This is a genomic window from Streptomyces sp. NPDC058632, assembly GCF_042717095.1.
Classification (GTDB): domain Bacteria; phylum Actinomycetota; class Actinomycetes; order Streptomycetales; family Streptomycetaceae; genus Streptomyces.
In genome coordinates this window covers 1-57022 of sequence record NZ_JBHXQZ010000019.1, presented here as the reverse complement: position 1 = coordinate 57022, position 57022 = coordinate 1, and the positions used below count along the sequence as shown (strand labels likewise).

The following is a 57022-nucleotide window of genomic DNA, read 5'->3' as shown; positions in this document are numbered from 1 at the left end:
GTCAGACTGATCGAGTCGAAACCGTACTCACCGAACTCACCGTCCACGTCGATCTCGTCGGCCGGAACCTTCAGCTGCGCCGACACCTCCGCGACCAGTGCCCGACGGGCCGTTTCCATCGGGTCGGGCGTGCCGGGAGTGCGGTCGGCCGCACCGGTGGCGCCCCGCGGAGCGGACTCGGGGCCGCTCCGGGCGAGGTGCGCGGCGAGCCGGGCAGGTGTGGTGTGTTCGAAGAACACGGTCGGTGCCAGGCTCACACCGAAGCGGTCGCCGAGCCGGCCCGCGAGCTCGGTCAGACTGATCGAGTCGAAACCGTACTCACCGAACTCACCGTCCACGTCGATCTCGTCGGCCGGAACCTTCAGCTGCGCCGACACCTCCGCGACGAGGGTGCGCTGCCACATCTCCTGTGTCTCACGGACCGACGGACGCGGCGTGCCGGCGGCGGGGACCGAGGACGCCTGCAGGGGAGTCGGGGCCTGGGCGGGAGCGGAGCCCGGCGTGGGAGGGGCGAGGACGGCGGAAGCGGCAGGCCGGTCGATCTGCGCCGACAGGCGGGTGAGCAGCGGCTCGCGGTCGCCGCAGAGCACGAGCGTGTGCCGGCGGCCGCCAGCGGCAGCGGCCGTCAGCGCCCGCAGCGCGTCCCTGGTGCCCAGCGGGGTCACACCCAGGTCGCGCAGCCGGGCCAGCACCGCGTCGTCGACGCGCATGCCGCCGTCCGCCCACAGTGGCCAGCCGATCGACAGGGCGCGACCGGACCTGGCGCCCCGCGCGGCCAGTTCGCCGCGGTGCGCGACATAGGCGTCCATGAAGCCGTTGGCCGCCGCGTAGCTCGCCTGCCCCACGTTGCCGAGCGCGGCCACGGTGGACGAGAAGACGATCAGCTGGTCCAGCGGCTGGTCCGCGGTGGCCTCGTCCAGGTTCACCAGGCCCGAGGTCTTGGGCGCGAGGACGGCGCGCAGTTGCTCGTCCGTCTTCGTGGCGAGGTAGCCGTCGTGGAGCACTCCGGCGCAGTGGACGATCCCGTGGATCGCGCCGTGGCGTGACACGACGTCGGCGACGAGGGCGTCGACGGCACGGCGGTCGGTGACGTCGGCCCTGCGGTACTCGACCACGACGCCCGGCGCTCCGACAGAACCGAGCTCACGCAACCGGGCGGTGTCGGGTTCGGAGCGGCCGACCAGGACGATCGTGCCCCGGCGAAGGGTCCGGGACAGCTCTTCGGCGACGATCCGGCCCAGTCCGCCAAGTCCACCGGTGATCAGGTGGACGCCGCCTTCGCGCCACGGGGTGGCAGCGGTGTCCCCGGCTTGCGGGTGCGGGAGGAATTCCGCCAGTCGGCGGACGTATCGCCTTCCGTCGTGGTGGCGGATGTCGTGCTCGGCGTGGTCGCGGGCGTCCGCGTCGATGGCTCCGGCGAGCGCGGCGGCGGACGTGGGGTCGGTGTGATCGAAGCGGTCGAGGTACTCGACGCACTGGGTCCGCAGCCAGGGATGTTCGAGTGCGGCCGTGCGCAGCAGGCCGGACACACCGGTCGGTACCCGGGCGGCCGAGGAGCCGTGGCCGAGGACGACGAGCTGCACGAGGCGCTCGCCGGTGGCGCCGCGCTCGGCGACGCGGGCGCGTATCCCGCTCAGCAGGGTCTGCGTCAACCGCAGGTACTCGGCGTCCAACGGACGATCAGCGACCGGTTCGAACGTCCGCAGCTCGGCGCCCGGGGGCAGCAGCGCGGACAGGGCGCGTACGGAGGAGCCGGTGAGACCGGCGCCGACCAGCCACACGTCGTGGCCGTCCGGGACGGCGAGCGCACCAAAGGGCGCGGCCCGCAGCTCCCATCGCGGCTCCAGCGTCAGCACGGTGCCGCCGGTCGTGTCCGGCGCGGGCGTCCGGTCGGCCGCGGCCGCGCCGTCGCCGGTTCCGGCACCGCGCCGGGCGGTCCCCGACACGTCGCGGGCCGGGTGCAGCCAGTAGGGGTCCTGGGCGAACGGATAGGTGGGCAGGGAGATCCTGCCCGGCTTGTGCCCGTCCGCGAACAGCAGCTCGAACGCGACGGCCCCGCCCTGCGCGTACTGCTCTGCGAGCGATTCCAGGTGGCGCGGATCCGTCTGCTCCAGCGCCGTCCCGTCCGGCTCCCGCTGCGGGCGCTGCGGCTTGTTGTCACCGGTCCTGACGGCCGGCGCGCTGCCGGAGTCCAACCAGGTGCGCAGCGTCCGGACGGCCTGCCCCGGAGTGTTCGCCACGTAGGCCAGGCGGTGGCGGAAGTGCTTGCGGCCCCGGAGCAGGGTGGCGCTGAGGTCCCGCAGGCTCTCCCCGGGGTGGCCGTCGATGTGGGCGACGAGCCGACGCGCCTGCTCCCGGAGCTGCGCGGCGGTACGGGCGGACAGGACGATCAGACGGGCGCCGTCCTTCGGCCGTCGCGCGGGGGCCGCGGGCGCTTCCGCCAGTACGAGGTGTGCGTTGGTCCCGCTGTAGCCGAACGAACTGACCGCGGCCAGACGGGGCCTGTCCCCGCGCTGCCAGGAACGCGTCCGGGTGTTCACGTAGAACGGGGTGCCGTCCAGGTCGATGTGGTTGTTGAGCCGCTCGTGCTGGATGGTCGGGGGCAGTGTCGCGTGCTCCAGCGCGAGGATCGCCTTGATGGAGCTGGCCACACCGGCGGCGCACGCAGTGTGTCCGATGTTGCTCTTCACCGAGCCCAGGGCGCAGTGGCCGCGCCGGTCGGTGTGTGCCTCGAAGCTCCGCACGAGGCCCTCGATCTCCACCGGGTCGCCCAGGGCGGTGCCGGTGCCGTGCGCCTCGACGAGTTCGATGTCCGCGGGGTCGATGCCGAACTTGTCGTACACGCGCCGCTGGAGCTGGGTCTGTGCCTCCGCGCTGGGGGCGGTGATGCCGTTGGACCTGCCGTCCTGGTTGACGCCCCAGCCCTTGATGACGGCGTGGATGCGGTCGCCGTCCGCCTGGGCGTCGGCCAGCCGCTTGAGGAGCAGGACGCCCACTCCCTCCGCGGGTACGAAACCGTTGGCCCGCTCGTCGAACGCGTAGCAGCGGCCGTCCGGGGACAGGGCCCGCAGCTGGCTCATCGCCACATGCACGCCCGGCCCGGGTATGACCCATACACCGCCCGCCAATGCCGTGTCGCTGTCGCCCAGGCAGAGGCTGTCGCAGGCGGTGGCGATCGCCACCAGGGACGACGAGCACGAGGTGTCGATGGAGAGGCAGGGACCCTTGAGGTTGAGCGTGTAGGAAACGCGGCTGGCGAGGACGGCGCTGTTGGTGCCGAGGTTCTGGTGGGCGTTCAGCTCGGTCTCGTCGAGCCTGCCGCCGTAGCCGTTCACCGAGCAGCCGACGAAGACACCGCACTGCGTGCCGGAAAGGGCCTCGGGGTTGTAACCGGCCTCTTCTATACAGCGCCAGCTCTCCTGGAGGAGGACACGCTGCTGCGGGTCCATGTACTCCGCCTCGCCGGGCGAGATGTTGAAGAACAGCGGGTCGAAGTGGTGGGCGTTCTCCAGCACACCCATCCACTTGCTGTACGACTTGCCGGGCGTGCCGGGACGCTCGTCGTAGTACTCGCCCACCTCCCACCGGGAGGGGGGTACCTCGGACACGCAGTCACGGCCCGTGAGGATGTTCTGCCAGAACTCGTCGAGATCGTCCGCCTTGGGGAACGCCCCGGACATGCCGATGACGGCGATGTCGACGAGTTCGATGCCGCGCCCGGCCGGCCGGTCCGACGTCACGGGCTCGGGTACCGGCTGCGGTGCCGGGGCGGGTACCGGCTGCGGTGCCGGGGCGGGCGCGGCTTGCGGCACCCGGGCGGGCGCGGCGAGCTTCACGCCCAGCTCTCCCGCCAGGTGCCGGGCCAGTTCGCCGATGGTCGGGTGGCCGTAGACCGTCGTCGCGGAGAGCGAGAGTCGCAGCCGGGTGTTGATGGTCCGGGTCCAGGTGACGCCCGTGATCGAGTCCAGACCCAGCTCCACGAACGGCGTGTCGTCGTCGAGATCGGACTCGGCCAGCTCCAATTCCCCGGCGAGACTCGCCCGCAGCCACGTGGCGAGTGCGGTCTCGGCTCCCACGGAGGTCTGCGGCCGTACCGCGGAGTCCGGTTCAGCCGTCGTCTGCGACCGGATCTCCTCCCCGGCCGCGGCCCGGGCGTCCGGGGCGGTGGAGAGGGCTGCCGCCGACGCCCCGGCGGCAGGGGTGCCGTCCGGGGACGACGAAGCGCCGGTCTCCCCGAGCAGACCCACGAGGTGGCCCGCCAGCTCGTCGACCGTGGGGTGGCTGTAGACCTGGGTGGCGGAGAGCGACAGGCCGAAGTGCGTGTTCAGCTTGCGGGTCCAGGTGACGCCCGTGATCGAGTCCAGACCCAGCTCCACGAACGGCGTGTCGTCGTCGATCGCCGACTCGTCCAGTTCCAGCTCCGACGCCAGACTCTGGCGTAGGTGGGCGGCAATGCCGTGCTCTACGGAGAGGGAACCGCTCGGGGCAGCCGAGGGCCCAGAGGTCGTGGCACTCATCAGATCTCCCATGGCGCCCTCGATCAGGGCGGACAACTGGCCGAACGTGGGGTGACCGAAGACATCGGCCATCGTGAGAGAAAGCCCAAGGGAGCGGTTGACCTCGCGCAGCCACACGACGCAGCTGATCGAGTCCAGCCCCAGCTCCACGAGATGCACGTCGTCGGAGCCCGGAGCCGCTTCGGTTCCGATGACGCCGGTCAACGATTCGCGCAGGAACCGATGCAGATCACTATTGGTCGGGATCTTAGTACGCGGTTCGGACATCATCCATCAGCGCCCTCTGCGAACGCCCCGCGTCCGCCGTCGTCCGACCCGGTCCGTGGAACCATGCGGTCGATGTGCCGTCCCAGCGAGGCGTTGAAGGTGTCGGGCGCCTCCAGCATCACGAAGTGCCCCACACCCTCGACCAGATCCACCTCCACTCCGTACCTGTGTGCGGCGGCGAGGTCCGTCGGCATCCAGGAGGTCGAGTTGACCAGAACCAGCGGGACGTCGAAGTGCTTCGGCACGTCCTGCAGGTACGTCAGCATCTCGCGGAACGCGGCCGAGACGATCGCCCCGCCCACCTGCTCGCGCGTGCGCTCGACCAGCTCGATCAGCTCCTGTCGCGGTGTGTCGAGGAACAGTTCCCCGGCCTTCACCGGCTGGTCCGAGAACGACTGGACGAAGCGGTCGAGCCGAGCGGCGTCCAGTCGCTCGGGGTCGAGGTTGTGGAGCGTGTCCACGCCGATCATGCCCTGGACCGAGCCTCCCAGCAGCGGCGCGGCGGCCAGCATCACGGGCCCGCCCAGCGAGTGACCGATCAGGACCACGTCCCTCACCCCGGCGTGCTCGACGACGGCCACCACATCCTGGGCGAACGCCTCGACGGTCCACTTCCGCCGGTCCTTGCCCGACCGGCCGTGCCCGGCGAGGTCCAGGGCGATCACGGTGAACCGCCCCTCGAAGGAGGGGATCTGACGGTCCCAGTACGACGCGTCACAGCCCAGGCCGTGAATGAAGACCAGTGCCGTGGGGCCGCTGCCCCGGACCCGGTAGTGGATCCGGGTTCCGTCGGCCGACCGCGCCTCGGCCGCACCTGCGCTCCCGGCCGCACCTGCGCTCCCGGCCGCGGTCGCGGTCGCGGTCGCGGGGAGAGTCGCGGTCGTCGGCAGGGCCGCGGTGGTGCGGGGCGCGGGCGCGTCCATCGGCTTGCGCGCGATGATGCCCACATGCTCCATGTCGGGGCCCGGAGCACCGTACGCCCCTCGGTCCACTCCCACGGCGCCGAAGAACCCGGCGCGCTCCACGACGAACCCGGCCGCCTCGCATTCCCTTCGGAAGACATCGGGGTCGATGGCGTTGATCAGGTTCGGCCCGCCGACGACATGGGCCGGGTCGAAGTGCGCGGCGACGTCGTCGATGTACCCGGGCCACGGGTCACCCGCCCGCTTGCGCTCCTCGTAGTCGGCGGCCTTGGAGGCCCAGTACCCGAAGTAGGGCGAGTCGGTGCTCAGGAACACCTTTCCGCCCGGGATCAGCCAGCGGAACATCTTGCGCAGTATGAGCCGCACCCCGTCGGGGTCGAGGAAGTGCATTACGCGGCCGGCGTGCACGGCGGTGAAGCGCCCGTCCTCGAAGTCGACGTCGGGCAGGGTGCCCCGTCGCAGGGTCAGGTGCTGCCTGCTCTCGTCGTTGACGCGCTGTTCGAGGATGTCCAGGTGCTTCTGTTCCATGTCCAGTGCGACGACCCGGGCCCCGCGTTCCAGGGCGGCGATGCTGGCGACACCGTAGGCGCAGCCCATGTCCAGCACCTCCCCGCCTCGCTCGCCGGCGAAGTCGGCGAAGTCGGCGGAGTAGGGGATCAGGTGTTCGACCATGACGCCCGTGCGGTTGAGTGTGGCGACCACGCCGCCGAAATCGATGGCGGCGGCGGACTTGAGATCCTCCAGGACGTCGTGCTCCCTGGTCACCGCGATCGGTGCCCTGGACGGGGCGGCGGTCTCGGGTGCCGTCGGCTCCTGCGACGTGAGCGGCGTCAGGGACACCGTCCTGCGTCCGTGACGACGTTCCTGGCTGCCCCGGCCTGCGCCACGGTCGCCCGGACGGACGTCGAGCCGGTGCGGCATCTCCGCCAGATCGGTCAGTACGACGGGCTTGGGCGATGGCGTCCGGGTCTCGTCGACGGGACGTGGCGTACCGGCCGTAGCGAGAACCGCGGCCTTCGGCGCAACCGTGACCGTCGGGGCCGGCGCCGGCGTCGGCGGGGAGACCGCCGTGGTGGGGCCGGGCCGTTCACCGGCCACCCAGTAGCGGTTCCTGGCAAACGGATACGCGGGCAGGCGCAGCCTCGTGGGACGGCTTTCGCCCGGCCGGGCGCCCGGGTGCGGGATGGTGTGGCCCGCGACGTAGCGCTGGGCCAGGTCCACGAGTGCCTCACGGCGGTGGGCGAGGTCGAGCCGGTTGTCCAGGGAGTCTTCCAGGCGGGTCCGGATGTGCTCGGTGTCCGCCTCACGGGCGGTGAAGTCCCGGGGCACCGTGCCTTCGAACCACGCATCGGCGCGCGCCGGGCGGTCGGGCCGCGAGTGGCTCCCGGCCGTCCAGAGCGCGAGAGCCTCATCGAGGGAGCTCACGACGACGGCGCAGCGGTGGCGGAAGTGATGCCGTCCGGTGAGCAGCGTGGCACTGAGTCGCGGCAGGTCGGTGTCGCTCAGTGCGCCGGTCGCGATCCGGTCGGCCAGCCGGCGGACGACCTGCTCCAGGGCCGTTTCGGTCTTCGCCGAGAGCGGCAGCAGGTGGTACGGCTGTGCCGGGACGGCCGGCGACGGCCCGCCGGTGTACTCGCGTACGACCACGTGGGCGTTGGTGCCGCTCATGCCGAAGGCGCTGACTGCGCCCGTGCGGGGCCTGCCCGGCGGCGGTGTCCACTCCTTGGTCGACTTGTTGACGTAGAAGGGGCTCTCGCTCCAGTCGATGTACTCGTTGTCCTGCTCGCAGTGGAGGCTCGCCGGGATGGTGCCGTGACGCAGTGCCTCCGACAGGCAGATCAGGCCGACCAGACCGGAGGCGGCGAAGGTGTGGCCGACGTTGGTCTTGGTCGAGGTGAGGGCGCAGAACCCCTGCTTGTCGGTGTGCGGGCGGAACGCCTCGCGCAGGGCGTTGACCTCGACGGGGTCGCCCAGTCTGGTCCCCGTTCCGTGGGTGACGATGTAGCCCAGGTCCTCGGGATCGACCCCGCTCCGGCGGTAGACGGTCTCCAGCAGCTCGCGCTGTGCCTCTCCGGCGGGGGCGGTGATGCCGTTGGTCCTGCCGTCGTAGTTGATGCCGCTGGCGGTGATCACGCTGTGGACGGGGTCGCCGTCGGCCTCGGCCCGGTCGAGCGGGCGGAGCACCAGCGCCGTCACCGCCTCGCCGGGCACCATCCCGTCCGCGCGCCGGTCGAAGGTGGCGCAGCGGCCCTCGGCCGACAGCATGCCCGCCCGGTTCATCGCCGCGAGCGACTGCGGGGTGAGGACGAAGTTGGCCGCGGCGACGACGGCGATGTCGCACTCGCCTCGGCGCAGGCTCGCGCACGCCTCGTGCAGGGCGACCAGGCCGGACGAGCAGGACGTGTTGATGGCCAGGACGGGGCCCTTGAGGTCGAGGAAGTACGACAGTCGGGCGGCCAGCACGCCGTCATGGTTGGAGGTGAGGCTGCCGCCGTCCCCGACCAGCAGCTGGTAGTCGCCCTGCTCCACGCCGACGAACACGCCGACGCGGCTGTCCTTCAGCTCCTCGGCGCCAAGGGCGGCGTCCTCCAGTGCCTTCCAGCTCTCCTGGAGCAGATGCCGCTGGCGCGGGTCGATCGCGCGGGCCTCCTTGGGCGCGATCTCGAAGAAGGCCGCGTCGAACTCGTCCGCCCAGTCGATGCCGCCCATCCACGGGTAGTGCTCCGCCGCTTCCTCCTCCTGGTGTGCCGCGGTGGCGCCGAAGCGCACCGGCGGAACCTCGGTGACGAGGTTCTTGCCGTCGGTCAGCGCGTTCCAGAAGTCGTCGACGGAACGGCAGCCCGGGAAGATGCCGCTCATGCCGATGACGGCGATCGGCGCCTCGCCCGGGAGCGGCTCCTGCGGCTCGTCGGTGCTGGTCCGGCCGTTCCCGGAGAACATCTCGCGAGCGCCCCTGAGGGCGGGTTCGACACACGTCCCGGACGTCGCTCGTCCTTCCGCCGGCGCGCCCTCGTCGGACGTGTCGTACCGGTCCGGGTTCTCGCCCCGACCGGGCGTCCCGTGCCCGGCGCCGGTCGCCTCGTCCTCTCCGGACGTCTCGTCAGTTCCCGGAAGCGGCACCACCACGGCCTGCTCGGCCAGGTGCCCGATGAGGCGGCCGATGGTGGGGTGGTCGTACAGGACGGTGGGCAGGAGGCGTATGCCGAGGCGTTCCGACAGCCGGTGGGCGAGCTGTGTCAGCCGGATCGAGTCCAGGCCGAGGTCGACGAAGTTGCTGCCGTCGTCGAGCTTCTCCACGGGTGTCTTCAGGACGTGCGCCACGCTCTCGCGAACCGCTGCCGCGAGTCCCGTGCGGAGCCCGTCGCGGTCGGCCGGGGCCTCCTGGTTCCCGGACGGCCGGGTCACCGTGCCGGCGACGGCGCGGTCGACCAGCGACCGTGCCCGCGTGGCGGAGGCGTGCAGGACGAGGGGGGCGGCGGGAGCGGCCGTGAGGAGGCGCTCGAAGAGCGCGAGGCCGGTATCGGTGGCGAGCGGCTGCTGGCCGCTGGAGTCGAGGTAGGCCGTGACGAAGTCGCGGCCGGACCCTCCGTCCGGCTGCCGCTGGGCGGCCGCGCCCAGCGCGCCCTCCTCCCAGAGGGGCCACTGGACCGCGAGGGTCCGGTGCGGGGACCGGCGCCCGCCCAGGGCACGCGCGTACGCCGCCTGGAAGCGGTTGGCCACCGCGTAGTCGCAGCTGCCGAAGTCGCCCAGAGTGGCGGAGCTCGACGAGAAGTGGCAGACGAACCGCGCCGGGCGCGGGCCCAGCACCCGGTCGAGCGCCCGCTCCAGCGCCAGCGTCCCGAGCACCTTGGCGCCGAGGACGTCCTCGATCGCGTCGCGGGTCTTCTCGGTCAGCGGTACCGCCTGCGCCGTACCGGCGGCGTGGATGACACCGTCGATCGCGCGTACGGAGGACGGCAGACCGTCCAGGAGCCGGACGAGCGTCTCCTCGTCGGTGACATCGGCTCGGCGGCAGACGATCTCTCCGCCGTTACGACGAAGACGCTCCGCCCACACCTCGTCGGTCGGCCGCAGCGGTGAGCGGCCCAACAGCACCAGGTTCGCCCGGTACGCCCCGGCGAGGTGCTCCGCGAGACGGCGGCCCAGACCGCCGAAGGCTCCGGTGACGAGGTACGTACCGCCCTCCCGCAGGGCCGAAGGGCCGTGCGGCGCGGGGAGGTCGACGCTCTCGACCCGGCAGACATGGCGTCGGCCCGCCCGGTAGAGGGCGCCGGCCTTGGACTCCTGGTGCTGTTCGGTGAGGAGCAGGCCGGCCCAGCGTCCGGCGTCCGCGACGCCGTCGTGCAGGACGACGCGCAGGGCGGTGCCGGGGAGCACCCCGGACAGCGAACGCTCGTAGCCGATCAGCGAGTCCAGGGCGGCCTGTTCCACGGCATCGCGGAAGTGCCCGGCCACGAGGACGTCGGGGACGTCCAGGGACGTGGCGGCCAGGGCGCGCACCAGTACACCGACGTCGGTCAGCTCGCGCAGGACGGCAGCGCCGCCGTCCTGCTCGGTGGGCCACAGGTAGTGGATGGCGTCGATCCGGCCGTGTGCCTCGGCGACGGTGGCGAGCACGCGTCGCCAGCTCCGCTCGTCGCTCCGGTGCACCGCGTGGGCGGAGGCAGGGGCGGTCGGGCCGCTCGTCTGCTCGACGAAGACCAGCCGGGCGCCCGGCGCGTGTTCGCGGGCGGCACGCCGGTATGACTCCTGTGCCGCGCGGTCCGTGAGGAAGACCAGGACGTTCTGCCCGGCGGACGCGGCTCGGCCCCGTCCGTCCCGGCCGGCCCGCTCCGTCTCGGGATCGCAGGGTGCCCAGCGCTCCTCGAAGAAGCGGGGCTCCGACACGTCGTCGGCCGACGGCGTGACGCGTTCCCGGCCGGTGACGTGTGCCCGGGACGTGCCCTGGGAGGCATGCGGGGCCTCCGGCCCGTCCGGCTCCCCGGACAGCCAGTAGTACTCCTCGCTGAAGGGGTACGTCGGCATGCTGACCCGGTGCGGCCGCCGGCCGCTGTCGTACAGCAGGTCCCAGTCGACCGGATCGCCCGCTTCCCACAGCCGCGCCACCTTGTCGAGCCTGCGCTCGGCCAGCCACTGCCGGACGAGACCTCGTCGGTCCTCGTCGTCGAGCAGGGACGACGGCGCCGCACCGGCACCCTCACGCACGGGCGTGTCCGTACGGTCGGCGAAGTCCCTCAGCGCGCCGATGAGCTCGGACACGGTGTGGACGACGAAGGCCGTCCGCTCCGCCAGGGCGGTCCGCCCGACCTGGAAGGTGAAGGCGATGTCGGCGAGGCGGGGGGCCGTCGACCGGGCTGTCTCCTCCTCGGCCAGTCGGTGCGCGAGGTCGCGTGCGTACCGGCGCAGGTTCTCGGTGGTCCCTGCCGACAGGGGTACGAGGTGGGGTCCGGCGAGTACCGCGTCCCGGTCTGCCCGGGGCGGGGCCTCCTCCAGGATGGCGTGCACATTGGTGCCGCCGATGCCGAAGGAGCTCACCGCGGCCCGCAGTGGTGCGGCACCGGGCGCCAGGGGCGTGAGGCGGTCCACCACGTGGAAGGGCGAGTGTTCGAAGTCGATCTGCGGGTTGGGGGAGTCGTGGTTGATGGTCGGCGGCACCGTACGGTGGCCCACGACGAGGGCCGTCTTGACGAGTCCCGCGAGGCCCGCGGCGGCGTCCAGGTGGCCGAGGTTGGACTTCACGGAGCCGATGCCGCAGAAGCCGGTCGCGTCGGTGTGCCGTCGGTACGCCTCGGACACCGCCATGACCTCGATCGGGTCGCCGATCACCGTGCCGGTGCCGTGGGCCTCCAGGTACCTGACCGACTCGGGGTGGATGCCGGTCCTGTCGAGGACCGAGGCGACCAGCTCGGACTGGCCCGCGACGCTGGGTGCGTAGTAACCGGCCTTCCGTGCTCCGTCGTTGTTCATTCCCACGCCGCGCACCAGCGCGTAGATGTGGTCGCCGTCGCGGACGGCGGACACGGCGTCCTTGAGGAGGACCACCACGGCCCCCTCGCCGCCGATCATTCCGGTCGCGTCCGCCGAGAAGGGCTTGCAGTGCCCGTCGGAGGAGAGCGTCATGCCCTCCTCGTACAGGTAGCCGACGGTGTTCTCGCCGTACATGCCGCAGCCACCGGCCAGGGCGTGCGTGGTCTGCCCGGAGAGGATGCCCTGGCAGGCGAGCGCCAGCCCGGCCAGTGAGGACGAGCAGTTGCTGTGGACGTACAGGCTGGGACCGCGCAGTCCGAGCTTGTGCGAGATGGTCGTCGGGATGGTGCCGGGCTGGGCCTGGAGGAAACCGACCAGTGCCTCCGAGTCCCGCCGGGTGTCACGGCCTGCGACGGGGGCCTGGTAAAGGGCGTTGCTGGTGGACATGTAGACCGCCGCGTCCGCGACGTCGCCCGGCAGGTGGCCGGCGTCCTCGATCGCCTTCCACGAGTGCTGGAGCAGCAGGCGCAGCTGAGGGTCCATCAGTTCGGCGTCGCGCGCCGAGACCTGGAAGAAACCCGGGTCGAAGAGGCCCTTGCCGCGCATGCTGGCGCGCACGGGCACGTGGGCGGGATCCTGGATCAGCCGTTCGTCGATGCCGAGGCGGCGCAGCTCGTCCGCCGGGCAGAGCTCCACGCTCTCCTCGCCCGCGAGGAGGTTGCGCCAGAACTGGTGGTGGTCGTCGGCTCCGGGCAGTCCGACGGACATACCGATGATGGCGACGCTGTCCGCGAGGTACGCGGGCGGTTCGGCGTGGGCGGCGGTGTCGCCCACGGTGATGCCGGCCTTCCTCCCGTCGGTGCCGGTGCCGGTGCCCGCGGCCGGGGCGGGGGCCGGGACCTCGGCGGCCGGGGCCGGTGCCGCGTTCAGAAGGGTGCGCAGACGGGCGCCCGTCCCCCGCGCGTGCGCGCAGCGGAAGACATCGGCCGCCGTGAAGGGCACGTCGAACCGCTTGGCGACGCGATCGGCGAGCAGCACCGCCAGCACGGAGTTGCCGCCCGCCTCCAGGAAGGCGTCCGTGGGCCGGAGGTTGTCGACGCCCAGCACCTCACGCCACAGGGTCAGTACGTCCTCCTCCTCCGGGGCCGCCACGGCGACGGCGACGGCCGGCTCCTCGGGCAGCGTCACGGGCCGTCGTGCCAGCGTCAGGCGGTCGACCTTGCCGTTCGGGGTCTGCGGAAGCCTGTCGATCGGGAGGACGAAGGCCGGAACCAGGTGGTCCGGCACGCTGCGGCCCAGGTGCTGGAGCAGTTCCCGGGAGGTGACGTGCGCGACGCCCGGGGTCCGGGTCCAGTACGCGACCAGCTGGGTGCCGCCGTCCGCCGTGCCGGCCCTGGCGACGACGGCGCACTCGCGCACGGCCGGGTGCCGGGTCAGGACGTGCTCGATCTCGCCGAGTTCGACGCGGAAGCCCCGGACCTTCACCTGGGAGTCGATACGGCCCAGGCACTCGATGGTGCCGTCGCCGAGCCGGCGCGCCAGGTCCCCGGTCCGGTACATCCTGCCGCCGGGCGGGAAGGGGTTGTCGGGGAACCGCTCCGCGGTCAGTCCGGGCTTGTTGAGGTAGCCGAGGGCGAGTCCGGCGCCCGCGACGCACAGTTCGCCGGGTACGCCGACGGGGGCGATGCGGCCCTGCCCGTCCACGATGTGGATCCAGGTGTTGTCGATGGGGCGGCCGATCGTGACGCGCTTGTCCGCCTCGATCCGTGCCACCGTGGACCACACCGTCGTCTCGGTGGGCCCGAAGAGGTTCCAGACCTCGCAGTCGAGCGCGACCAGGCGTTCCTTCAGCGTCTCGGACAGCGCTTCACCGCCGCACAGGACACGGACGCGTTCGTCGTTGGTCCAGCCCGAGTGGAGCAGCATCGTCCAGGTCGCGGGTGTCGCCTGCATCACGGTCGGCCGTACGCGGGCGATCAGCTCCGTGAGCCGCCCCGCGTCGCGGGCGGTGGCGGCGTCGCTGAGATGACACTGCGCGCCGGTGATCAGTGGCAGGTACAGCTCCAGGGCGGCGATGTCGAAGCTGTGCGTCGTCACCGCCAGGATCCGGTCGTCCGCACGCATCCCCGGCCGATCGGCCATCGCGCACAGGAAGTTGGTGAGCGCGCTGTGGGGCACCACCACGCCCTTGGGGTCGCCGGTGCTGCCCGAGGTGTAGATGACGTACGCCGGGTCGGAGCCGGTCACCCGGCTGCCCGTGTCCGCGCCGGTCTCCTGGAGGGCTGCCCCGTCGTGGTGCGCCCGGCCGGGCTCGGGGCCCGTACCGTCGATCAGGAGCACACGGCGGCCGGTGGCCTCGGCGCCCGGGTCGAGGTCCCGCAGCTGCCCGTCCAGCGCCGAGACGCTCAGGAGCACCTGCGGCGCGGCGTCGTCGAGGATGTACGCGATCCGGTCCCTGGGGTACGTCGGGTCGAGCGGGATGTACGCGCCGCCGGCCCGCATCGTGGCCAGCAGCGCCACGACCAGTTCGGGCGACCGCTCCAGGTAGACGGCGACCAGGCTGCCGGGGCCGACGCCGAGCCCGCGCAGCCGGGCGGCGAGCCGGCACGAACGCTCGTCCAGCTCCGCGTAGGTGAGGGTTTCGGCCCCGCCGGTGAGGGCGATCGCGTCCGGGGCGCGGGCGGCCCGCTCGGCGAACAGTTCGTGCACCCACCGCTCCGGGCGGCTCACCGCGGTGTCGTTCCACTCCACGGTGAGGGTGTGCAGTTCCTCCGGCGACACCAGCGAGCAGTCGTCGACGGGTTGTGCGGGTGCCGCGGCCGGGACGGTCTCCAGCAGGTGCACGTACTGGCGCAGCAGCCGGTCGGCCGTCCCCCGGTCGAACAGTGCCGGGTCGTACTTCCAGTTGACGGCGTACCCGTCCTCCGCTCCGTGCGGTTCGACGACCTCCAGGACGAGTTCGTACTCGCCCTCCTGGCGGATGGCCTCGACGTGGGTGAAGGAGGGGGTGTCCGCGGTGACGTCCTCGTGCCAGTCCTGGTACATGAAGGCGTGGCTGAAGACCGGCGCGGAGCCGTCCGTGGTGCCGAGGCCGAGCTCGCGGACGAGCGGCCCGAACGGGTAGCTGTGGGCGATGCCGTCGAAGAGCGTCTTCTGGACGTCCTTGCACAGGTCGGCGAAGGGCTGCCGGCCGGACATCCGGCTCCTGACGGGCACCATGGTGACGAAGTGGCCCACGGTGTCGTCGAAGCGCGCGCCGGTGCGGTTGCTGACCGGCATGCCGACCACGATGTCGTCCTGTTGGGTGTGCTGGCGCAGCAGCACGTTGTACGCCGCCAGGAACGCCGCCGACGGGTAGACGCCGTGGGTGCGGGCGAACCGCGCGATCCGCTCGCTCAGCTCCGCCGTGAGGCGACGCGTCACGGCGGAGCCGTGCGCACCGCGCCCGGGCGTGGCGCGCGGCCGGTCGGCGGGGAACGCGGGTGCGGGCAGCGGGCCGGCCAGCTGCTCCTGCCAGTACGCGAGCCGGGCCGCGCCCTCCTCGCCCCGCAGCAGCGCCGCCTCCTCGGCGACGAACTCCGCGTATCCCGCGCGCGCCCGGGGGTCGCCGGGCATCGGCAGACCGTCGGCCGCGGCCCGGTAGCCGGCCAGGAGGTCCTTCACGAGGACGACGGCGGAGGCGCCGTCGAGGACGAGGTGGTGGGCGTTGAGGAGTACCCAGGACTCGTCGCCCGGGGTGCGGAACACGGTGAGCGTGCAGAGCGGCCCGTTGTCCAGGTCGAACGGTTCCTTGGCATGCCGGCGCAGCAGCGCGATCGTCTCGTCGTGGTCGGGAGCGGGCAGTCCCCGCTCCGTGAAGGCGGGGCGGGGCGCGTCGGGCCGGGCCAGCACCAGCCGGCCGTGCTCCTCGCGCACCACGCCCCCCAGGACGGGATGGCGGACGACCGTGTGCTCGAAGGCGCGGCGCAGGGCGCGGGTGTCGAGCCCGGTGGCCCGGAAGCAGAGGGGCACGTTGTACGCGCTCGCCCCGGGCGCCGCCTTCTGCAGGGCCCACAGGCCCTGCTGGTCCTCGGAGAGGGGGTGGTCCTCGGGGAGAGGGTGCGGCGTGGACGTCCCGGCGGGTTCGGGGGCGTGCGCACGGGGGCCCTCGCCCAGGTGGGCCGCCAGCCGGTCCACGGTCGTGTGCTCGAAGAGTGACGCGGACTCGAACGCCGGGTCGAGTTCCCGCCGGATCCGGCGGGCGATGTGGACGAGGGCCATCGAGGACAGCCCCAGCGCGGGGAAGTCCTGGTCGGTCCGCACGTTGTGGGGCCGGGTGTCCAGTTGCTCGCCGATCGCCCGGCGGAGCCATTCACGGGCACCCGGGGCGGCGGCCGGCGCGGCGTGCGGCCGCTCCGCCTCCCGCTCCGCCTCCTGCGCGTGCTCAGGCCCCGGCTTCTGTTCCGGCTGAGGCCGGTGCTCGTGCTCCGGCCGGTCCTCCCGCCGGGGCCCGTACTCCGCGGGCGACGGCTTCTCGTCCTCGTACCAGTACTCCTTCCGCCCGAAGGGGTACGTCGGCAGGCTGACACGGCGGGGCGGACGGGCTCCGTGGAGCTCACGCCAGGGCACGGTCGCACCGTTCAGCCACAGCCGCGCCGACGTCCGGAGGTCCCCCGTGGCGACGGCCGCCGCCACACCCGGATCCGCCGCCTCACCCACGTGCCGCGACGGCGCACCGGTGAGTTCGCCGTACTCACCCTCACCCGCGCCACCGGTGGTCAGGAACGCCGCCAGCCGGCCGGCGAGCTCCATGGTGGAGCGTACGACGAGAGCGAGCCGGACGGGCAGCTCGTCGCGGCCGGTCTGAAGGGTGTGGGCGAGGTCGCGCAGCGGCACCGGCCGCCCGGCGCGGTCCGCATCCTCCAGGAAGTGGGACAGCCGCCCGGCCGCGGCCCGCAGCTCCTCCGGGGTACGCGCCGAGAGCGGCACCAGGCAGGCCTCGTGGGCCGGCTGTCCGGACGCACCGGCCGCGACGTCGTCTTCCATGTATTCCTCGATGATCAAATGTGCGTTCGAGCCACCCGCGCCGAAGCAGGAGATGCCGGCGCGCCTGGGCAGAGGCCGCCCCTCCGCGTCGGACGGCGTCCAGGGAGCGAGCTCACGCTGGACGAAGAACGGCGACCGCTTGAAGACGATGCCGGTGTTCAGGTCCTCGGCGTTGACGGAGGGCGCGAGCCGCCCGTACCGCAGCTGCATCAGGACCTTGGTGAGCCCGGCGATGCCGGACGCGCTCTCGCAGTGGCCCAGGTTGGACTTGAGCGAGCCGATCGCGCAGTACTGCCCCTGGCGCCCCGTGCCGAAGGCCCGGCTCAGCGCCGAGACCTCCATGGAGTCGCCGAGGAGGGTCGCCGTGCCGTGGGCCTCGACGTAGCTGACCGTGTCGGGCGTGACACCCGCCTTCTCCATGGCCCGTACGACCACATCACGCTGGGCCGTCAGGCTGGGCATGCTGTAACGGCTGGTACGGCCGCCGGAGTTGACGGCACTGCCCTTGATGACACCGTAGATGTGGTCCCCGGCGGCGGCCGCGTCCGCCAGCGGCCGCAGGACCACGGCTCCGACGCCCTCGGCCGCGAGGAACCCGTCGGCACGTTCGGAGAACGGACGGCACCGGTCGCCGGACGACAGCAGTCCGTGCTCCTCCAGCACCTCGAAGTGGTCCGGGTTGAGCAGCAGATTGACCCCGCCCGCGATCGCGCAGTCGCTGTCACCGCTGTGGAGGCTTTCGACGGCCAGGTGGACGGCCGTCAGCGAGGCGGAGCACGCCGTGTCGACGGCGATGCTCGGCCCCTGGAAATCGAAGAGGTACGAGGTGCGGTTGGCGATCGACGAGTAGGCGGTTCGCCCGTTGTACGTCGAGTTCATGACGCCCACGAACACACCGACACGGCCGCTCTCGGCCAGTGCCCCGGCGGTGTAGCCGGCGTCCTGCACGGCACTGTGCACCGTCTCGACGAAGAGCCGCTCCTGGGGGTCCATGGCCGCCGCTTCCCGCGCGGGGACACCGAAGTACTCGGCGTCGAAGGAGGAGACGTTCGCCAGGAAACCGCCCCGGGGGCGCTTCCCGCCCTCCCAGCGGCACCACCATCGGTCCGTCGGGTAGGGGGCGGTGGCGTTCTCGCCGCGGGCCAGGTTCTGCCACAGCTCCTCGGGGCTGTCGGCTCCCGGGTAGCGCCCGCCGAGACCGACGATGGCGATGTCCCCGCTACGGGCCGGGACGGGGGCCGGTGCAGAGTGGGCGGGGGCCGGGCGGGCCGGTTCACGGGTCCGCGCCGGTTCGGGGGTCTGCCGGAACTCGTCGTCCGCCGAAGCGGGCCGGAACTCCTGAACGGGCGGGGCGGCCGGGGTGGTCGGCGCGACCGGGACGGCCTGGGCGGTCGCCTCCGTCGTGCCGCCGGCCAGTACCTCGGCAAGCCGCTCGGGATGCGACGCCGTGAAGTGCTCGGCCACCTCCCGGATCGTCGGGCAGTCGAAGAACAGCGTGCTGCTCAGCTCGTCGAAGTCACGGGACAGCACGTTGTTGAGCTGGATGACGAGGATCGAGTCGAGCCCGAGGTCGAAGAGGTTGGCGTCCTCGTCGAGCTCCTCGGGTGCCAGCCTCAACGTCTGGGCGACGAGCCCGGTCAGGTACGCCGTGGCGCGGGCGGTGGGAGAAGCGCCACCACCGTCGGTGACGCCCCGGGCGACAGTACTGGTCTGCGGCTGCGGCTGTGCCTGCGGGAACAGGCGCAGCAGCTCCGGGCGCCGGTCCGCGAGGAAGTGCTCGACGAGTTCGTCCAGCGTGCGCAGCTCGAAGAAGAGCGTGCTGCTGACGTCCTCGAAGTCCTTGGCGAGGGCGCTGTTCATGCCGGACACCAGGATGGAGTCCAGCCCGTAGTCGTGCAGGTCCTTGTGCGGGTCGAGCTCCGTGTCCGCAAGGCGCAGGGCCTCACGTATCAGCCGTTCGAAATAGGCGGTGACGTGTGTGCGCAGGGATGCCTCCGAGGCGTCGGAGGCACCGAAGGCACCGAAGGCACCGAAGGCACCGGATTCATGGACGGAACCGAAGTCGCGGTCGGAACCGACCGTCGTACCGGCAGCCGGCCCTGTCTGGCCTTCGGCTCCTTCGGGCCCTGTCCGGATGCGGAACCTGCCGTCGCTCTCGGCGACGATCAGTTGCTGGCCGAGGGCGTGGGCGGCGGTGTCCGGCTGGGTGCCGGTACGGAAGCCGTCGTCCTCCAGGACCTCCAGCCAGCGGTCGGCCGCCAGCACGGGGCTTCCCGGGATGCGCAGTTCGGCGTCCCGGTACAGCCACCATCCGTCCAGCAGCCCGAACGTCAGATGGGCCAGGATCGTGTTGCGGCTCATCTCGTTGATGAACAGCAGGCCGCCCGCGCGCATGGCCGCCTTGACGTTGCGCAGGGTGCCGGAGATGTCCGCGGTGGCGTGCAGCACGTTGGTGGCCACGACGATGTCGAAGCCGCCCGGCTCCACGCCCTGGTGCCCGGGTGGGCGCCCCGCGTCGAAGATCCGGGTCGTCAGGTACGGGTGGCGGGGGCGCAGCCGCTCTTCGGCGCGGAACAGGAACGCCTTGGACACATCGGTGTAGCAGTACTCGGCGATGCGGTCGCCGAACGGCTCGAGGGCCTCCAGTACCTTCACGCTCGTCGCACCGGTACCGGCTCCGACCTCGAGGATGCGCAGGCGCCTCGACGGGTCGGCACGGCCCCAGGCCCGTACGGCGTCGGCAACCAGGACGCTCAACCGGTCGTTGAAGTAGTCGGCGATCGGGTCGCTCCGGTAGATGCCCTCGACCCGTGACATGGAGGAGCCCGGAAAGAGGATCTCGGTGGCCTGCCGGGTGCCGGTGAGGACGTCGGCCAGAGCCAGCAGGCACGACTCGACCAGGTCGACCTGCGCCCGCTGGTTCTCGTCGGGCTGCCATCCGTCGCGCTCGGCGTGCCACTGCCGCCACAGTCCGGCCCGGTCCAGACCGTGGGCGGCCGGCCCGACGCGGCGGCGGTCGCCCACGAGCTCCACGAGCCCGGCGTGGGCGAGCAGCCGGTCGCTCTCCTCCATCCACCGGGCGTACTTGGCGAGGACACGCTGGTCCAGGCCGTCCAGACCCTCGGGCCGTCCGGTCAGGCCGTCCCGGGCCCGCGGAGCGAGGTCCCGGAGCGTGACGAAGAGCAACTGGGCCGCCAGTTCGCACATGCGCGGGTGGGGCAGGAACGCGTGCAGCCGTTCCACCTCACCGCGCGGCGCACGGTGGGCCGCCACGATCTCGTCCCGTACGGACGGCAGGACGGCCGGATGGCTGCCCTGCCGCTCGTCGAGCACGAGTCCGCGCAGCGCCTCGTCACCGAAGGTCCGCATCAGCACGACCTGGCTGTGCTCGCTCCCGAGGAACGACTCCAGGGCGTTCAGCGCCTCTTCGGGGTCGAGCGAGTCGACGCCGACAGCCGCCATCCGCTCCTGGTAGAAGGGGTCGCTGACCACTCCGGTCACACCCCAGTAGCCCCAGTTGACCGCCTTGACCAGGGGCAGTCCGCGCTGCTGGAGCTCATGCGCCAGGGCGTCCTTGAAGGTGCATCCGGCCGCGTAGTTCGCCTGACCGGCGGCCCGCGCGAAGCTTTCCACCGAGGAGAAGAAGAGGACGAAGTCCAGCGGCTCGGCGCCGAACACGTCAGCGATGTTGACGCCGACGTCGACCTTCGGGGTGAGCGCCGCACGGAAGACGTCCTCGTCCATGTGCGTCAGCGTCCTGTCGGCCAGCACGATCGCGGAGTGCACCACACCGTCGATGCGCGGGTGGTCTTCCTTGATCTGCCGGTACGCGGACAGCAGGCTCTCGCGATCACTCGCGTCCGCCGAGATGTAGCGGGGGGCCCGCGCGCCGACGGCCCGGGCGCGTTCGGCGAGCCCGGCGAGCTTGTGTTCGATCGCTTCGTTCAGCGGCCGGCGGCCGATCCACACGATCGACGCCTGGTACCGCTCGACCATGGAGCGGCTCCAGAGCTCACCGATACCGCCCGCGCCGCCCACGACGACATGGACGCCGTGCCGGCGGTACGGGCCGGTGGCCGGTTCCGGATCGGCGACGGGGAGCAGTTCCTGCGAGAACCAGCGCCCGCCGCGCAGGGCCAGGGTGGTGCCGGGCCGCACGCCGGTCAGCCGTCGTTCGCCGCCGAGCAAGGCGTCGACCGGTTCGCCGGAGAGCTCGTGGGGCAGATCGACGAGGTCGATCGTCCAACGGGTGTGTTCCTTGGCCAGGCTGCCCATCAGCCCGTGGACACCTGCGTGCGTCGCCGCGACCCTGTCCCGCTCGCGGACGAGCTGGGTGCCGAAGGTGTACGTAGTCCAGGTCATCTCCCGGGTGCCGTGGCCCAGCGCCAGCAGCGCCTTGACGATCCGGAAGACTTCGATCACGCCGCGTTCCTGGCCGCCGATCATGTCGTCGGGGTCCTCGGCCGGCGCGACCCAGACGACCTGCGCGATGCGGCCGACGGCTCCCGGGCGTGCGGGATCCGCGGATGCTTCGCGTATACGGTCGGCCGTTTCCCGGATCGAGGCGCCCGGCGGAAGGCCGATCGCCCGGTGGCGGGGGTGGAGGGCCCGAAGTCCCGCACTCAGCCGGCGACCGGAGTCGAAGACGAGCACCTCGCCATCCGTGGTCCGCGGGGGTGCCTCGCCGGGATGCCTCGGCTCCCACACGGGCAGCAGGGTGCGCAGCCGCGATGCGCGGGCGGGACGGTCCGCGGGCACTCCGAGCTCCCGGTAGACGAGTCCGCGCAGGATCGCGCAGACGCGGCCCCGCTCGTCGATGAGGTCGATGTCGAGCACCCGGCCCGCGCCGGCGGCCCGCTGGCCCGCTGCCGGGCGCACCCATGCGTACATCGTCGCGCCGAAGGGCGCGTGGACGTCGAGCCGGTCGAGCGCGAACGGGACAGGAGTCGCCCCGGACCCGTCGGCGGTGGTGTCCGGACCGGCGGCGGTGTCGAACGCGGGGTCCAGGCCGAGCGAGGCGTGGATCGCCGCGTCCAGGAAGCTCGGGTGGAGGGTGTAGTCGGCCAGTGAGCTTTCCATGTCCCCGGGCAGCGACAGCTCGGCGAGCACCTCGCGGCGCCCGTCGGATTCTCCCCGGTGCAGGGTCCGTACGAGACGGAAGCCCGGCCCGTACTCGACGCCCGCGCGTGCGATGTGCGCGTAGCACTCCGCTCCGGACAGCGACCGCAGCCGGAGGCCCGAGCGCAGCCGGTCCAGTTCGACGTTCGGCGGGGCCACGGCGGGCTCGGTCACCGCCCGGCCCTGGACGTGCGAGCGGCCACCGTCGCTCAGGAGGTCGAAGCGCAGCGGTCCCGCGCCCGTGGCACCGTCCGCCTCCTCCCGCGTGCGGCGTCGTTCCGGGGCGAGGGTGAACTCGATGTCGCGGCCGTCGTCGCCGACGACCACCGGGCGCACCCAGGTGACGTTCTTGAGGACGGTCCTCCCGCCCTCGCGCTCCGCGCCGGTCGGGGCACGCCGGACGGCGGTGTACGCCATCTCCAGGACGGCCACGGCGGGCAGCATCCGCCGGCCGCCGACGACGTGGTCGGCCAGCACGTACTCGTCGCCGGTGAAACGGGAGCGGTAGTGCTGCCCGTCCGGTCCCGACACGTTCTCGTGCAGCAGCGGGTGCAGTCGCACGGGCTGCTCCCCGTCCGCCGTGGTCCCCCGCCTCGTCGGCGGCCCGGGGAGCCCCCGCCGGGCCGGTGCGGGCCACGGGTGGGTCACGGGCCCGAAGGCGTACCCCGGCAGGCTGATGCGCCGGGCCGCACGCGGACGGGGCAGAAGACCCCAGTCGACGTCGGCGCCGTCTGCCCACGCCTTGGCGACCTTCTTGAGCTTGCCTTCGGCCAGTTGGCGCGCGAGCTTCGCGTCCCGGGTCCTCGCGTCCTGCCGTCCGGCCGCCCGGGCCCCGCTCCCCGGCCCCCGGCCCGTGAAGCGCCGGGGCGATCCGTCGCCGGTCGGGTCCTGGACGAACGCCTCCAGCTCGGCCGCCAGTCGGCGCGGGTCACGCACGACGAACGCCACCCGGCAGGCCATCGGGACCCGGCCCACCTGGAGCGTGTGAGCCAGGTCGTCCAAGCGCAACGAGGCGGCCCGGGGGCCGCGCAGGTACCGCAGCAGCTCGGCGGCCGCGCGCACGAGGTCGTCGGGCGTGCGGGCCGAGAGCGGCACCAGCTGGGGCACGGTGTCGCCGCCGGTGTCCACGGTCGCCCTCCTGTTCGTGTCTGCGCCGCTGTGCATGCGTCCGGTCGTATCCGTGCTCGTGGTCGTGTGTGCGGTCGGACGTGCCGTGGTGGCCGGGCCGCCGTCGCGTACGTACTCCTCGAAGACGGCGTGCGCGTTGGACCCGCCGAGCCCGATGGAGCTCTGCGCGGCGCGGCGCGGGGTGCCGCCGGCCGGCCAGACACGCAGCCGGTCCACGACCCGGAACGGTGAAGTGTCCAGCCGCAGCTGCGGGTTCGGCCGGTTGTAGTGCAGGGTCGGCGGAATCTGCCCGTGGTAGAGGCTGAGGAGGACCTTCACGCTGCCCGCGAGTCCGGCGGCCGTGTCGAGGTGGCCGATGTTCGACTTCACCGAGCCGATGCCGCAGTAGCCGGTGTCGTCCGTGTGCTCGCGGTACGCCTCGGTCAGCGCCGCCAGCTCGACGGGGTCGCCCAGCTTCGTGCCGGTGCCGTGCGCCTCGACGTAGCCGATGGAACGGGGGTCGATGCCGGTGCGTTCCAGAACCCTCCGGATCAGTCGGCTCTGCCCGTTGACGCTGGGGCTGTAGAAGCCGGTGGCGTCCCCGCCGTCGTTGTTGGTCGCGATACCGCGCAGCAGGCCGTAGATGTGGTCGCCGTCGGCGACGGCGTCGGACGCGCGGCGGATCAGCAGGGCCACGGCTCCCTCACCGCCGACCATGCCGTCGGCGTCGGCGTCGAACGCCTTGACGTGGCCGTCGCTGGAGAGGTTGAGACCCGGCTGGTGGATGTAGCCGAGGCCGTCGACGCTGTTCGCGGAGGCGGCCGCCACGAGCGCGAAGCCCGACTCCCCCGTCAGCACCGCGCGGGCCCCCAGGGAGAGCGCGGTCAGCGAGGAGGAGCAGTTGGAGTGCACGGACATGCTCGGTCCGCCGAAGCCGAGCTGGTACGAGATCATCGAGGCGACCGTGCCGCTCTGGCTCATGACCCAGGACAGGTACTGGCGGGGGTCGTCGAGCACGGCGGCCGGATTCCCGGCGGTGTCGTCCGGCGCACCGTAGAAGTGGTTGCCGGTGGAGACGTAGACGGCGGTGTCGGGAATGTCGCGGTGGTCGTAGCCCGCGTCCTCGACGGCCTTCCAGGCGTGCAGCAGGAGCTGACGGAACTGCGGGTCCATCAGTTCCACGTGGTTCGGGGAGAGCCGGAAGAACTCTCCGTCGAAGTCCTCCTTGCCGTCGAGGGAGGAGCGCAGGGGGACGTAGGCCGGGTCGGACAACACGTGCTCGGGCACACCGGCCTCGCGCAGCTCCTCCTCCGTCCAGCGGCGCACGGCCTCGTCGCCCCGCTTGAGGTTCTCCCAGAACTCCCAGTGATCGCGGGCGCCCGGGAAGCGGCAGGCGATGCCGACGATCGCCACCGCGTCCTCGGGCACGGACCCTCCACCGGCCCCGGTCTCCGGCTCGGGCGCGGCCTCCGGCTCCGGCTCCGGCTCCGGCTCCGGCTCCGGCTCCGGCTCCGGGACACGTACGGCGTCCGGCGCGGGGGCGACGTCCCGCACATGCGCCGCGATGCTGCGCACGGTGGCGTACTTGAACAGATCGGCGGCCGCGAACGGCACCCCGAGCCGCCGGCTGATCCGGTCGGCGAGGACGACGGCCGACAGGGAGTTGCCGCCCACCTCGAAGAAGGAGGCGGTGGGGGCGAGGTCCCGCACCTTGAGGACGTCCTGCCAGATGGCGCGGACCTCCTTCTCGGCGTCGGCCCCGGCGTCGGCCCCGGCGGCCTCCGGCGCCCGGGAAACGGCGTGCGTCGCGGGAGCCACGGGCGCGGGACGGGCCACGGGCGCGGGCGCCGGCGGGGCCGCGGGCGCGGCCAGCGACACCTCCCGCGCCATCAGGTCGTTGCGGTCCACCTTGCCGCTGCCCGTCAGCGGGACGGCTTCGATCGCCACGAAGAAGTCGGGGACCATGTACGCCGGCAGCAGCCCGCGCAGATGCTCCTTGAACGCCCCGGAGGGGTCGCCCGCGGCTCCCGCGCGGCGCGGGACGTAATACGCGACGAGCTGCTTGGCGCCGTCCTCACCGCGCGCCACGACCACGCACTGGGCGACGTCCTGATGCCTGCCCAGGTGGTACTCGATGTCCCCCAGTTCGATCCGGTACCCACGGATCTTCACCTGGAAGTCCAGCCGGCCGAGGTAGTCGATCTCACCGTTCTCGGTCCAGCGCGCCAGGTCTCCGGTGCGGTAGAGCTTGCCGCCGGGCACGAGGTCGTGGTCGATGAAATTCCGCGCGGTCAAGCCGGGACGGTTCACGTAGCCCCGGGCCACTCCGGTACCGGCGACGCACAGTTCACCGGTCTCCCCGGCCGCCACCGGCCGCAGCCGCTCGTCGAGGATGTGGACCCGGGTGTCGGCGACCGGCCTGCCGATGGTGGTCGGGGCGTCGAAGCGAACGCGTCCGCCCGTGGCGTAGACGGTGGTCTCCGTCGGCCCGTACAGGTTCCATGCCTCGCAGCCGGTGTCGCGGAAGTACTCCTTCAGCGTCCTGGGCAGCGCCTCGCCGCCGCAGAGGATCCGTACGCCCTCGTGATTGCGCCAGCCGGAGTGGAAGAGCATGCTCCAGGTCGCGGGCGTGGCCTGCATGACGGTGGGCCGCACCGTTGCGACGCGCTCCTTGAGGCGCTCGACGTCCTTGATCGTCGGGCTGTCGCAGACATAGCAGCGGGCACCGCTGACCAGCGGCAGGAACAGCTCGACCTGTGCCATGTCGAAGCTGATGGTGGTGACGGCGAAGAGGGTGTCCGCCGCACTCATGCCGGGCTCCCGCCGCATCGAGCGCAGCAGATCGCCGAAGCCCCGGTGGGCGATCATCACGCCTTTGGGACGGCCCGTGCTCCCGGAGGTGTAGATGACGTAGGCGAGGTCGTCCCCGGTCACCTCGACCCGCACCGGCCCGTCGGCCGGGGCGGCGGCCGCTATCCGCTCCCGCTGTTCGTCGAGCACCAGCAGCGGGGCCGGCACCGCGCCGGTTCCACCGGCGCGCGGACGGCCGTCGAACAGGTTCCGGGCGCGGTCCTCGTGACGTGCCTGGGTGACGATCAGGACGGTGCCGCTGTCGGCGACGATGTCGGTCAGCCGGGCGACGGGCAGCTCCGGATCGAGGGGCACGAAGGCCGCACCCGCCTTGAGGATCCCGAGCAGCGCGACGACCATCTCGGCCGACCGGTCGAGCAGGACGGCCACCAGGTCGTTGCGCCGCACACCCCGTTCCACGAGGTACGCGGCGAGTGCGTCGCTGCGGCGGCTCAGCGCCTCGTAGGTCAGCACCTCCTCCTGACTGGCGACCGCGACCGCGTCGGGGGTCCGGCGCGCCGCCTCCTCGAAGAGCTCGTGCACGCAGGCCTCGTCGGTCCCGGCCGTGTCCGAGAACCGCTCGCACAGCTCGGCCAGGGGCGTTCCCGGCTCGTCGCACACCGCCGTCAGGACACGTACGAAACGCTTCGCGAGCTGCTCGACGAAGGGGCGGCTGTAGAGCTCCGGCTGGTACTTCCAGTACAGGGTGAAGGCGTCGCCGCTGCCCCAGACCTCCAGTGAGAGCTCGTACTCCCCCTCCTGGTGGAGCTCGTCGACGAGTTCGTACGGCCGGCCGGGACCGGAGATGCCGTCGAGGACGTCCTGGAAGACGAACGCCGTCTGGAACACCGGGGAGCGGCCGGGCGGCGTGTCCGACGGGAGTTCCCGGACCAGTGCGGAGAAGGGGTGGCTGTGCAGCATGTCGTCGGCGACGTCGCGCTGCACGGCGGAGACGGTCTCGCCGAACGTGGCCCCGTCCGGGAGCACGACGCGGACCGGCACCATGTTGATCATCAGCCCCATGGCCCCGACGAACTCCTCGCCGCCGCGCTCGTTCACCGGCATTCCGACGACCAGCTCGCGCCGGGCGGCGGCCTCCCCGGAGTTGTCGGAGTGTCCAGGGCCTCCGGCCCGGCCGGAGCCTTCGAAGTGGCCGGAGTACGAGGCCAGGGTCGCCGCGTAGGCGGTGAGCATCGCCGTCGAGACGAAGGCGCGCCGGCCGACGGCCGTTTCCCTGATGCGGGTGACGAGTTCTGCGGGCACCCGGTCGGCATGGGTGTCCCCGGCGAAGCGGTCCGTCAGTGCCGTGTGGGCCCGGTCGGTCGGCAGGTCCAGTACGGGCAGCGGTCCGGCGAGCCGGTCGCGCCAGTACGGGAGGAGCTCCCCGCCGCGCTCGGCCAGGGTCCGCCGTTCCTTGGCCACGAAGTCGTGGAAGCCCGCGCCGGTCCCGGCGTCGAGGTCCGTGGGCGCCGCCGGTCCGGCCCCGCCCCGCAGCGCCTCGTACGCCTCGAACAGCGCGGTCATCAGCAGCCTCGCCGAGCTGCCGTCGAAGATGACGTGGTGGACGGTGATCAGCACGATCGACCCGCCCGCCGGGCGGTCGAAGACACGGACCCGGAACAGGCCCTCCCCGTCCGCGGAGGTGCCGTCCATGACGAACGGCCTCTTGCTCTCGCGCCGGACGGCCGCCAGCGCCTCGCCCTCGTCGGCGACGCCTGTCAGATCGACCCGGGCGAAGTCGGGCTCTCGACCGGGGTCGACCGACTGGCAGGGGGTGTCCCCCTGCCGGTGGATCACCGTGCTGAGCACCGGATGACGTGCCACCAACGCCCGACATGCCTCCTGGAAGGCCGGTACGTCCAGGTCGGCGACGCGGAAGCACAGCGGCACGTTGTACGCGGCCATGTCCGGGTACGCCCGCTGGAGCGCCCACAGACCGTGCTGCCCCTCGGAGAGCCCGTAGGTGCGCACCCCGGAGCCGGACGGCGCCGGCCGCCCCTGCGGTGGCTGGTGCCGCAGCTCGCGCAGCAGGTCCCCGACCTCACTGCTGCTGATCCTGCCCGCCCGGTAGTCCGCGATGAGGGCGTTGAGCTCGTGCTTCACTTCTCGTTTCTTCCTGTGTCGAGGAGCGCGATGGCGTCGTCCAGGTGCAGGGCGCCGGTCTGCAGGCGCTCGAGCACCGCCAGGATTTCCGGCTGCGGGCCTTCCGCCCGCCCGGGCCGCTGGGGCCGCGGTCGGCCCTCGGTTCTCGCGGCCACCAGGCGCGACAGTCCCGCACGGCGCCGCACGGCCAGGTACGCGGCCAGCTCGGCGACCGTGCCGTGCTCGAACAGGGTGCTGGGCAGGAACCCCGGGTCGACCGTGGCGGCCAGGTCCCTGGTCAGGCCGACGGCCCCCAGCGAAGTCAACCCCATGGCGATCAGGCCGGTGTGGGTGCCGATCTCGCGGACCGGCCGTCCCAGACGCGCTGCGACCAGCTGACGCAGGAAGCCCCGCGCCTTCTCCTCGGGCGTGTGCCCGGGGCGTGCCGTGTCCATGGACGGTGCGGGCAGTTCCTCGTCCTCGGGGACGAACCGCCAGTGGACGCCGCCGTCCTCCGGTACACCCACGGGCGCCCCGCTCATCGCCTCGGTGGTCACGGCGGGCGTCCGCTCGGACGCGCGTCCCCCGCCGCGGCGGGGGGTGACCCAGTGCCGCTGCCCGGCGAAGGGATAAGTGGGCAGGTGCAGGCGACGCGGTGACGTCGTGTCGTGCAGGGCGCTCCAGTCGACCGTGTAGCCGCCGAGCCAGAGTTCGGCGATCTTGTCCCACTTGCCCTGGGCCGACCAGCGTCCGACCAGTTCCGCGCGCAGGTCGTCCTCGTCCAGGAGCCGTGCGTCCCGGAGCTGCTCGGCTCCGCGGCCCCGCCACACGTTCCCGGCACCGGCGTCGGCGCCCCGGGCGATGTCGTCGAGGGCGCTCCTCAGCTCCTCGAGACCGTACGCGAGGATCACGGCGCGTTCCGCCAGAGCGACCCGGCCGGTCCGGAGGGTGTGGGCCAGCGCCGCGGGATCCGCTGCCGCCCCTTCCTCCGTCTCCAGGAAGCGCGCCAGCTTGGCAGCGTAGGCACGCAGCCGTTCGTCGTCCGTCGCCGACAGCGGTACGAGCACGGGTGCCGGCCGGCCCTCGCGCACGTCCCGTGCCGTCGCTCCGGCCACCGGGGGCGCCTCTTCGAGGACGATGTGCGCGTTGGCACCGGTGGCGCCGAAGGCGCTCACCCCGGCCCGGCGCGGCGTGCCGGGGCCGCCCGCCGGCCACTCCTGCAGTTCCGTCTGCAGACGGAAGGGCGAGTCGTCGAGGCCGAGGTAAGGATTGGTCCGTTCCGCCCGCACCAACGGAGTCAGCATCCGGTGGTGAAGCTGGAGCACCGCCTTGGTCAGCCCGCTGATCCCGGCTGCCGCCTCGGCGTGTCCGATGGCGGACTTGGCGGATCCCAGCGAGCAGAAGCGCTTGGCGTCCGTGTACTTCTCGAACGCGCGTCGCAGTGCCTGGACCTCGATCAGGTCACCGATCTCCGTGCCCGTGCCATGGGCTTCGAGGCAGCCGAGCGAACCCGGGTCGACGCCCGCGCGGTTCAGGCAGTCCTCGATGAGGGCGGCCTGGGCGGCGACTGAGGGCACGCGGATGCCCGGCGTCCGGCCGGAGTGGTTGACGGCGCTGCCCTTGATGACGGCGTAGACCGCGTCGCCGTCCGCGAGCGCCGACGCCAGCGGCTTGAGCAGCACCGCCCCGACGCCTTCGGCGGAGACGTAGCCGTCTCCCCCGGCGCCGAACGAGCGGGCCGGTGCCTCGCTCGCGAGCAGTTCCAGCGCCCCGTAGGTCCGGTACTTGCCCGGGTGCAGCGAAAGGTTCACACCGCCCGCGAGGGCCGCCCCGCACTCCCCGCGCCGCACACTCTCGACCGCGAGGTGCACGGCGCTGAGCGAGGAGGCGCACACGGTGTCGACGGCCATCGAGGGGCCGCTGAAGTCGCAGAAGTGCGAGACCCGGTTGGCGATGGACGCGGCGTTCAGTGACAACGGAGCGGCCCCCCGCCCGGTGCGGCCGTCCGGCCGCGCGGCCTCGTGCTGGACCAGCACGTAGTCCTTGTGCATGACGCCGGCGAAGACGCCGACCGCCCGGCGCGGGCCGTCACCACCGGAGGCGGTGAGACCGGCGGGTGTGTACCCGGCGTCCTCGATCGCCTCCCAGCAGACCGTCAGGAACATCCGTTCCTGGGGGTCGAGGAGGGCCGCCTCGTCCGCCGGGATCCCGAAGAACTCGGCGTCGAAGCGGTCGACGTCGTCGATGAAGCCGCCCCAGGCGGACATCTTCCGTCCGGACGGCGTGCGCTCCCCCTCGAAGGTGTCGCGCGGCCACCGGCTCTCGGGCACCTCGGTGACGCAGTCCCGTCCGGCCTTGAGGTTCTCCCAGAACTCGGCGACATTCGCCGCCTTCGGATACCGGCCGGCCATGCCCACGATCGCGATGTCGCCCTCGTCGTACTCACGCACCGGACCGGCGGGCGGCCCCCCGTCGCCCGCGGCCGGCGCGACGGACGCCACGGATGACACGGACGCCACGGATGACACGGACGGCGCCGGTGCGACCGGCTCCGTGGACCGGACAGGGCTCGTCGGGCTCAGACCGTGGTGGCGTACGAGATGCGCGACCAGTTCGGCCGCCGTCGGGTGCTCGAACAGCAGCGTCGGCGACAGCCTCGTCCCGAGCCGCTCCCCGATCTCCCCCGCCGTCCCCAGGAGGGTGGCGGAGTCCAGGCCGAGGGCGTAGTAACTCGTGTGCATGCCCACCCGGTCCGCCGGAACGCCGAGCCGGGCGGCGAGGACCGAGGTCACCGCGGCGCTGATCGTGTCGGACGGGAGCAGAGCCGCGTCCCGGTCGGCGGACCCGGCCCGGTCCGGGGCGGCGACGGTCCCGGAGGCGGATTCGGTCCCCGTGCGGGGCCCGGTGTCCGTTCCGGGTCGGGCGGCGGAATCGGTTCCCGGCCCGTCGTCGCGGCGCGCGGGATCGACATGTCCGGCGTCGCGCACCACCTTCGTGGTGAGGTCCACCAGTTCGCCGACCCTGTGCCCCTCGATGTCGAAGAACTCCATGGTGAAGGTGAGCAGTTCTTCCCGCCGCTCGATCGACTCGCGTCGCACCCGCGTGTAACAGGCACGGCCCAGCGGGGCGCCGGCCCGGAACGAGGCGTAGTGGAGCGGCAGGAACAGGCGCTGCTCGCCGTCCGCCGGGCCACCGCCCGCCGGCACCTCGCCGAGGGCCACCGCGCAGGCCGCCACCGCGCTGCCGTCGATCAGGGCGGGGTGGAACAGCCGTTCGCCCCGGTCACGGCTCACTGCCCGTTCGTCGACGGCGACCCGCAGCCAGATGTCGTCGGACCCGGCGTACACGGCGCCGACCGCCTTCATCAGGCCGGAATGGACGAGCTCCTGTGCACGGAAGTCCCTGTAGATCTCCTCGAGGTCGCGCACCCGTCCGTCGGGGTCGCGCAGCACGGCCCGTACCTCGCCCGGAACGTTCGTCCCGAAGCCCGTGGCCTCGCCCGCCACCCGGTGCATCTCGGCGGTGACGTACGGCGTCGCCACCGCCCCGGCGCGGGGGTCCTGCGCCGGGGCGTCGGTCACCGTGATGCGCCAGGTGTCCGGGGTCTCGGCGCGCGCCTCGACGCGGATCTCCACGGCACCGTCGGCGTCCACGGCCAGCGGCCGGTAGATGGTCACGTCCCGGAGGGAGAGTTCGCGGTGCGCAAGCCCCGTCGTCACCTCCGCGAAACAGCCGTACAGCAGGTCGATCCACGCCAGCCCGGGCAGCAGTCGCCGCCCGTAGACACGGTGGCCGTCCAGGACGGCGTCCCGGGCGTCGATGCGCCGTGTCCACACCATCGGCGAGGCGGCGGCACCGACGCGTTCACCGGTGCGCACGTCGGTCCGGTTGAGCTCGGGGAGCCCGACCGGGCGGCGCCGCACCGGAAGGCGGGGCACGTGGTGTCCCACGACGACGTGGCCGTTGGTGCCGCCGTCGGCGAAGCTGCTCAGTGCCGCGTACGGCAGGTCCGTCGCACCGGCGTGCCTCGGGAAGTCGAGGCGGGCGGGGTCGAGCGCGTAGTGCTCCAGGGGCCGGACTCCGGACAGGAACGGCACCGTGCGTTGGTGGTGGACCATGAGCGCCACCTTGATGAAGGCGGCGATGCCTTCGGCGCAGAGCGGGTGCCCGATGTTGGGCTTCATCGAGCCGAGACGCAGAGGTCCGGTCCGGTCCTGTCCGTAGACCGCCTCGACGGCCTTGAGTTCGAGGAGGTCGGTCATCTCAGAGCCGGAGCCGTTGACGTCCAGGTGGGCGACCTGGTCCGGTCGGCAGCCGGCCTGACGGAGCGCTTCCCGCATGACCTCCTTCTGGGCAGCCAGGTTGGGGGTCGCCGGTCCGGCGGTCCGGCCGTCGTTGTTGACGGCCACGCCTTCGACCACGGTGTACACCGTGTCGCCGTCCCGCTCGGCCTGGGCCAGCGGTTTGAGGACGACGACGCCCGCGCCCTCGCCCAGCACGACGCCGCCGGCCCTGCGGTCGAAGATGTGGAACTCCCCGTCCTCCCGGAGCAGGCCACGGCGGCGGAACAGCTCGTGGGCGGAGGGGTCGGCCAGCAGGCTGACGCCCGCGACCAGGGCCAGGTCGATCGAGCCCGCCGCCAGCGCGTCGGTGGCGACCTTCATCGCCACCAGCGAGGACGAGCAGGCCGTGTCCACGACCATGGCGGGGCCGTGCCAGTTGAAGAACTGGGAGACATTGGCGGCCAGGTAGTTCTGTCCGACGGCCATGATCGGGTTGCGCGCCTCGCCGACGAGGGCGTCGTCGGTCCGGCTGCGGCTGCGGGCGCCGACGTACACACCCGTACGGGTGCCGTCCAACTCCCCGAGCCGGTACCCGGCGTGGTGGACGGCCTTGAGGCTCTCCTCCAGCAGCACCAGGGCCTGGGGGTCCATGGCGCGGGCGTCCTCGGCGTGCAGCATGAAGTAGCCGGGATCGAAGCCGAACACGTCGTCGATCAGTCCGGCGTGGAAGCCGGTGGGACGTCCCCAGCGGCTCGTGGGGACCTCACGGACGGCGGAGCGGCCCTGGGAGAGCAGGTCCCAGTAGGCGTCGACATCGGGTGCGCCGGGCAGCCGGCAGGCCATGCCGATGACGGCGACGGCCGTGCCGCGCCCACCGTCGCCCGCGTCCTCGGCGACCGCCACGGCCGGGCGGGAAGCCGGTGCGGTCCGGGCAGCGGGTTCGGCCGGGGCAGGTGATGCGGCAGGCGGCCCGTCTTCCGGGGCGCCGGACCGCTTCCCGCCCACGTCCTCCGCCGTCTCCTTGTCCGGGCGGGCGCGCTGCGGCTCGTCACCGAGCCGCGCGGCGATCTCCGTCGGGTACGTGTTCAGCAGCCACGTCGCGAGTTCGCTCAGGGTCGGGTACTCCAGGAGCGTCGACGGGTCGAGCCGGACATCGAGACGCTCACGGATCTGTTGCAGGACCTGCGCCAGCAGAATGGAGTCGGCGCCGTAGTCCGCGTACGAGGTCTCGGCGTCCAGCTGGCCCGGCTTGAGCTTGAGCTGGCCTTCGAACGTACCGCCGAGGTAGTCGGTGAGCCGCCTCACGAGGGGTCCGTCGGCAGTGGGCGCGGGGGCGGCCGCCGGCGCGGACGCGGTCACCGGTGCCGTCGCCCCGGCGGCGGCAGGCGTCCGGAGTGCGGGGACGGCGGGCGCCGCCGGGCGCGCGGCCAGCAACGCACCCGGGTCGAAGAGTCCGGCGTCGACCCGAACCGGCATGACGACCGGACCTCGCCGCACGGCCAGGATCTCGTCCAGGAACGCCAGGCCCTCGGCGTTCGTGATGCTCAGGAGCCCCGTGTCGGTGTACGCCTGGTTCGTCACCTCGCCGAAGCCGGCCTCCTGCCAACTCGGCCACTGGACGCTGGTGATCGGCAGGTCGGCGGCGTGCGCCCGCGCGAAGTAGTCCATGAAGGCGTTGCCCATCGCGTAGTCGCTCTGGCCCACGCCCAGCGTGGGGACGACCCCGGAGACCGACGAGAAGAGGACGGCGAACCTCAGCGACCGCGCGTCGAGGGCGGCCAGCAGGTTCCGGGTGCCCTCGATCTTCGGGGAGACGACGCGGGCGATGTCCGGGACGGGCTTGCGGACGAACGCGGGGTTACGGGTGTCGACCAGCCCGGCGGCGTGGATGACACCGGTGACACGCCCCAGCGTCGCCTCGATCGTCGCGATGCCCGCTGCCACCTCGTCGGCGCGGTCCAGCGGCAGCGCGAGGACGCGCACCTCGACGCCACGCGCCTCCAGCGCCAGGACGGCGTCGATCTTCTCGCGTACCGAAGGCGGGCAGGTGTCGGCATCGGTCCACCGGGCACGCGGGGGGAGGGCTTCACGGCCCGTCAGGACCAGTCGGCGTACACCGTAGTGCTCGACCAGATGCCGTGCGCACAACAGGCCCAGGCCGCGCGTTCCGCCCGTCACGAGGAGGACCTCGTCGTCGGCGAAGACGGGCCGGGCGGTTCGCGCCGCGACCGGCGCGCTCTCTTCGAGCACCGGGGCGTGCCGTACTCCCGCGCGGTAGCAGACCTCGGCCTCACCGCTCCCGTCGCCGAGTTCGCGGTGGATGACCGCCGCGAGTTCGGCGTCCTCGCGCACGGCGGGATCCAGGTCGGCGTGGCACGAGGTGAGGCCGCGGTACTCGCTCTGGAGCAACCGGTAGAGCGCGGCACGCGCGGCACCGGCCAGGTTCACCCGCTCACCGTCGGACCCGGACGCCGGCGCCGGTGCGTGCGTCCGGACGGGAGCGGACACGTCCGGTGTCTCCAGGCCCTGGGTCACGTACAGCAGACGGATGTCCCGGGACGCCTTGGCGTCGAGGGCGCTCTGCAGCAGCTCCAGTGCCCGGCCGGACGGCTGGTGATCGCTGATCCCATCGACCGCGTCCGCCCCAGGGGTTCCGTCACCGTCGGTGCCCGCCGCCATGCCGGTGAGGTCGATCCAGGCCGAACACCTGTCGATGCGCCGGGCGAGCACCGTCTCGGCGCCCGGGACGGCCTCCAGCAGTGTCGCGTCGTCGAACAGTGCCGAGAGGGCTTCGGCGAGACGCCGGGTGGACCGGTCGTGCAGGACGACGACGGCGGTGTGCCGCGTCCGTGCCGTACCCGTCGGGGCCGGCCGCCACCGCTTGGTCAGGAACAGGGCCGCGCGGGTCGGGGGTTCGAGCCCGGTCGAGGGACCGGTGTCGGTAGCGGCCCCGGTCGTGCGCACGGTCGTGGCCCCGGGCCGGGTGTCGTTCGCAGAATCGGCCCGGGCCTCCGGCCCTGCCTCGGTCGTCCGTGCCGTCTCCGGTATCCAGTGCCGTTCACGGGCGAACGGGTAGGTCGGCGCACTGATCATGCGGGGGGCGGGGGTCGTACGGGTGTGCAGTCGCTGCCAGTCGGGCGTCGCTCCGCGCACCCACAGCTCGAGGAGCTCGGCCGACTTGCCACGCCGCACCAGCTTGTCGAGGGTCTCCGCGAGCTCTTCGGCGGGGAGGAACGAGAGGGCCTGCCTGTCCCGCTTGGCGTTGCCCCGGTACAGGTCTTCGACGCCGTCCTCGCCCGCCAGGTACCGCTCCAGCTTCCCGGCGAGCGCCGCGAACGAGTCGGCGATCACACCGAGCCGCTCGTCCATCGCCTCGCGCCCCGCCTGCAGGGTGTGGGCCAGGTCCGCCGGGGTGGTCCTCGGGGAGCCGGCCGCGTCCGCCTCGCGGGCGAAGCGCAGCAGTTCGACCGCGTACGCCCGCAGCCGCTCCTCGTTCTTGGCGGAGAGCGGGAAGATCAGCGGTGTCCGCGTCGCCGTCGGCGGTGCGGGACGCAGATCCACGTGCTCGGCCACCACCAGGTGCGCGTTCGAGCCGCCGGCGCCGAACGAGGAGATGCCGGCGATCCTCGGGTGGGTACGGCCGTCGACGACCGGGCGCTCCCAGTCGCGCAGTTCCTGGTTGACGACGAACGGGGTACGGGTGAAGTCGATGTCGGGGTTCAGCGTCGCGGAGTGCAGCGACGGCGCGATCCGGCCGTGCTGAAGCTGGAGCAGCACCTTGGTGAGCCCCGCGATCCCGGCGGCGCTCTCGCAGTGTCCGATGTTGGACTTCGCGGAACCGAGGTAGCAGTACTGGCTGTCGCCGGTGGCGGCGGTGGCGGGAACGCCAGGGACGGATGCGGTCCTGAACGCCTGGCTCAGTCCGGTGATCTCGATGGGGTCGCCGAGCTTGGTTCCGGTGCCGTGCGCCTCGACGTAGCTGACAGTCCTCGGGTCGACCCCGGCCTCGCGCAGCGCACCGTGGATCGCGGCCTGCTGCGCGCGCGGGTTCGGCACCGTGTAGCCGTTGGTGCGGCCGCCGTGCGACATGCCGCTGCCCTTGATGACACCGTAGATGTGGTCGCCGTCGCGTTCGGCGTCGTGCAGCGGCTTCAGCAGGACGACACCGACACCCTCACCGGGGATGTAGCCGTCCCCACCGACGCCGAAGCTCTCGCAGTGCCCCTTGCCGGAAATGAACTGCCCGGTGCTCAGGGCCAGGTACTTGTTCGGGTGGACCGTCACGTTCACCCCGCCCGCGAAGGCCATTTTGGTGCGGCCCTGGTGGAGGTCCCGGCAGGCCAGTTCCACCGCGGTGAGCGAGCTGGAGCACATGGTGTCCACGGTCATGCTGGGGCCGTGCAGGTTCATCACGAAGGAGACGCGGTTCGCGACGCTGGCGTAGCTGCTGCCGATCGCGTTCGGGTTTCCACGGATGGCGTCCCCGCCGGGGAACAACAGCTGGTACTGCCCCCACATCACTCCGGCGTACACGCCGACCTGGCCGTCGCCGGCCTCACCGTCGGTGCGCCGCAGCCGCTCCCGGGTGTAGCCGGCGTCTTCCATCGCCGTCCAGGCATGCTCCAGGAACAACCGCTCCTGGGGGTCGAGGTAGTCCGCCTCGTGCGGCGATATGTTGAAGAACAGCGGGTCGAACCGGTCGACCTCGGCGATGAACCCGCCCCACCTGCTGTAGTGGCGGCCGGGCCGCGTGCGGTCCTCGGAGTAGTACGCGCGCCAGTCCCAGCGGTCCTCCGGGACCTCGACGACACAGTCGCGTCCGTCCCGCAGGTTCTGCCAGTACTCCCTCAGGTCGCGCGATTCGGGATAGCGGCCGGAGAGACCGATGATCGCGATGTCCAGCGGTGCGGACCGCTGCGTCCCGGCGCCGTGGGCGACCTCCCGAACGGCGTCGGCAGGGGACACGGGGGCGGAAGGCACGGCGGTTTCGGCGGCGGGCGGAGCGGCCGGTGCTCCGGTCCGGGCGAACAGGGTGTCCAAGGTGGCTCGGTGGCCGGCCACGAAGTAGGCGCCCAGCTCGGCGAGGGTGTGGTACTCGAAGAGAAGCGTCTTGGACAGTGAGCCGAACGTCGTCTCCAGCCCGGCCGTCAGCTCGGTCGCCAGTATCGAGTCCATGCCGTACGAACCGAGCGGCTCGTCCTCTTCCAGCTCGGCGAGCGGCAGCTGGGTGATGCGCGACAGTTCCTCCTTGAGGAGGCGCACCGTCCGCGCTTCGAGCGCACGGTCGTCCCCGGCAGCATTCACACCGTCGGCCTCACCCGCGCCGGCGGCACTGGATTCGGCGGTCGTCGCTGCGGGAGCACTGGACGCGGTGGGCGCACCGGCGACCGGCGCGGCGGGCGGATGGGCGGCGGGCCTGTCCGATCGGCCGCGCTCCTCGTCCCCGTTCAGAAGGGCTTGGAGGCGCGCCTCCTCCCCCGCTCCTACGACCACATGGGTCTCACCACTGATGAGCGCACGGTGGAAGGCCGCGACACCGGCCTCGGTCGTCATGGGCAGCAGTCCGCTGCGCACCCGCAGCGCCCGGCGGGTGGCCTCGTCGGCCCCCATCCCCCCGCTGTGCCACAGCGGCCACCCGATGGCCACCGTACGACCGCTGCGCCGGCCTGCGTCGACCAGTGCGCCACGCTGCCGCGCGAACTCGTCGAGGAAGGCGTTGGCCACGGCGTAGTCGCTCTGCCCGACGTTTCCGGCCGCGCCCGTGATGGACGAGAACAGTACGAAGAAGTCCAGGTCGGCGTCCTTGGTCGCCTCGTCGAGATTGCGGCAGCCGTCGAGCTTCGGCGCCAAGACACGGCGGAACTCCGCCACCGGCTTCTTCGTCAGGAAGTTGTCCCGGATCACGCCCGCGGCGTGGATCACGCCGCGCAGCGCACCGTGGCGCCGCACCAGTTCGCCCACGAGTCTCCCGGTGGCCGGCCCGTCGGCCGCGTCCAGGACGTGGTACTCCGCCTCGGCGCCCTCGGCACGCAGTGCGGCCAGCACGGCGTGCTTCTCCGGGCTCAGCGGGGACCGGCCGGTCAGGCAGATCACAGCGCCCTTCGCCCGCCGGGCGATCTCCTCGGCGAAGACCGGCCCCAGACCGCCCGCCCCACCGGTGATGAGGTACACGCCGCCGGCTCGCCACCGCACCGGCCGGGGTGTCACCGGGCCCTCGGCCCCGGTGTCTCCGGAAGCATCGGCCTCGGGAAGGGGCTCCCAGCCGAGGACGGTACGGCGGGCACCCTCGGCATGGCTGATCCGGTGGTCCTCGGGCGAGCGGGCGTCCTCCTCCAGCTTCGCGACCAGATACGGGGCCGGGGAATCGGCGGGTACCGCGATGACCTGCCCGACCAGGGCGGGGTTCTCCAGTCGCGCCGTCCTCAGCAGGCCGGACAGCGCCTGGTGCGCCGCTCCCTCACCGTGCGAGGGCGTCAGCACCTGAAGGAGCACGGAGCCCGTGGGCCTGCCGAGCAGGAGTCCCTTGACCGTGCGGAGCAGTTCGACCGCCCACTCCGCGACCGTGACCCGGACGGGGGCGGCGGGCCCCGTCTCCTCGGGCGGTTCCACGAACGACAGGTGCGGTGCCAGGGCACGCAGTTCATCCAGCCGGTCCTCGAAGCCGCAGGCGAGGACCAGCCGCGCGGTGTGGCCGGGATCCGCGTCCGGGGTCGGTGTGCCCGTGACGACGGGCTGTTCGCGCCATACGGGCCGGAACAGCGTCACTTCTCCTGTGGCGGCCGTCTCGGCCGGTTCCGTGTTCTTCCGCATGGAGTAGCCCCGCAGTGACGCGAAGATCCTTCCCTGTTCGTCGCAGAGGTCGAGGTCCCGCCGCCGCACCTGGCTCGATGCGCCCGGGACCTCACGTATCCAGACGTATGCGGATACCGGCGTGTTCGCGAACACGTCGAGACGGTCCAGGGCGAAGGGCAGGGGCGCACTCCAGGGCCCTGCGGCGGCGTGGAGCTCCGGTGCGAAGGCCGCCTGCAGCGCGCCGTCGAGCACGCTGGGGTGCAGTACGTAGTCCCCCATGGTGGGGGCGGCGCCCGCGGGCAGGGTCAGGAAGGCCAGCAGCTCGCCTTCTCCCAGGTGAACCGACCGTACGGCGCGGTGGGTGTCGCCGTAGTCGAGCCCGGCGGCGCGCAACGCCGCGTAGAAGTCGTCGGCTTCGAGGACTGCCGCGCGCATGCGGGACTTCAGTTCCTCGATCGGGAGCGGAGCCGACGGGGTGGCGCGCCGACGTGACCCGACGCCTCGCGAGTGCACCGCGTGCGCCCCCTCGGAGAAGGGGTCGGTGCGGATCTCGTACGACACCCGGTCTGCCACGTCGGCCTCGGTCCCCGAGCCGTCCCCGGCGCTACCCGCGCCGCCCGTCAGGACGGTGTGGACCGTCCGCCCCTCGTCCCGCACGACGATGGGCCGGGTCCACACGACGTTCTCCAGGCACAGCGCGAAGGCCCCGCCCGGGGCCGCCGACAGCGTACGGTCGAGGGCCTCGCGTGCCATCTCCAGGTACGCGACGGCCGGCAGCACCGGCTCGCCGCCCACGCGGTGGTCACGCAGGAAGGGATCCCGCGGGGTGAACGTCGAACCGAAGGCGGCGAGGTCCGTACCGCCTGCCGCGGCTTCGCGCTGGAGCAGCGGGTGCCGCCGCTCGCGCTCCGGCGCTTCCACGGCCGCGGCGCGCTCGAGCCAGTAACGTTTCTTCACGAAGGCGTGGGTGGGCAGCGGAATGCGTCGAGGGCGCTCGACGCCCTGGTGGAGCGCTTCCCAGTCGACCTTCGCGCCCCGCACCCACGCGGCCAGCACCTCGCCGGGTGAGCGGTCCGAGCCCACAGAGCCTTCCGAGCCCTCAGAGCCGATGACCGGGGGCGTCGCGCCGTTCCTCTTCGCACGTCCCCGAAGGGCGGCGGGCGGGAGCGTGTCACCCGATACGAAGGCTCCCAGAAGACTTTCGAGCGAAGCGACATCCGTCGGCAGCAGACCGAGACGCTCGCTCAGGGCCTCGCGGCCCACCTGCGTCGTGTAAGCGAGGTCCCTGAGACCGGCGTCGGTCGGCCGTTCGCACCGCAGATGAGCGAGCAGGAGCTCCGCCTGGCGTACGAGCTGCGGCTCGGTCTCCGCGGACAGCACGACCACGGACGGAATCCGTTCGGCCGAGGCCGGTTCGCCATGCCCGGCTGCCTTCTCACGGGCGGGGGCCTGCGCGACGATCACATGGGCGTTGCTGCCGCCCGAGCCGAAGCTGCTGACCCCGGCGAGACGGGCGGGGCGGCCGTCGAGTTCCCAGTCCGCGAGCCGTTGTGCGACGGAGAACGGCGTGCCCTCCAGGGTGATCTTCGGATTGAGCCGCGAGAAGTGGAGCGAGGCGGGGAGCTTGTGATGCCGCATGGACAGCACGATCTTCATCAGTCCGGTGATGCCCGCGGCGGCTTCCAGGTGCCCCAGGTTCGTCTTCACCGATCCGATGGCGCATGGTGCCTCGCTCCCCTCGAAGGCCCGGGCGAGCCCCTGGACCTCGATGGGATCGCCGAGCGCCGTGCCGGTGCCGTGCGCCTCGACGTAGCTGACGTCGGAGGCGGCCACCCCGGCGTCGGCGAGCGCCGCCCGGACCAGGCTCGCCTGCATGGACGCACTGGGCACGGTCAGGCCGCCCGCCCGGCCACCGTGGTTGGTGGCGCTGCCCTTGATGACGGCGTGCACATGGTCGCCGTCCTCGAGCGCCGCCGCCAGCGGCTTCAGCAGCAGGACGGCGCCGCCCTCCGAGCGCACATAGCCGTTCGCCGACTCGTCGAAGGTCTTGCACAGGCCGTCGGGCGACAGCATGCCCGCCTGGTGGTAGGCGATGCTGTCGGCCGGGTGGCACAGGAGGTTGACGCCACCGACCAGGGCTGCGGTGCACTCCCCCGCGCGCAGGGCGCGCACTGCCGAGTGCACGGCCACCAGGGAGCTGGAGCACGCGGTGTCCAGCTGGACGCTCGGGCCGCGCAGGTCGTAGAAGTACGAGACGCGGTTGGCGATGATCGCCATGGAGGTCGCCAGCCCGCTGTGCGCCCGTACGGGGAGCCGGTCCGTGTCCATGGTCCGCTGGTAGTCCGACCCGCTGGCACCGACGAAGACGCCCATCTGCGCGCCGGCGACCGCGCCCGCCGGATATCCGGCGTCCTCCAGGCACGCCCAGGCCAGTTCCAGCATCCAGCGCTGCTGCGGGTCCATGCGCTGCCCTTCGTAGGGCGTGATGCGGAAGAGGGGCGCCTCGAAGGATCCCGCGTCGGCGACGAATCCGCCGCGGTCGATCCCGGGGTGGGTGTCGGGGCCGATGCCTTCGGGCCACCGCCAGCGTCCGTCGGGCAGCGTCCCGACCGCGCAGCGCTCTTCTTCGAGGAGCTGCCACAGCGCGGTGGGGTCCTCGATGCCGCCGGGCAGCCGGCAGGCCATGCCGATGATCGCGATATCGCGGTCATCGTGCTGTCCCACGGCCGCGGGACGAGTCACGGCCTTGTCCCGGTCGGCGTCTTCGCCCCCGGCAGGGCGCCCGCCCCGGTCGGCGGACCCGGCACGAGCGGCAGGTCCGGCAGGGTGACGGGGCTCGGCGGGGTTCCCGGGTTCCTCGGGCTCGGCGACCGGCCCGGTTCGGATCGGCCGCGGTATGTCCGGCGTGCGGCTCGATTCCTCTCCCCTGAGGCCGTCGAGGTACGAAATGATCCGTGCGCCGGTGTTGTGCTCGAAGAAGAAGAGTGGTTCGAGCTGAACGCCGAACCGGGTCTCTATCCTGTCCTGGAGATCAAGCAGACCTGCGGAATCGAGTCCCAGCTCGAAAAGCGGGCTCTCCAGCGGGTTCGCGATTCCCTCGTACCCGTCGGAGCCACCGAGTATTTCGTCGATGAAATCCAGCATCTCGCGGTGCAGTTGACCGGTTTCGGGGATATCGACGGACAGTGCCGAGGCATCCGGTGAAAGCTGCCGAACTCGCTCCCGACGGCGAGGGAGATCGTAGGCCACGAGGACGCCGTTTCCTCCATTGACGAGATCACCGGGGCGATACCCTGGAATGAGGCAGCGAATCTCTGCCCCGTGCAGCTGATGCATACGCAATACGGTGTCGAGACAACGTCCTTGCTCGTTCGTCGTCCGAATGTACTCATGCAATTCGAACTCCGGATACCGCTTGAAGTCGCGGCACCGTGTCACTCCCACCGCCACCTCGGTGCCCCCGGCCTCATGACACCACGTCAGCAGGTGTTCCAGCAGCATGTCGCCGAATCCCGAGCCCTGCTCGCGGGGATCGATGTTCAGCGAGAGCACATGCGCGACCGCGCCGTCGGGGCGGTGAAGCCGGTCCGCCGTATCGAATCGAACGGAGAGCAAGTCGTCCGCATTGCCGATGCGCTGGGAGTAGACGACCCCCCGGACGACACCTTCGGACTCGACGACGAACTGCCCCACGGGGTGAGCGAAAAGGCGCTGCCTGATGACCTGTTCGGATATGCGAAGGTCCTCGGACCAGCAAAGGCTTTCCAGCTCCATGAGCCGAGGCATATCGGAGAGGCGAGCGCTACGGACGGCGCCATTGCGTTTCTTGAGCATGAATGAGTCCGACCCGCCCCCCACGCCCGGCACTTCACAGTGGCCGAACGACCGTCTTTCTCGCCCCTGAAGGCTGTACCGATTGATCCGCGCGAGCGGGCCCGAGGCCAAGTGCCGGGCGGCTCACCTTTCCCGCCCCACGCCCTCTGTCACCGATGTGACGAGCCGGAACTCCGACGGAACCCGGCCATGAACTGAGGGGAGGTTTGCAGGAACAAGCGAACAAAGCAAGCATAACCGGTAGTTGGGATTGATCTTGAAATTTCCCCGTGATCTTGGACACGTTTCCGCCACGCACCGAGGGCCTGGCCTGATTTCGCCCCTCGGTGGCACCGGCGGTCTCGCGAGGGGCGGGACAGACCCGCTCGGGGCCTTGACCAGGCCAAGGCCCATCCTCACGGCCTTCGTGCCGGACGCGCGTACCCCTGGGCGGAGCGCGCGCTCGGACGAAGACCACCTCGGCGCCCGCCGGATACCGAACCGTGCGGCCGAGTTCGACACATCGCCCGATATCGGATGTCAGAGCTCAAGTCGGCCGGCGCAGCTCGCAGGAGGCGGCGGCCCCGGCCCAGGCGTGATGCCGCGAAGGAGGGGTGGCGGGAGTGGCGAGTAGCTCAGTGGCGCCCGGTGGCAGACGACGCTGAGCAGTTGCGGGAAACGAGGCCGTTGCGGTGGTCGGCGGGTCAGGGGGCCGGGGAGTTCGCCGGGTGCCTGTCCCCGCCAGTCCGAGGAGCCCCTGTACCGTGATCGGCCGGTCCGGCGGCACCCCTCCGTGTTGTCGGAGCCATGAACATGGCTGCCGCCTCGGACTCGGTGTTGCGGAAAGCTCCGGTCAGCCGGGGGATCGACCATGGCAGGCTCTGCCCTTCCCAGCGGAAAAGGGGAGTACCGCGATGAGCGAGACACCGAAGGCCGAGCGGAACGTGTACCCCGGCCCGGGTCGACCCGGTCAACATCTGCGTCAGCGTCGGACTGCCCAGGGAGGTCTGGCACATGCCCTGCTGCCCGCAGTGGATCACCCAGCAGGTCGCCTTGGAGGCGGGCTCCCGGCGCACCGCGCGTGATGAGGAACCGGAGGTCAGTCCTGCGGCTGTGATGTCTTGGTGAGGCGGGTCCAGCCCGCCGGCGGTGCCAGGAGTGTGCGGACGTGGGGCTTTCGTCTCCGGAGCCGTACGTCTCCCCGGTAGTTGCGAAGGGCGAGGCAGCCGAGGTGTTCCAGAGCTTTGACCGCGAATCCGTTCGCCGGGCACATCCCCTCCCCCTTCCCGAAGGGAAGGTAGGACCGTCTCTGGTCGTCGGTCGGTTTCTCCCAGCGCGTGGGACGGAAGCCGAGCGGGTCTTCCCACACGGCCGCAGACCGGTGGAGCGCGTGCGTGCCGATCAGGACGTGTTCGCCCTCGTGCACCGGAACGCCGGCTATCTCGTGATCAGTGGCGGCCACCCTGGCCAGACGCCACGCCGTCGGATAGAGACGTAAAGCCTCCTTGACCAGGGAGCGGACGTGTTCCGGTCGTACCGCTGGGCCGTTGTACCCGTGCTGAACGCCGAGCAGCACCACCCATTCCAGGGTTACTCCGGTGAAGCCGACGGTGGAGAGGACGAGTCGCTGCAGCAGCTGCGCGCGATCCGCCGGGGACAGTTCCCCGTGGAGGCGCAGCACCACGTCGACGAGGTCTTGTGCGTCGGTGTCCTGTGCCGGCAGCCGTCCCAGCTGTTCGGCGAGCCCGGCCCGGATGCGGGGTACCGAGCGGTGGGAGCGTCTCACCGTGTGACCGACGATGTCGTCGGCGATGATGCTCGACGTCACGTAGGCATCGACGAGTGAGTTGATCTCACTGTGGCGTCGGTGTGCTATCACCGGCGCGAAGTACCGCCGGACCACTTGGACTCCCCAGCCCTGGTGCCGCAGGCGGCCGCGGTTGTCACCCGCCTCGCGGAGGGCGGAGTCGATGTCGAACGACGTGCGGAGATCGTGACGGGCCAGGACCTTGGTGAGCTCGCGTGACGCCTCGGCTCGGAGCGTCTGGGAAAGAGGCTCAGGTCCGAGGCGGAAGAACCCGGACTGCGACAGGTATTTGTCAGCCGAATCGACCAGCACGTCCCGGGCTGCGTGCGCATCGGCGACGAAGAGGGTCCCGAAGCGGAGCCTGAACGGGCCGTCGGCCTCCGCCGCCAGGCTCTCCCAGCGCCGAAGGTGGTGCCATAGGCTCTGCCTGTCCAAGAACACGAGGTCCTCCGCCTATCTGACAGGGGAAGGGATGCGCGGAACCGGCTGCGCACCCCCTTCCGCACGGAGAGCCTGCTCAGGCTTTGCGTCCGCACCTGTCGCCCTACCCTCTGATGCGAGCGCGCATTTCACCGCTGAGCACCTGAATGCCCCTGAATGCCCCTCGGTATGTTGTCCTCCTGTTGCGCAGTGCTCTGCGCTATCCGGCCCGGCCCGGCGTCAGTCCTGCTGCCCGTAGCCGACGAAGTATCCGTGCCGGCGTGCGCGCATCTCGCCGCTGAGCGCCCGAAAGCCGCTGGTGATCCAGGTCATGGTGGTCCTCCTCCTGGTCGGTGATCTTCGCTGTCCGGCCTGGCTCGGGCTTCTTGGCCCGCCAGCGCACGTCCCAGCGTGTGATCAGCCCACTGACATGAATTCGGTCGGCCATGAGCCCACCTTTTGCTCCATGACGCTACACACACGGCGGAACCGGGTGAACCGGTGGAACCGGCCAAAGGCAGCGACGCCACCGGCTGTCCCTGAGGTTCAGCGTCCAGTGGGACTGCTCATGTCGAGTGCCCGGAGGCCAGGGAGCGATACGGACCGGCCCGAGACTTCGGTTCGGCTCCCCACCGGACACCGGCACGGCGTCCGATGCCCTGCGTGATGCCGCTGGACGGCCCGGGCCGTCCGGACGTGCCCGCACACCGCGCACCACCACCGACCGTGACGCAGCCGGCGGGCATCTGCGCAGCCGACACTCGCGCGCTGCCGGAGTCACAGCCCGACAGCGAGATCATCACAGCAGACCTTCTGGACACCACCTGCGCTTGGCACGCCGTTGCTCAGGCATGAGCCTCAGGGACGCCGATGAAAGCGACGTGGTCCATGCCCGGCTGCCGGAGGCGTACGGGCCGGAGGACGCGGGGCTGTTGTGCCCGTGGTGCGTGGCTCTGCACAGGTCGCACAGCACGTGGCCGGAGACGTCCGCCGGCATGAACCGGGGCGGCGAGGAGGGACTGTCCGGGCTTCGAGAGGCGGTGCTGCTGTCGCAGTGATCACTGTTGCGGTCGCGCTGGTGCTGGGGCCGATCGCCTGAGCCCATTCGTGGCCGGCCGTTTTCGATGTGGCCGCAGCACGGGTCGCGCCGATGCTTCGGATCGCCTGCGGGGCCGGGGGCGTACTCGTCCCTGCCCGGATCCTCCAACGGGCGACCAGGGGTTCTTGGGCTGGGCTGGTCGCTCGTCAGTGCTCGTGTGTTTCTTCTGCCCGGAGCGTTCGCGATGCCGGCGTCGGGCCGCGAAGGTTCAGGGCTGGGTGGCGGCGTGGCTGTCGGGGTGGAGGCGGAAGACCTGGTCGAGGCCGACGATACGCAGGACGCGCAGCGTATGTGCGGGTACGGCGGCGAGCGCGATGTCCGCGTGGGCTGCATGGGCGTGGTTGCGGGCGACGATCAGGGCGGTGATGCCGCTGGAGTCGCAGAACTCCATGCCGGACAGGTCCAGGATGAGGCGCTGGCCCGGCTGGAGGGTGAGCGTGGTGAGCAGGTCGCGCAACTGGGTGGCGGTGGTGTGGTCGAGTTCGCCGATGATCTCCAGTACGGGACCCGTCGCGGCGTTACGGGCGGTGATCTTCAGCTGGCTCATTCGGTGGTTTTCGTCGTGGGGTCGCCGGCGGGGACGCCGAGGGCGAGCAGGGCGGTGTCGTCGTCGAGGCCGTCGCCGAAGCTGTCCAGCAGGCCGGTCAGCGCCTGGATGACAGCGTGCGGGGGCCGGCCGGCGTGGTCGGCGCTGAAGGCGCGCAGCGCCTTGTCCCCGTACAGGGTGGTGCGGTCCCGGCCGGTGCGGGCTTCGGTGAGGCCGTCGGTGTAGAGCAGGAGGGTGTCGCCGGGTGCGAGGGTGGCGGTGGCGGTGGTGAAGGGCGCGGTGGGCAGAATGCCGACGAGGAGACCGCCGGGGGTGGGCAGGAAGTCGGCTGTGCCGTTGGCGCGCAGGATCAGTGCCGGGGGGTGGCCGCCCGAGGCGAGGCGGACGGTGGTCCGTCCGGTCGCGGGGTCGGGCTCGAGGATGCCGAAGACGGCGGTGCAGTAGCGCGGATCGCCGCCGGTGTAGCGCTCGTGGAGCACGGTGTTGAGGGTGGACAGGGCGGATACGGGGTCCGGGTCGTGCAGCGCGGCGGCGTGCAGGGTGTAGCGGGTCAGCGAGGTGACCGCGGCTGCCTGGGGCCCCTTGCCGCACACGTCGCCGAGGAAGAAGGCGAAGCGTTGGCCGTCGACGGGGAAGAGGTCGTAGAAGTCGCCGCCGAGCTGGTCGGGCGAGGCGGTGCGGTAGTGAGCGGCCGTTTCCACTCCGGGTACCCGGGGCAGGGTGGCGGGCAGCAGCGACTGCTGAAGCACGGCCAGGGCGTCCTGCAGCCGGGCGCGGTCCGCCTCTGCCTGTTCACGTGCTTCCTCGGCGGCTTTCCGTGCCCGCAGGAGTTCCTTCTCGTAGGCGCGCCGGTCCCTGGCGTCGAAGACCGTCGCCCGGATCAGCAGCGGCTCACCGGTACTGCTCTGCTTGACGACGGAGGAGACCAGCACGGGTATCCGGTCTCCGTCGGCCTGTTTGATCTCCAGGGCAATGCCGCCGATCTCGCCCCGCATCCGCAGCAGAGGTGCGAAGTGCGTCTCGTGGTACAGCTTGCCGCCCACGGTGAGCAGGTCGGTGAACCGCATCCGGCCCACCACCGTCTCCCGGTCCAGGCCGAGCCAGTTCAGCAGGGTGGTGTTGATCTTCGCGATGGTGCCGTCCATCAACGTGGACAGATATCCGCAGGGTGCGCTCTCGTAGAGTTCCTCGACGCTGTCCTCCAACAGCGAGGCGAACATCGCATTCGATGTCGTCTCGTCATCCGGTTCCTGCTCGGTGCGGCACATCACCGCAGGCCGGCCAGGAAGTCGGTGATCGCCTGGTTGGTGGCTTCGGGCGCGGACAGATGCGGACAGTGCCCGGTGGCATCGAGAGTGACCAGCGTGGAGCCGGGGATCGCCCGGTTGACGAACGCGCCGACCTCGCGCGGCGCGATGACGTCCTGGGTGCATTCCAGCACCAGCGTCGGCACTGTCACGCCCTTCAGGTCGTCCCGCGAATCCGACAGGAACGTGGTTCGGGCGAAGACACGTGCCATGTCCGGGTCGGTGGCGCAGAAACTGTTCGTCAGCTCGTCACCGAGCTCGGGCCGGTCCGCGTTCCCCATGATCACGGGGGCCATCGCCGCCGACCAGCCCAGGTAGTTCGACTCCAGGGACTCCAGCAGTTCGTCGATGTCCTGTGCGCTGAACCCGCCCCGGTAACCCTCGTCGTCGATGTACCTCGGAGACGGCGCGACCATCACCAGGGCCCCGATGCGCTCCGGAGCCATACCTGCGGCGAGCACTCCGATCATCGCGCTGACCGAGTGCCCCACGAAGACCGCATCGCGCAGGTCGAGCGCTTCGCACACCTCCACCACGTCCCGAGCGTAACCGCCCAGGGAGGAATAGCGCTGCTCCGAGAACGCGGACAGATCCGAACGGCCCGAACCCACGTAGTCGAACAACACCACCCGGTAGTCCTCCAACAGGGCAGGCATCGTCAGCCGCCACATGTTCTGGTCACAGCCGAACCCGTGAGCCAGCACCACGGTGGGCCCCTGCGGGTTACCGGTCACAGTGACGTTGTTCCTACGCTCGATGTCCATGCCCCCTACTCTCTCAGGCCGCGTTCGCTGCTCCGGCACAGCGTCGTATCTCCCCACACCCCACCCGGCGCCTCCATCACCTGCGTGTGCGCGTCCGGGCCGGGAGAGGCCGTCCCGGACGCACACCCGCGCCGGTATTATTTCCGGCCGCAGCCCGCCGGACAGCGTCTCGCCGGTGTTGGCGAGGAGGCACAGCAGCGGGTGACCCCGGATCCGCCCTGCAGGTGGGGGCGGCCTGCGCTTTCTCGGAGCGGCATGCGATCAGCGTGGCATCGAGGTCCAGGAACGGACCGGGCAGCAAGCGCCCCGCGGTGCGGACTGCGGATGTGCCCTCACCGTGTTCGGCGGCCTGCAGCCAGGCGATTTCCCGGGCCTGTGCGCGAGCAGAAGCCGGCGAGGCAAGGGCGGTCTCGTGGAAAGTGCCCTCCGCCTGGACCGACAGAACCCCTCAGCGAGGTTCATCGTCCCAGGTCAGGAAGGCACTTTCGCGTTTCCGCCGCGACAGCCGCCGTACCCGGGCGAAACGGCGAGGTTAGGGTAGCCATTGCTCCAGTAAGGGCTTGTACGACGAAGGGTAAGAACTGTGGCTCTACCGCCCATGAGCAGCGGCTGGATCCGCCGGTTCCACCCGGCGCCGGAGGCAGACACCCGCCTGGTCTGCTTCCCGCACGCCGGTGGGTCGGCCACGTTCTACTTCCCCGTCTCCCGGGCGGTGTCCCCCGGCGTCGACGTTCTGGCGGTGCAGTACCCGGGCCGGCAGGACCGCATGTACGAGCCGCACGTAGACGACATTCCGACCCTGGCTGACCGGATCACCGAGGAGCTCGTGCACTGGGCGGACCGGCCGCTGACCCTGTTCGGCCACAGCATGGGAGCGACGATAGCCTTCGAGGTCGCGCGGCGGCTCGAAGCCCGGGGGACCGTGCCGCTGGGGCTGTTCGCGTCCGGGCGCAGGGCGCCCTCGCGCCATCGCGGCGAGCAGGTCCATCTGCTCGACGACGACGGGCTCATCAGGGAATTGCGGCGGCTGAGCGGCACCGACGCGGAGGTGCTCGACGACGAGGCGATCCTGCGCATGGTCCTGCCGGCCATGCGCAGCGACTACCGTGCCGTCGAAACGTACCGCTACGAACCGGGGCCTCCGCTGAACTGCCCGGTCATCGCCTTGACGGCCGACGACGACCCCTTGGTGGACGTGGCTGAGGCCAGGGCGTGGGCGCAGCACACGGTCGCCCCGTTCCGCATCCGGGTCTTCACCGGCGGGCACTTCTTCGTCAGTGCCCATGCGGAGAGCGTCGTGGGGGAGATCACCAGGCACATAGAGGCCGCGACGACGCGGCGCTGACCACGCGTCGGCAACGAGGGCAAGGAGCTGGGACAACTGGAACTCCACGAGTACGCGTCCTTCGACGCGGTCGGCCTGCGGGAGCTGATCCGGGACGGGGAGGTGAGCGCGGCCGAGGTGGAGCAGGCGGCACGGCTTGCGCTGGAACGGGCCGGCGCCGATCTCAACGCGCTGACCCGGCCGTTGTTCGTCCCGTCCCTGGCCCATGAGCCCGGCGGGCCGCTGGGCGGGGTCCCCTTCGTCATCAAGGACAGCGGCCCCTTCGCCCAGGGGGTGCCGTTCACACTCGGCAGCCGCAGCATCGACGGCGCCTACGCGGTGGTCGACCACGACCTGATGGCCCGGTTCCGTACCGCGGGTCTGGCGGCACTCGGGCAGAGCACCGCACCGGAGTTCGGGCTGAGCTTCGCGACCGAGTCGGTGCGCTACGGCCCCACCCGCAATCCCTGGGACCTCGAGCGCGGCGTGGGTGGGTCGAGCGGTGGCGCGGCCGCGCTCGTCGCCGCGGGCGCGGTACCGCTGGCGCACGCCAACGACGCGGGCGGCTCCATTCGTGTCCCGGCGTCCTCCTGCGGTCTCGTCGGCCTCAAGCCGGGTCTCGGGCGCACCCCCTGCGGGCCGCTGAACGGTGAGGTCGCCTTCGGGCAACTTGTGGAGTTCGCGGTGACCCGTACCGTGCGGGACACGGCGCAACTGCTGGACGCGGTCTGCGCGCCCGCGATCGGCGACAAGTACCAGGCGCCGCCGCCGGTGCGCCCGTACGCCGAGGCCATCCGTACCGATCCGGGGCGGCTGCGGGTGGCACTCACCACCTCGGCGTGGACGGGCGGGTCGGTGGACGCGCAGGTGGCGGAGACCACGGTGACCGTCGGCAAGGTGCTGGAGTGGATCGGCCACACGGTGACCGAGACAGGGTTGGACGTCGATGGCGAAGCGGTCGTCGAGGCCGCCATGCTCACCGCCGTCACCACAGGCGGCGCGGTACTGAGGGGCGCGCCCCGCCGGCCCGACGCCTCGTCACTGGAAGCAGTGTCGCGTCGTGTGCTCGCCGAGACCGAAGCGTTCACTGTGCTGGACGTCATGAAGGCGATGGAGGCCCAGCACCGGGTGACCCGGTCCGTGGGCCGGTTCTTCCAGGAGTACGACCTGCTGGTCACGCCGACGCTGGCCCGGCTGCCCGCTCCGCACGGCACCCTGAACTACGACGATCCACACCATTCGGTGCGCTCCTGGCTGAGCCGCATCTTCACGCACGGGCCGTTCACCGCCACGTTCAACGTGTCGGGGAATCCGGCCGTCAGTCTGCCTCTCGGCCAGAGCGTGGAGGGTCTGCCCATCGGGGTGCAGCTCGTCGCGGCGCATGGCCGGGAGGACCTTCTGCTCCAGGTGGCCGCGCAGTTGGAGCAGGCCGTGCCGTGGAAGGACCGCCAGCCGCCGGCATACGTCGGCTGACACCCGGCACCGCCCCGTCAGGGGTCGGAGCCGGAGCGCAGCGTCAGGAGAGCGGACCTCGCCCGCGGACGACGACCGCGGTGGCCAGGTGGCCGGGGCCCTCACCGGCCAAGCTGTGCCACCGTCCCTCGAAGCGGTCGATCCGCTCCCCGGAGACGACCGGGCCGGGGACCTTGAGGGTTCCTGTGAAGGTTCCCCGGTCCGGGTCGGGCTCGATCACGCACTCGCTGAAGTCCAGCCAGCGGCCGGTCAGCGGGTACCAAGCCTTGTAGACGCTCTCCTTGGCGCTGAACAGCAGCCTGTCCCAGGCGATCCCGGGTTCGGCCGCGGCGAGCCGTTCGAGGATGCCGCGTTCCTCGGGCAGCACCACCAGTTCCGCCACGCCGTCGGGCACGGGGGCGTTCGGTTCGGCGTCCACGCCCACCGAGGCGACCGCCGAACGCCGGGCCACCGCCGCGGCGCGGTATCCGTCGCAGTGCGTCATGCTTCCGACCACGCCGTCGGGCCACTTCGGCGCGCGGTGCGCCCACGGCGGACCTTCCCGGGCGGGCAGGATCGGCCCGGGTGCCACGCCGAGCCGGGCCAGCGCGATGCGCGCGCACCGCCGTACGGTCGCGAACTCCCGCCGTCGTGCCTCGACGGCGCCGGCCACAACCTCGGCCTCCTGCGGGAACAGTGCGACGTCCGGTGGGTCGGTGAACAGCTCACTGACCATCACGTCGTCGGGGAGCAACCGGGTGAGCAGCCCGCGCCGGCCCATGGCGGCGGTCACTGCTGCCTCCCCGGTCCGGGGAATGTGCGGCAGAGCCCGGCGGGCGCGACCGGCCGCCTGCGCCACTCCCGCGGGTAACCGAGCGACACCTCGCGGTGAGGCACCCCGTCGCACCCGATCGTGCACGGAACGCGCGGATGCCCGCAGACGCCGGTGGTCGCGCGGTACCGCACGCGCCAGTCGGCCGTGACCTCGGCGCCGCACCACGGTTCGTGGTTGCCGGGGGTCCGGACGACCTTGGCGAAGCGATCGCTCGGTGTCCCGCGCGCCCGCACGATGTCGTCGAAGATCTCCGCGACGTCTCCGGCGACCACCAGCCAGTCACCGTCCGACTCCGGTCGCAGACCTTCGACGATGTCGCGGTTCCCGGCTTGGCGGACACGAAGGTCGCTGATGGCGAACAGACTCATCTCAGCGCTCCCGCCGCACCGTGATGGCCGCGCTGCCCGTCCTCACACACACCGCTTCCCCGCCCATGTCCCCTGCGCACGCTGCCTCTGCGCATGCCCTGTCCCTGCGCGCCGCCCCGCCCCGCGATGCGGGACGGGGCACGATCGCACCACTCTACGTGCCCCGGTCCCAGAGGCCCGGGGCGCGTGGCCCGGCCCGGCCCTGCCCTCACTCCGCCACCGCTACACCGATGAACCGCTCCGGGTTTGATCGAGACTCCGGAGTGCCCTGAGTTCGGTTCGTCGATCGGCTTGACGGCGTCATCGTCTGCGCCGGCCGAGGAGAGGTCCAGAAGATGGCCGTCCAGGTCGGGCGTCGACGGGTGGCGGTAGAGGGTCCGTGCGGCTGTCCACGCAGGACGACAGCGCGAGCGTCGCGGCACACACGCCGCGCCGGCGCGGTGGACGGTCGTCCCGTCGGCCTTCCGCTACCGGACTACATCGGCGACAGCGTCTTGGCCAGATGCAGGGCCGCGTGCAGGCGCAGTCGGTCCTCGCTGAGCGGCCGCCCCCGCAGCTTTTCGGCCTTGCGTACCCGGTGGAGCACGGTGTTCTTGGCGATGTGCATCGTCCTGGCCACCATGGACACGCTGCGCTCCGAGTCCAGGTAACAACGGACGGTGTCGCGTAGGACGGCGGCGGAGTCGCTGTCGGCCCCCAGGTCTCCCAGGGCATCGCATCCGGTCCGTACCGGACGGTGCCGGGAGCTACGGCGACTGAAGGACCCGTCCGGATGTTCCGGACGGGTCCTTCAGCTCGGTGGGGCCGGGTCAGAGCACGACCGATACCGGGCCCTCGGCGAACAGCGCCCGGCTGTAGTCCTCATAGGCGACCAGCGGGTTCATCATCGCGTGCCGACTGCCGATCTCCAGGTCACGCCAGTACCGCTGCAGCGGATTCGCTTCGGCGAAGCCGCCCGCACCGCCGAGGTCGAGCAGCTTGTGCACGCCGGTGCGGGCCTGCTCCAGTGCGGAGACCATGTGCCGGCGGATGCGGGCACACTCCTCATAGCCGAGCCGCACGCCGTCCGGTACGGCGTCGAGCCGGTCGGCAGCGAGGTACATGTGCTGGTAAGCGGAGTCGATTTCCACGGATCGGCTCCTGGTTGAACGGCGGAGTTGTCAGGTCAGGGACACCAATGAACCGGATGACCGGCAGCCGACGCTTGCGCTGCGGTACCAAAGGTGGGTCGCAGTTACAGGAAGAGGAACCAAACAGCACGGAGCCCCGGTCGGGGTCAATGGGAGGCACCCGAGCCTTGACTGGGAGCCTTGTGAACAGCTCGTTCGATTCCGCGACGTTCCGCCGAGTGGTGAGTCACCTCCCCACTGGCATCACGGTGATCACCGCGGTCGGACAGGACGGCAAGCCGATCGGCATGACCTGCGACTCCTTCACCTCGGTCTCCCTGGCACCGTCCTTGGTGCTGTTCTGCGTGAACCGTCGTTCCACTGCGTGGCCGCGGTTGCGCGAGGCCGGGGGCTTCTGTGCGAACATCCTCGCGAGTCATCATGGCGAGCTGAGCACTCGCTTCGCGGCGCGACGTGGCGAGGACCGCTTCGCCGGGCTGGAGTGGACGGTCGGTCCGTGCGGACCCGAACTGACGGACGCGGTCGGCTGCACGATCGAGACGCAGTACTCCGCTCGTGTCCGGGCAGTCAGGCGCTGAAGCCGATGCTGTTCCATCTCCTCATGGGAAACGAATCCCACGCGGCCGATTCCAACCCACGGCGCAGATGAGGCGTACGGCATCCCTCGTCTGCGGCGATGACCCTGATGCAAGCGCATCGGGGTCCACATCGCCCGCAGGGGGGCCGAGTCCGGCGAGCGGCTCGGCCTTCGACGACGGGTCGTCGAACGCGCCGTGTCCTCACCGACCGGCTACCGCCGACTCGGCCCCAGCGCTGCTGCAAGGGACTCTTCGAACTCGCGTCGCTCGCCGAAGGCATGCCCATCCCGGGCGTCGTGGACGGCCGGATCATGCATGCCGAAGTGCTCGACAGGAAACCACTTCGAGACAGGCGCCGTCCGCCGGCCCGATGAGCTGGTGCGGCGGGCCCGTGGCGCGCGACGGGCTGCGGAACAACGGCTGAAGCGGGCCGGGATCGAATGACACCGGCTTCCTGCGGTCGAACGGCGCCGGATGGAAAGGGAACTGCACGACGTCAGCGCCCACCATCTGACGGCCGTGGTCGTCACAGCGGGTGCGGCGCTCGGGCTACGCAACCGTCGTCCCGAACTGATCGGCCAAGTGCTTCGGTTCGCTGCCGGGACCGGCCGGGAGGTCACCCGGGCGCTCGGTGCGGTGAGGGCGCCGACGTCGCATACGGCATCGTGCGCGAGGCTCTGACAAATGTGGCGCGGCACGCGCCCGGTGCGGCCACGACCGTGAAGTGCCGGTACGGCGACGCCTGCACGGAGGTCGTGGTCACAAGCGCGGCGCCGCCGGCCGGGTCGGCGGCGCACGGCGCGGACCTCGGCTCGGGACGCGGCCAGGGGACATGGGATGACGGCTCGACACATCCGATTTCACCTGCCCGGTGAACCGGAGACCTTCGCGCGACGTTGAACCGAGCGGACATGTGTGCGTCCGGTCGGCGGGGACAGGCGACGACTCCTTGTCTCGCCGCCTCGGGGCGCAACGGCCGGCCGCAGACCGGTCGATCACCCGTTCACCTCATGAATCACCCGGCTGTCCCCGCGCGAACAGCGAGGGCGGATGTCGGCCATGCACCGTGCTGCTCCGCAGTACCGCACCATCACGGAAGGAAAATTGCACCCATGAAGCGCTTCATTTCGCGCATCGCGCTCACCGCAGTGGCGGCGGGGGTCATGACAGCCCTCGTACCTGTCTCCACGGCTTCCGCGACCAACCAGACCAACTGCGGGGACAGGACCGACTTCGTCAAGGTCTGGTACAACGGCAACCAGACCGCGTGCTTTGCCAACGCGGGTGTCATGGCCCCCCAGCTTCCCAACGTCTCGCGGATCACGTCCGGCAACAACAACATCGAGATGATTCTGGGCGGTGAGGTGAGGACCTTGCCCAAGTGGTCGAGCATCGTCGACGTCGAGGGGCTCAACTCGACGTTGTACATCCTGCAGATCCGCTGACCCACCACGTCGGACAGACGCCGTACACCGGGGCCACGCCGCCCCGGTGTACGGGTGGCTCCCTGCTCCCGCCCGCAGTGCGGATGCCGCGGGCGAGGGCCCGCAACGCCGTCATCGGTGCCCTCGGTGACAGCCGGCCTTGCGAAGTCGCACTTCATCGGCCGTGACGCTCATTCGGCGCTCCGAGGGTCAGGAGGCGACGGCTCCTGGGTCGGAGGCCCCGGCACGCCGACCACGGGTCCGGGGAGGAGCGAGGCAGTCGATTCCCTCTGCCGAAAGCCCGTCGGTAGTCCGCTGCACGAGGCACGAGGCACAAGGTTGCGAGGCGAACCATCGCGTTGTTCCGGACGTCCGCAGGAGAGGGGCGCACATGTGGGGATCACGGCGCGCGGTCCCTACGACGGATCCTCCGCCGAGCCTTCTGAGGAAGCGCTCTTGCACCCACACTGTCCCGGCGTTCCGCCGGTGTCGAATCATGAATCGGTGACGCCCAGGATCACTCTCTTCCCGGTCTGCCATGACAACCTCGGCCAGGCCGGTCACCGCCTGCGAGACGACGGGTGGGGGCATGCCCCGAAGAACGGTGACGACGGCGCGATGCTCGTGAAAATCGTCCGTCGAAACACCAACGACTACTTCTGTGCGGCCGAATCCACAAGCTCAAGCGGCAGCACGAAGCCCGGGCCACCTCCGGTCTGAGCCACTGAGCTGCGGTGGACCTCGCCGAAGCCAAGCTTCAGCTGCCTCGGCACATGGTTGGTCGCAGAGCATCGTCCGGGCAACGCAGGTGAACCGGACCTGTCCTTGGAACGTAGGGCATGAAGAAGACGCCGTCACTCCGACAGCCGGATCGGAGCGATGTTCTGACACCCTGTGCCGGCCTCAACACGTGGACCGGTCTCCCCATCAGGCGACATATCGGTTTGAAATATTTTAATTATATGCGATCAAAATGCCTACTGTTTTTCTCGATGGCACCTCGCCGGCTGTGTCAGTCCAACCCGCTCAGGGCCAACATCCAAGGAAAAGGACGTTCACGATGCACATCACCCGCCCGGCCCGTCCGAGCCGTCGGCCCGCACTGCTCGGTGTCACTACGGCCGTGGACCTGTCCGTCGCGGCCGTCACCCTTCCCGGCGAGGCCGGCGCGGCCCCCGTCACCAGGAGCGGCCGACGATCGTGCCGGAGCACGGGGCGTTCGC

The 57022-nt window shown here is 71.5% G+C and carries 17 protein-coding genes and 2 pseudogenes; 7 read left to right on the top strand and 12 right to left on the bottom strand.

Annotated elements, in window-relative coordinates; genetic code table 11:
• The 5 genes and pseudogenes from ACFWVE_RS10165 to ACFWVE_RS10145 form a co-directional block, all read right to left on the bottom strand.
• Nucleotides 1–4787: SDR family NAD(P)-dependent oxidoreductase (locus tag ACFWVE_RS10165; RefSeq protein ID WP_384010249.1), on the bottom strand; the 4787-nt coding region annotated here is incomplete at its 3' end.
• Nucleotides 4784–27877 (bottom strand): amino acid adenylation domain-containing protein, encoded by a 23094-nt coding sequence (locus ACFWVE_RS10160; protein WP_384010247.1) that lies wholly within the window; start codon nt 27875–27877, stop codon nt 4784–4786. The genes ACFWVE_RS10160 and ACFWVE_RS10165, both read right to left, overlap by 4 nt.
• Entirely contained in the window at nt 27874–41655 is a 13782-nt protein-coding gene (locus ACFWVE_RS10155) for an SDR family NAD(P)-dependent oxidoreductase (protein ID WP_384010283.1), read from the bottom strand. Before ACFWVE_RS10155 ends, ACFWVE_RS10160 begins: the two co-directional genes overlap by 4 nt.
• A gap of 273 nt (nt 41656–41928) precedes the next feature.
• Nucleotides 41929–42705 (bottom strand): annotated as a pseudogene (locus ACFWVE_RS10150) (GNAT family N-acetyltransferase); the annotation flags it as partial.
• 1138 nt (nt 42706–43843) lie between these two features.
• Nucleotides 43844–44992: a cytochrome P450 gene (locus tag ACFWVE_RS10145; RefSeq protein ID WP_384010244.1), complete on the bottom strand. Its 1149-nt coding sequence runs from the start codon at nt 44990–44992 to the stop codon at nt 43844–43846.
• Between the two features lie 830 nt (nt 44993–45822).
• Between ACFWVE_RS10145 and ACFWVE_RS10140 the strand changes: the two genes are divergently transcribed.
• Entirely contained in the window at nt 45823–46029 is a 207-nt protein-coding gene (locus tag ACFWVE_RS10140) for a hypothetical protein (protein ID WP_384010241.1), read from the top strand.
• A gap of 249 nt (nt 46030–46278) precedes the next feature.
• Here the strand turns inward: ACFWVE_RS10140 and ACFWVE_RS10135 are convergent, their stop codons facing one another.
• Genes ACFWVE_RS10135 through ACFWVE_RS10125 form a run of 3 tightly spaced genes read right to left on the bottom strand, consistent with a single transcriptional unit; the run spans nt 46279 to nt 48688 of the window.
• Nucleotides 46279–46617 carry an STAS domain-containing protein gene (locus ACFWVE_RS10135; RefSeq protein WP_384010238.1) on the bottom strand — a complete coding sequence of 113 codons (339 nt, stop codon included), beginning with the start codon at nt 46615–46617 and terminating at the stop codon, nt 46279–46281.
• Nucleotides 46614–47885 (bottom strand): PP2C family protein-serine/threonine phosphatase, encoded by a 1272-nt coding sequence (locus ACFWVE_RS10130; RefSeq protein ID WP_384010237.1) that lies wholly within the window; start codon nt 47883–47885, stop codon nt 46614–46616. Before ACFWVE_RS10130 ends, ACFWVE_RS10135 begins: the two co-directional genes overlap by 4 nt.
• Nucleotides 47885–48688, bottom strand: coding sequence for an alpha/beta fold hydrolase (locus tag ACFWVE_RS10125; protein WP_384010234.1), 804 nt, complete (start codon nt 48686–48688; stop codon nt 47885–47887). The genes ACFWVE_RS10130 and ACFWVE_RS10125 overlap by 1 nt, the downstream gene beginning before the upstream one ends.
• Before the next feature lie 598 nt (nt 48689–49286).
• Between ACFWVE_RS10125 and ACFWVE_RS10120 the strand changes: the two genes are divergently transcribed.
• Nucleotides 49287–50033 carry a thioesterase II family protein gene (locus ACFWVE_RS10120; protein WP_384010232.1) on the top strand — a complete coding sequence of 249 codons (747 nt, stop codon included), beginning with the start codon at nt 49287–49289 and terminating at the stop codon, nt 50031–50033.
• Between the two features lie 102 nt (nt 50034–50135).
• Nucleotides 50136–51485 (top strand): amidase, encoded by a 1350-nt coding sequence (locus tag ACFWVE_RS10115; protein WP_384010229.1) that lies wholly within the window; start codon nt 50136–50138, stop codon nt 51483–51485.
• 43 nt (nt 51486–51528) lie between these two features.
• Here the strand turns inward: ACFWVE_RS10115 and ACFWVE_RS10110 are convergent, their stop codons facing one another.
• From ACFWVE_RS10110 to ACFWVE_RS10095, 4 genes are all read right to left on the bottom strand, one after another.
• A complete protein-coding gene (locus ACFWVE_RS10110; protein WP_384010281.1) occupies nt 51529–52230 on the bottom strand; it encodes a 4'-phosphopantetheinyl transferase in 702 nt (233 codons plus the stop codon).
• A gap of 23 nt (nt 52231–52253) precedes the next feature.
• Nucleotides 52254–52667 (bottom strand): metallophosphoesterase, encoded by a 414-nt coding sequence (locus tag ACFWVE_RS10105; protein ID WP_384010227.1) that lies wholly within the window; start codon nt 52665–52667, stop codon nt 52254–52256.
• A gap of 475 nt (nt 52668–53142) precedes the next feature.
• Entirely contained in the window at nt 53143–53367 is a 225-nt protein-coding gene (locus ACFWVE_RS10100) for a helix-turn-helix domain-containing protein (RefSeq protein ID WP_384010277.1), read from the bottom strand.
• 109 nt (nt 53368–53476) lie between these two features.
• Nucleotides 53477–53797: a hypothetical protein gene (locus ACFWVE_RS10095; RefSeq protein WP_384010224.1), complete on the bottom strand. Its 321-nt coding sequence runs from the start codon at nt 53795–53797 to the stop codon at nt 53477–53479.
• A gap of 218 nt (nt 53798–54015) precedes the next feature.
• Between ACFWVE_RS10095 and ACFWVE_RS10090 the strand changes: the two genes are divergently transcribed.
• The 4 genes and pseudogenes from ACFWVE_RS10090 (at nt 54016) to ACFWVE_RS10075 (ending at nt 55820) form a co-directional block, all read left to right on the top strand.
• Nucleotides 54016–54375, top strand: coding sequence for a flavin reductase family protein (locus ACFWVE_RS10090; RefSeq protein ID WP_384010222.1), 360 nt, complete (start codon nt 54016–54018; stop codon nt 54373–54375).
• A 111-nt stretch (nt 54376–54486) separates the two neighbouring features.
• Nucleotides 54487–54606, top strand: a pseudogene (locus ACFWVE_RS10085) (IS5/IS1182 family transposase); the annotation flags it as partial.
• Between the two features lie 243 nt (nt 54607–54849).
• Entirely contained in the window at nt 54850–55056 is a 207-nt protein-coding gene (locus ACFWVE_RS10080; RefSeq protein ID WP_384010219.1) for a histidine kinase, read from the top strand.
• Nucleotides 55057–55487: 431 nt separating this feature from the next.
• On the top strand, nt 55488–55820 hold the full coding sequence (locus tag ACFWVE_RS10075) for a beta/gamma crystallin domain-containing protein (RefSeq protein ID WP_384010216.1): 333 nt from the start codon (nt 55488–55490) through the stop codon (nt 55818–55820).
• Nucleotides 55821–57022: the final 1202 nt, after the last annotated feature.

Excerpts from the sequence above, each read along its gene's own strand:
- ACFWVE_RS10125 (WP_384010234.1), bottom strand. The coding sequence starts at position 48,688 with ATGGACATCGAGCGTAGGAACAACGTCACTGTGACCGGTAACCCGCAG.
- ACFWVE_RS10135 (WP_384010238.1), bottom strand. The coding sequence starts at position 46,617 with ATGAGCCAGCTGAAGATCACCGCCCGTAACGCCGCGACGGGTCCCGTA.
- ACFWVE_RS10120 (WP_384010232.1), top strand. The coding sequence starts at position 49,287 with ATGAGCAGCGGCTGGATCCGCCGGTTCCACCCGGCGCCGGAGGCAGAC.
- ACFWVE_RS10140 (WP_384010241.1), top strand. The coding sequence starts at position 45,823 with ATGAGCCTCAGGGACGCCGATGAAAGCGACGTGGTCCATGCCCGGCTG.
- ACFWVE_RS10075 (WP_384010216.1), top strand. The coding sequence starts at position 55,488 with ATGAAGCGCTTCATTTCGCGCATCGCGCTCACCGCAGTGGCGGCGGGG.
- ACFWVE_RS10080 (WP_384010219.1), top strand. The coding sequence starts at position 54,850 with ATGGAAAGGGAACTGCACGACGTCAGCGCCCACCATCTGACGGCCGTG.
- ACFWVE_RS10105 (WP_384010227.1), bottom strand. The coding sequence starts at position 52,667 with ATGAGTCTGTTCGCCATCAGCGACCTTCGTGTCCGCCAAGCCGGGAAC.
- ACFWVE_RS10130 (WP_384010237.1), bottom strand. The coding sequence starts at position 47,885 with ATGTGCCGCACCGAGCAGGAACCGGATGACGAGACGACATCGAATGCG.